This window comes from Streptomyces abyssomicinicus (assembly GCF_008974245.1).
Taxonomy (GTDB): Bacteria; Actinomycetota; Actinomycetes; order Streptomycetales; family Streptomycetaceae; genus Streptomyces; species Streptomyces abyssomicinicus.
Map to the genome: position 1 here is coordinate 129,872 of NZ_BBZI01000006.1, position 57,671 is coordinate 187,542.

Below are 57,671 nucleotides of genomic sequence, written 5' to 3' on the forward strand. Positions count from 1 at the left end.
GATCACCGGCGCCGGCGGTGCCCTGGGCGGCCTGATCGCCCGCCACCTCGTCACCACCCACGGCGTCCGCGACCTCGTCCTGGTCTCCCGCCGCCCCTCCACCACGCTGGTCGAGGAGCTGCAGGAACTGGGTGCCGACGTCCGGTGGGCGTCCTGCGACGTCACCGACCGCGACGCCCTGGCCGGCCTCATCGGCGAGCTGGCCGCGGCCGACGGCCCCGGCCTTGCCGGTGTGGTCCACGCCGCGGGCGTCGTCGACGACGGCGTTCTGGAGTCCCTCACCCCCGAGCGACTGGCCACGGTACTGCGGCCCAAGGCGGACGCCGCCTGGCACCTCCACCAGCTGACCGCCGACCTGGACCTCGCCTTCTTCGTCCTCTACTCCTCCGCGGCGGGTGTGCTGGGTTCGGCAGGTCAGGCGAACTACGCCGCCGCGAACGCATTCCTCGACGCCCTCGCCACCCACCGCCACACCACCGGTCTGCCCGCCACCTCCCTTGCCTGGGGACCCTGGGCCGACAGCGGCATGCTCCAGAACCTCGACGCCGCAGACCTCGCCCGCATGCGCCGCGGCGGCATACCCCCGCTCGCCCCCGACGAAGGCCTCGCCCTGTTCGACGCGGGTGTGGTGTCGGGTGTTCCGGCGGTGGCGCCGGTCCGGTTGAACCTGGCGGCCTTCCGCAAGGCCCCGGCCGTGCCCGCACTGCTGCGCGGCCTCATCCGCACCCCCAGCCGCCGCACCGCGCAAACCGGCACCGGCCACACCTCCGCCCTCGCCCAACGACTCCTCACCCTCCCCACCCCCGAACGCACCCGCCTCCTCCTCGACACCGTCCGCGCCGAGATCGCCGCCGTCCTCGGCCACGACACACCCGACACCATCCCCGCCGAACGCGCCTTCACCGAACTCGGCTTCGACTCCCTCACCGCCGTCGAACTCCGCAACCACCTCAACACCGTCACCGGCCTCCGCCTCCCCGCCACCCTCGTCTTCGACCACCCCAACCCCACCCTCCTCGCCCACCACATCGAAACCGAACTCCTCCCCACCGACACCACCAACCCCCACACCACCAACCCCACCACCAGCACCACCAGCACCGACGACGAACCCATCGCCATCGTCGGCATGGCCTGCCGCTACCCCGGCGGCATCACCAACCCCAACGACCTCTGGAACCTCGTCGCCACCGCCACCGACGGCATCTCCACCTTCCCCACCAACCGCGGCTGGGACCTCGACACCGGAGAGGGCCGTGCCCCGGAGGGCGGTTTCCTCTACGACGCGGGCGAGTTCGACGCCGATTTCTTCGGCATCGGCCCGCGTGAGGCCCTGGCCATGGACCCGCAGCAGCGCCTGCTGCTCGAGACCTCCTGGGAGGCACTGGAGCGGGCAGGGCTTGACCCGACGTCTCTGCGCGGCAGCCGCACCGGCGTCTTCGCCGGCCTCATGTACCACGACTACGTCACCCAGGTGTCGGGCGTGGAGACCGCGGAGGGTTACCTCGGAACGGGTAACGCGGGCAGCGTTGTTTCGGGCCGCGTGGCGTATGCCCTGGGGCTTGAGGGCCCGGCGGTCACGGTGGACACGGCGTGCTCGTCGTCGCTGGTCGCTCTGCACTGGGCCATCCAGGCCCTGCGTTCCGGCGAGTGCGACATGGCCCTCGCGGGCGGTGTGACCGTCATGGCCACCCCGACCACCTTCGCCGAGTTCTCCCGCCAGGGTGGACTGGCCTTCGACGGGCGCTGCAAGTCGTTCTCTGACGAGGCGGACGGCACCGGCTGGGGCGAAGGCGTCGGCGTGCTGCTGGTCGAGCGTCTCTCCGACGCCCGCCGCAACGGCCACCAGGTCCTCGCGGTCGTGCGCGGCTCCGCCGTCAATCAGGACGGTGCCAGCAACGGCCTCACCGCCCCCAACGGCCCGTCCCAGCAGCGCGTCATCCGCGCCGCACTCGCCGCGGCCGGCCTGACCGGCGCCGACATCGACGCCGTCGAGGCCCACGGCACCGGCACCACCCTCGGCGACCCCATCGAGGCGCAGGCGCTGCTGGCCACCTACGGTCAGGAGCGTCCGGAGGACGGGCGGCCGCTGTGGCTGGGCTCGATCAAGTCCAACCTGGGCCACACGCAGGCAGCGGCGGGTGTCGCCGGGATCATCAAGATGGTCATGGCCATGCGCCACGGCATCCTGCCGCCCACCCTCCACGCCGCACAGCCCTCGTCGAAGGTCGACTGGGCCGCCGGCGCGGTGGAGCTGCTGACCGAAGCACGCGACTGGCCGCAGACGAACGACCGGCCGCGCCGTGCGGGTGTCTCCTCCTTCGGCATCAGCGGAACCAACGCGCACGTCATCCTGGAGGCGCCCGAGCCCGACCCCGCCCCGGCCACCGGGACGGAAGAGCCGGAGACCGCGCTCCCCGCAGTGCCGTGGGTGCTGTCCGCCAAGTCCCCTGAGGCCCTAGCCGGGCAGGCCGAACGCCTTCTGCCGCTGGCCACGGGCGAGGTCTCACCAGTCGATGTCGGCTGGTCCCTGGTGTCCGCACGCACCCTGTTCGATCACCGTGCGGTGATCTTCGGTGAGGACCGCGAGGAACTGCTGCGCGCGGTGGCCGAGGGCCGTTCGGCCGCAGGTGTGGTGTCCGGCGTGGCCGGGAACGGGCGTTCGGCGTTCCTCTTCTCCGGCCAGGGCTCGCAGCGGGCGGGGATGGGCCGGGAGCTGTACGAGGCGTTCCCGGTGTTCGCCGAGGCGTTCGACGCGGTGTGCGCGGAGCTGGACAGGCACCTGGACCGGCCGGTGAAGGAGCTGGTCTTCGACCCGGAGTCGGACCTCCTCGACCGCACCGTCTACACCCAGGCGAGCCTCTTCGCCGTCGAGGTCGCCCTGTTCCGGCTGATGGAGCACTGGGGCGTCACGCCCGACTACCTCCTGGGTCACTCGATCGGCGAACTCGCCGCCGCGCACGTCGCGGGCGTGTGGTCACTGGAGGACGCTGCCGCTCTGGTGGCCGCACGGGGTCGGCTGATGCAGGCCCTGCCCGAGGGTGGGGCGATGGTCGCCGTCCAGGCGACCGAGGACGAGATCCTCCCCCTGCTCACCGACAACTTGTCCATCGCCGCCCTCAACGGACCTACCTCCGTCGTGATCTCCGGTGACGAGGACGAAGTACTGGCGATCGCTGAGCGCTTCGAGAAGTCGAAGCGGCTGCGGGTCAGCCACGCCTTCCACTCCCCCCGCATGGGGCTGATGCTGGAGGTGTTCCGGCAGGTCGTGCAAACGGCGACTTTCCACGCCCCGCGCATCCCGATCGTCTCCAACCTCACCGGCACCGTCGCCGGGGAGGAACTGCTGACCGCCGACTACTGGGTGGACCACGTCCGCCGGGCGGTCCGGTTCGCCGACGGCATCCGCCACCTCGACACGCAGGGCGTGACCGCCTACCTGGAGCTGGGCCCCGGCGGTGTCCTGTCCGCCATGGCCCAGGAGACGGTGGCCGAGGCCGCGTTCATTCCGGCCCTGCGGAAGAACCGCTCCGAGACCGACGCCGTCGTCACCGCTCTCGCCGAACTCCACACCAACGGCACCGCTGTCGACTGGACGGCCTACTTCGCCGGCACCAGCGCCAAGCGCGTCGACCTCCCCACCTACGCCTTCCAGCACCAGCACTACTGGCCCGAGCCGGCCAAGGAGGAAGTCCTCACCGCTGCCGATCCCGCCGATGCGGCGTTCTGGAAGGCGGTGGAGGACGAGGACCTGTCCGCGCTGGACCTCAGCGGGGACCTCAGCCTCAAGGACGCCCTGCCGGCCCTGTCGTCCTGGCGTGACCGGCAGCGGCAGCACTCCACCCTCGACCGGTGGCGCTACCGGATCGCCTGGAGACCCGTGCGGATCACGGACGGGGACGTCACCGGGCGCTGGCTGCTGGTGGAGCCCGCGGGTGACCCGGCCGACGACGGGCTGGGTGCGGGCGTCCTCGCCGAGGCACTGGCCGGGCACGGCGCCGATGTGGTGCGCGTTGCGGCGACCGACCGTGTCGCGCTGGCCGGGCGTCTCGCCGAGGCCGTCGCTCAGGGTGCCGTGACCGGGGTCCTCTCGACCCTGGACCTGGCGGACACCGTCGTCCTCGTCCAGGCACTCGGCGACGCGGACGTGACGGCGCCCCTGTGGTGCCTGACCCGGGGTGCGATCTCCACCGGTGCCGAGGACCCGGTGGTCCGCCCGGAGCAGGCCGCCGTGTGGGGCATCGGCCGGGTCGCCGCACTGGAGCTGCCCCATCGCTGGGGCGGGCTCGTCGACCTGCCGGAGGAGCTCGACGACGGCGCGGCCGCACGGCTGTGCGCGGTTCTCGCCTCCGCGGGGGACGAGGACCAGGTGGCCGTGCGGGGGACCGGCGTGTACGCGCGTCGGCTGGTCCGGGGCTTCGCCGGGCACAGCGTCTCCACCGCATGGAGGCCACGCGGCACCGTCGTCGTCACCGGAGGAACCGGCGCGCTGGGCGCCCGGGTCGCCCGCCGCCTCGCGGAAGGCGGTGCCGAGCACCTCGTCCTCACCAGCCGCCGTGGCATCGAGGCACCGGGCGCCGTCGAGCTGCGTGAGGAACTCTCCGCGGCGGGAGCGCGCGTGACGGTCGCGGCCTGCGACGTCACCGACCAGGAGGCCCTGTACCAGCTGCTCGACGGACTGCGCGCCGCGCAGGAGGAGATCACCGCGGTCGTCCACACCGCCGGTATCGGTCCCACCCGCCCCGTCACCGACCTGGACGACGAGGAGCTGCGGGCCGTACAGGAGGCCAAGGTGCGCGGCGCCCTCCTCCTCGACGCGTACTTCGACGACGACGTCCCCCTGGACGCGTTCGTCCTCTTCTCCTCCAGCGCGGGTGTGTGGGGCAGCGCCGGCCAGGGCGCCTACGCCGCCGCCAACGCGCACCTCGACGCCCTCGCCGAACAGCGCCGCTCGCGCGGCCTCGCCGCCACCTCCCTGGCCTGGGGGGCCTGGGGCGGCGGAGGTATGGCCGACGGCGAGGCGGGCGAACTGATGCGCAAGCGCGGTCTTCCGCTGATGGACCCCGGCCTGGCCCTGCTGGCCCTCGAGCACGCGACCGCGTCCGACGAGACCTGCCAGGTCGTGGCGGACGTCGACTGGGAACTGTTCGCCCCCCGCTTCACGGCGGCCCGCCCCCGACCGCTGATCTCCGAGATCCCCGAGGTCCAGGCCCTCGCCCGGACGGCCGAACAGGCGCTGCGGGACGGGTCCGCCGGCGGCTCGGCGTTCGTCGCCCGGCTGCGCGGGCTCTCCGCCGCCGAGCAGCATCAGACGCTGCTCAAGCTGGTGCGGACCGAGGCGGCAGCCGTGCTGGGGCACTCCGGTCCCGAGGCGGTGAAGCCGGGGCGGGTCTTCCAGGACCTCGGGTTCGACTCGCTCGCCGTCGTCGAACTGCGGAACCGTCTGAAGGCCGCCACCGGTCTGTCGCTGGCAGCCACCCTCGCCTTCGACCACCCGTCGCCCGAGGCCCTTGCCCGCCACCTCCACGGCGCTCTCGTCGGCGACTCCGGCACCGCGGAGCGGGACGAGTTCCCGGCCGCGCGCGACGGCGTGACGGACGACGACCCGATCGTCGTCGTCGGCATGAGCTGCCGCTTCCCCGGCGGCGTGAACTCCCCCGAGCAGCTGTGGGAGCTCATCGCGGCCGGCGAGGACGCCGTCGCGGGCTTCCCGGTGGATCGCGGCTGGGACCTGGAGCGGCTGTACGACCCGACGCGCAGCACGCCGAACACCACCTACGTCGATCGGGGCGGTTTCCTCTACGATGCCGGGTACTTCGACCCGGCGCTGTTCGGCATCTCGCCGCGTGAGGCACTCGGCATGGACCCGCAGCAGCGTCTGCTGCTGGAGACGTCGTGGGAGGCGTTCGAGCGGTCGGGCATCGATCCGGCGTCCGTGCGCGGTACCCGGACCGGTGTCTTCGCCGGTACCAACGGCCAGGACTACGCCACCTTGCTGCTGGGCGTCACCGACGCCGACAGCCTGTCGATGACCAGCAATGCGGCGAGTGTGGTGTCGGGTCGTCTGTCGTACACGTTCGGTCTGGAGGGGCCGGCGGTGACGGTGGACACGGCGTGCTCGTCGTCGCTGGTCGCTCTGCACCTGGCGGTGCAGGCGCTGCGTTCGGGTGAGTGCGATCTCGCGCTGGCCGGTGGTGTGACGGTGATGTCCACGCCGGGCGCGTTCATCGAGTTCTCCCGGCAGGGCGGACTCGCCTCCGACGGCCGGGTCAAGGCCTTCGCCGACGCCGCCGACGGCACCGGCTGGGGCGAGGGCGTCGGCATGCTCCTGGTGGAGCGTCTGTCGGACGCACGCCGTAACGGCCACCCCGTCCTCGCGGTCGTCCGTGGCTCCGCGATCAACCAGGACGGCGCCAGCAACGGCCTCACCGCCCCGAACGGTCCGGCGCAGCAGCGCGTCATCCGCGCCGCTCTGGCCAGTGGTGGCCTGACCGGTGCCGACGTCGACGCGGTGGAGGCGCACGGCACCGGCACCACCCTCGGCGACCCGATCGAGGCGCAGGCTCTGCTCGCCACCTACGGCCAGGACCGTCCGGAGGACGGCCGGCCGCTGTGGCTGGGCTCGGTGAAGTCCAACATCGGCCACACCCAGGCCGCGGCCGGTGTCGCCGGGATCATCAAGATGGTCATGGCGATGCGACACGGGGTGCTGCCCAGGACGCTTCACGTCGACCAGCCGTCCACCCACGTGGACTGGAGTGCCGGATCGGTCGAACTCCTCACCGAGGACCGGCAGTGGCACACCGACGGCCGGCCCCGCCGCGCCGCCGTCTCCTCCTTCGGCATCAGCGGCACCAACGCACACGTCATCCTCGAAGCACCCGACGCCGAGGACGACCGGGAGCCCGGCGAGGACAGAGGCGTCCCGGTCGCGGGCCTGCTGTCATGGCCGGTCTCCGGCATGTCGGAGCGCGCTCTGCGTGCCCAGGCCGAACGGCTGCGCGCACACGCCGTGGACGCGCCCGACCTCATCGACGTCGGACACTCGCTGGCGACGACCCGTGCGGCCCTGCCCTACCGGGCCGTGGTCCAGGGACACGACCGCGACGAGCTCGTCGCGGCGCTCGGTCACCTCGCCCAGGGCGAGGACACCGCCGGGGGAATCGTGCGAGGCGTGGCCTTGGGCGGCGAGACGGCGTTCCTGTTCTCGGGCCAGGGCTCGCAGCGGGCCGGGATGGGACGCGAGCTGTACGACGCGTTCCCGGTGTTCGCCGAGGCGTTCGACGCGGTCTGCGCGGAGCTGGACAAGCACCTGGACCGGCAGGTGAAGGAACTGGTCTTCGACGCCGAGTCCGACCTCCTCGACAAGACCGTCTACACGCAGGCGGGTCTGTTCGCCGTCGAGGTGGCCCTGTTCCGGCTGGTGGAGCACTGGGGTGTCACCCCTGACTACCTGCTGGGCCACTCGATCGGTGAGCTGGCTGCCGCGCACGTCGCGGGCGTCTGGTCCCTCGAGGACGCTGCCGCTCTGGTCGCCGCGCGTGGCCGGCTGATGCAGGCCCTGCCCGAAGGCGGGGCAATGGTCGCCGTCCAGGCGACCGAGGACGACGTCCTGCCCCTGCTCACCGACAACGTCTCCATCGCCGCCCTCAACGGCCCGAACTCCGTCGTCATCTCCGGCGACCAAGACGAAGTCACCGCCATCGCCGAGCGCTTCGAGAAGTCGAAGAAGCTCCGCGTCAGCCACGCCTTCCACTCGCCCCGCATGGAACCGATGCTGGAGGAGTTCCGCACCCTCCTGCAGACGGCCACCTTCCACGCCCCCCGCATCCCGATCGTCTCCAACCTCACCGGTCAAACGGCGGGCGAAGAACTGCTGACCGCCGACTACTGGGTCAACCACGTCCGCCAGGCGGTCCGGTTCGCCGACGGCATCAGCCACCTGGACGCCCAGGGCGTGACCACCTACCTGGAGCTCGGCCCCGGCGGCGTCCTGTCCGCCATGGCCCAGGAAACGACCACCGACGCCACGTTCGTCCCGGCCCTCCGCAAGAACCGCCCCGAGACCGACGCCGTCGTCACCGCCCTCGCCGAACTCCACACCCACGGCACCACCGTCGACTGGACCGCCTACTACACCGGCACCAACCCCCGACGCGTCGACCTCCCCACCTACGCCTTCCAGCACCAGCACTACTGGCCCAAGGTGTCCTTCGGCGCCCCGAGCGGCACCGTCGAGCAGGGCGAGGCAACGGACGACGCCTTCTGGGAGGCGGTGCACCGGGCCGACCTGGCCGGGCTCTCCGAGACGCTCGGTCTCGGCGGTGAGGAGAAGGCCGCTGCACTCGGTGACGTGCTGCCCGCGCTGTCGTCCTGGCACCAGGCGCAGCGGGAGCGGACGGCGGCGGACGCCTGGCGCTACAAGATCGTGTGGCGGCCGCTCACCGAGCCGGCCGTGCCGGCGCTGAGCGGTACCTGGCTGCTCGTCGTCCCGGAGGCGGGCGCCGAGGAGAGCCTGGTCACGGCGTGCTCCGCCGCGCTGACCGAGCACGGGGCGTCCGTCGAGATCCTGAGGCCGGCCGAGGAGCCGGACCTGGCCGCACGGCTGCGGTCCTTCTCGGCGGCCGCGCCGGACGGGGTGCTGTCGCTGCTGGCCATGGACGAGCGTCCGCACCCCGAACACGAGATCGTGCCGAACGGACTCGCGGGCGGGCTCGCCCTCCTCAAGGCGATGGCCGAGGCCGAACTCGACGTGCCGGTGTGGTCGGTGACCCGTTCCGCGGTCGCCGTCACCGGGCAGGACGGGCCGGTACGGCCGACGCAGGCGCAGACGTGGGGTCTGGGCCGGGTGGCCGCTCTCGAGCACCCCAGGCGCTGGGGTGGACTCGTCGACCTCCCGGAGCAGCCCGGCAGCGGTGACCTGAGCCGGATGGTCTCGGTCCTCGCCCAGCGCACCGCGGCGGCCGGGCCTCCGCCGGGCGGTGTCGAGGACCAGGTGGCCGTCCGGGCCTCCGGAGTCCTCACCCGGCGCCTGGTCCCCGCGGCCACGAACGGCGCCGAACCCCGTCGCCGGTGGCGGCCGAGGGGAACCGTCGTCGTCACCGGCGGCACCGGGGCCATCGGCGGCCACGTCGGGCGCTGGCTGGCCGCGAACGGCGCCGAACACCTGGTGCTGACCAGCCGACGTGGCGAGGACGCCCCGGGCGCCCGTGAACTCAAGGCGGAGCTGGAGGCGGCGGGCAGCCGGGTGACGGTCGCGGCCTGCGACGTCGCCGACCGCGACTCCGTGGAGGAACTGCTCGCCAAGCTGGCGTCGGACGGCGACGAGGTCCGCACGGTCATGCACGCCGCGGGCGTGGGCCTGCTGGCCCCGCTGACCGAGTGCGGGCCCGAGGCGGCCGCCTACGTGGCGACCGGCAAGGTGGCCGGCGCCCGCCACTTCGACGAACTCCTCGACCCGGCGCGGCTCGACGCGGTCGTCCACTTCACGTCCGTCGCCGGTGTCTGGGGCGTCGGTGAGCACGGCGTCTATGCGGCCGCGAACGCCCACCTCGACGCACTGGCGCAGCAGAGCCGGGCCCGCGGAGTCCCCTCCGTGGCGGTGGCGTGGGGCCCGTGGGCGGACGGAGGCATGGTGGCCGGCGCCGGCGAGGGCGGGGGAGAGGGAGCCCTCACCCGGCACGGCGTGCTGGCCCTGCGGCCCGAACTGGCGATGGTCGCCCTGCAGCAGGCCCTCGACCACGACGACACGGCGATCGTGCTGGCGGACATGGACTGGGAGCGGTTCGCCCCCGTCTTCACCATGAGCGGCGACCGGCCCCTGCTGACGGAGATCCCGCAGGTCAAGGAGCTGACCGCACGCCAGGACGCGCTGGTCTCCGAGGAGACCGGTTCGGCGCCCGCGCTGCGGGCCGAACTCGCCGCCCTGTCCGGCGCGGAACAGGACCAGCGCGTCCTGGATCTCGTGCGGGAGCACACCGCGTCGGTGCTCGGACACTCCTCCGCCCAGGAGATCGAGGCCCGGCGCCCCTTCCAGGACCTGGGCTTCGACTCCCTGACCGCCGTCGAACTCCGCAACCGCCTCGGTGCCGCCACCGGACTGAGGCTTCCCGCGACCATGGTGTTCGACCACCCGACGCCGGCCGCGCTCGCCTCCTTCGTCAAGGCCGAGGTGCTGCCCACCGCACCGGGCCAGGTACTGCCCTCGGTCGAGGAACTGGACCTTCTCGAGGAGGCGCTCGCCGCACGGACGGGTGACGACATCGGCCGCGTCCGGGTCGTCATGCGGCTCGAGGCACTCCTGTCCAAGCTCAGCCGCGGGCACGGCGACGAGCCGGCGACGGGAGCGCAGGACGGCGCTATGGCAGGACTCGAGTCCGCTACTAACGAGGAGTTGTTCGATCTGATCGACAGGGATCTCGGGCTTTCCTGACCCTGCCTGCCTCTCCCTTCCGAGTAGCAGCAGCAGTACTCACCGTGAGTCAGACCCGACGGGAGCGACCTTTCGATGGCGGACGAAGAGAAGCTGCGGGAATACCTGACCCGTGTGGTCACCGAGTTGCAGCAGACTCGCCAACACCTTCGAGACGTCGAATCGCGGGAAGCGGAGCCGGTCGCGATCGTCTCCATGAGCTGTCGCCTTCCGGGAGGCGTCGCCTCGCCCGAGGACCTGTGGAACCTCCTGTCCTCGGGCGGCGACGCCATCTCGGGCCTCCCGACCGACCGCGGCTGGAACATCGAGGACCTGTACGACCCCGACCCGTCCGCCACGGGCAAGATCTACGCCCTCGAAGGCGGCTTCCTGCACGACGCGGGCGACTTCGACCCGGGCTTCTTCGGCATCTCGCCGCGTGAGGCCCTGGCCATGGACCCGCAGCAGCGGCTCCTGCTCGAGACCTCCTGGGAGGCGCTCGAGCGGGCCGGCATCGATCCGACGACCGTCGCGGGCAGCCCCACCGGCGTGTTCGTCGGCGCGGCGAGCCAGGGCTACGGCGGCGACCTGAGCGGTTCGGCCGGCTCCGAGGGCTACATCCTCACCGGCACGGTGACCTCCGTGCTGTCCGGGCGCGTCTCCTACACGCTCGGCCTGGAGGGCCCGGCCGTCACCCTCGACACGGCCTGCTCCTCCTCCCTGGTGGCACTCCACCTCGCCGTGCAGTCCCTGCGCAACGGCGAGTGCGCCATGGCCCTGGCGGGCGGCGCCTCGATCATGCCGAACCCGGCGGGCCTGATGGAGTTCAGCCGTCAGCAGGGCCTGGCCCGCGACGGCCGGTGCAAGGCGTTCGCCGACGCGGCGGACGGCATGGGCATGGCCGAAGGCGTGGGCGTGCTGCTGCTGGAGCGCCTGTCGGACGCCCGGCGCAACGGCCACCAGGTGCTGGCGGTCGTGCGTGGCTCCGCGATCAACCAGGACGGCGCCAGCAACGGCCTCACCGCCCCCAACGGGCCCGCGCAGCAGCGCGTCATCCGCGCCGCCCTCGCCGACGCGAAGGTCTCCGCGGACCAGGTCGACGTCGTCGAGGCCCACGGCACGGGCACCTCCCTGGGCGACCCGATCGAGGCGCAGGCGCTGCTGGCCACCTACGGCCAGGAGCGACCGGAAGGCCGGCCGCTGCTGCTGGGCTCGGTCAAGTCCAACATCGGGCACACCCAGGCCGCCGCCGGCGTCGCCGGCGTCATCAAGATGGTGCTGGCGATGCGCAACGGCGTGCTGCCGGAGAGCCTGCACATCGACGAGCCCTCCACCCACGTCGACTGGACCGCGGGCGCCGTCGAGCTGATCGACGCACAGCGTTCGTGGCCGGAGACCGGCGGGCCGCGCCGTGCCGGCGTCTCCTCTTTCGGCATCAGCGGTACCAACGCGCACGTGATCCTCGAGCAGGCGCCGGCGGAGGAACCGCCGACCGGGACCGACCAGGTCCCGGTGACGTCCCGCGGCGTGGTGCCGTGGGTGCTGTCGGGCAGGACAGAGGCCGCGGTGCGCGCCCAGGCGGAGCGTCTGCTGGCCCACGTCCGCGAGAACCCGGACACGCCGGTCGCGGACATCGGTTACTCGCTGGCGCTGACCCGCTCCCGCTTCGAACACCGTGCGGCCGTGGTGGCGGCCGGCAGGGACGACTTCGCGGCGGCGCTCGCCGCACTGGCCGAGGGCCGTCCGGCCCCCGGCGCGGTGCGCGGCGCGTCCGCGGGGGAGGCCAGGACGGTGTTCGTGTTCCCGGGTCAGGGAGCGCAGTGGGCGGGCATGGCCGTGCAACTCCTCGAGTCCTCGCCGGTGTTCGCGGCGCGGATGGCGGAGTGCGCGGCCGTGCTCGCCCCCCATACGGACTGGTCGCTGCTGGACGTCGTCCGCAGCGGTGAGGGTCTGGAGCGGGTGGACGTGGTCCAGCCGGTCCTGTGGGCCGTCATGGTGTCCCTCGCGGAGCTGTGGCGTTCGTACGGTGTTCAGCCGGCCGCGGTGATCGGTCACTCGCAGGGTGAGATCGCCGCCGCGGCGGTCGCGGGGATCCTGTCGCTGGAGGACGCCGCGAAGGTCGTGGCCCTGCGTTCGCGGGCGATCACCGCGCTGGCGGGTCTGGGCGGCATGGTGTCCGTGGCCCACGCGGCCGAGGTCGTGCGCGAGGCGATCGCCGCGTGGGACGGCCGGATCTCGGTCGCCGCGGTCAACGGCCCCTCCTCCACCGTGGTGTCGGGCGACGTCGACGCCCTCGAGGAGTTCCTGGCCCACTGCCAGGACAACGACATCCGCGCCCGCAGGGTCGACGTCGACTACGCCTCCCACTCGGCGCATGTGGAAGCGATCCGCGACGAACTCGCCGCCCTCCTGACCGGCATCACCCCGCAGCAGGGCGGCACACCCCTCTACTCCTCGCTGACCGGTCGTCTCCTGGACATCGCCGAGACGGCGATGGACGGCGGCTACTGGTACGACAACCTGCGCAACACGGTCGAGTTCGAGAACGCGACCCGCGCCGCCCTCGCCGACGGGCACACCGTCCTCGTCGAGGTCAGCCCCCATCCGGTCCTCGCCCTCGGCCTTCAGGGCACCGTCGAGGACACCGGCGCCGACGCCTCCGTCCTCGGCACCCTCCGCCGCGACGAAGGCGGCCTCGACCGCTTCCTCACCTCCCTCGCCGAGGCGCACTGCCACGGCGTCACCGTCGACTGGGACACCGTCTTCGCCGGCACCGGCGCTCGCCGCGTCGACCTGCCGACCTACGCCTTCCAGCGGCAGCGCTACTGGCCGGAGTCGCCCGTCGCCGAACTGGCGGAGAACCTCGACCCCGAGGACGCCCGCTTCTGGGAAGCCGTGGAGCAGGGCAACCTGGCGGCCCTCGCCGACGCCTTCGACCCCGCCGACGCCGAGCTGCTGGACGCGGCGCTGCCCGCCCTGTCCTCGTGGCGGAGAAGGCGGCGCACCAACGCCACGATCGACTCCTGGCGGTACAGCCTCGGCTGGAAGCCGGGGACGGCCGCCCTCGACGCGCGCCTGACCGGCCGGTGGCTGGTCGTCCTGCCGGACCACCTGGACGCCGAGACGTCCGCCCTGGCCGACACCCTCACCGCGGCGCTCGTCCGGCACGGGGCCGAGGCGGACCGGCGCACCCTCGCCGAACTCGCCGCCCTGGACGGCATCGAGGACGTCGACGGCGTGCTCTCGCTGCTCGCGCTCGACACCGCCGCACGGCTCTCCACGCATCCCGGGGTACCCACCGGCCCGGCGGCCACGGTGGAACTGCTGCGCGCCCTCGCCGGCATGGAGGCGACCGCGCCGCTGTGGGCCGTCACCCGCTCCGCGGTCAAGGCCGGCGTCTCGGACCGCGTGGTCGACGCGGCCCAGAGCGCCGTCTGGGGACTGGGACGGGTCGCCGCCCTGGAACTTCCCCAGGGCTGGGGCGGACTGGTCGACGTGCCCGCCGGACTCGACGACCGCGGCGCGTCCCGCCTCTGCGGCATCCTCGCCGCGGCGGGCGACGAGGACCAGTGGGCGGTCCGGGACTCCGGCGCGTACGTCTGCCGCCTGACCCGTTCCCCGATCGGCGGCCGTCCGGGCTCCCGGAACTGGACGCCTCGGGGAACCGTGCTCATCACCGGCGGCACCGGTGCGATCGCCTCACGGGTCGCGCACCGGCTCGCCGAGACCGGCGCCGAGCACCTGGTGCTCACCAGCCGCCGCGGGATCGACGCGCCCGGGGCCCCGGAGCTGCGCGACGAACTCACCGCCCTGGGCGCCCGGGTCACCGTCGCCGCGTGCGACGTCGCCGACCGGGACGCGCTGGAGGCGCTCGTCGGCGACCTGCGGGAGGCCGGCGAGACGATCACGGCGGTGCTGCACGCGGCGGGCGTCGACCGGACCGGCGACCTCCTCACCCTCGACGCGCAGCAGCTGCACGAGGTCCTGGCCGCCAAGACCCTGGGCGCCGCCCACCTCGACGAGCTGTTCGACGACGACTCGCTCGACGCCTTCATCCTCTTCTCCTCCAACTCGGGGGTCTGGGGCAGCGGAGGCCACGCGGCCTACGCGGCCTCCAACGCCTATCTCGACGGCCTCGCCCTGAGCCGGCGCTCCCGCGGTCTGACCGCGACCTCCGTCGCCTGGGGCGCCTGGGACGGCGGCGGCATGTCCGGCGGCGACGCGGGCGAGCAGCTGGCCCGCCGCGGCCTCGCCGCCATGCCCGCCGAGCTGGCCATCGAGGCGCTGCGCCAGGCCGTCGAGCACGACGAGACCTGCGTGAGCGTGGCCGACATGGACTGGGAGCGCTTCGCGCCCCTCTACGCCATGTCCCGGCCGCGCCCGCTGATCGGCGACATCCCGGAGGTCCGGCGGGCCCTCGCGGGCGAGGAGGACGCCGCACCCGACGCCCAGGCCGGTTCCTCGGCCCTGCGCGGCAGGCTCGACGGGCTGACCGCCGACCGCCAGAAGGAGATCCTGATCGGCCTGGTGCGTGCCGAGGCCGCCGCCGTCCTCGGCCACCAGGACGCGGACGCCGTGCCGCCCGCCCGGGCCTTCCGGGAACTCGGCTTCGACTCCCTCACCGCCGTCGAACTGCGCAACCGCCTCTCGGAGGCCACCGGCCTCAAGCTGCCGACCACGCTGGTCTTCGACCACCCCGACGCGACCCGGCTCGCCGCCTTCCTGCGCGAGGAACTCCTCGGCGCCCCGACGGCAGCGACAGCCGCGGCGGCCGCGGTCCGCGCCACCGGCTTCTCCGACGACGAGCCGATCGCCATCGTCGGCATGGCCTGCCGTTACCCCGGAGACGTGAACTCCCCCGACGACCTGTGGCGCCTCGTGGCCGACGGCGTCGACGCGATGGGGGCCTTCCCCGGCAACCGGGGCTGGGACCTCGACGCCGTCTACGACCCGGAGGGCCGTCCCGGCGCCTCCTACGTCGCCGAGGGCGGCTTCGTCGCGGGGGCCGGCCACTTCGACCCGGCGTTCTTCGGCATCTCGCCGCGTGAGGCCCTGGCGATGGACCCGCAGCAGCGCCTGCTGCTGGAGACCTCCTGGGAGGCCTTCGAGCACGCCGGCATCGACCCGACGGTGCTGCACGGCAGCCGTACGGGCGTGTACGCCGGTACGAACGGCCAGGACTACGCCCCCTTGCTGATGGCCTCCGCCGAGGGCGCCGACTCCACCCTCACCAGCAACGCGGCCAGCGTCCTGTCCGGTCGGGTCTCCTACACCCTCGGCCTCGAGGGCCCCGCCGCGACCGTCGACACCGGCTGCTCCTCCTCCCTCGTCGCGCTGCACCTCGCCGCCCAGGCCCTGCGCCGGGGCGAGTGCGACCTGGCGCTCGCGGGCGGCGTCACCGTCATGTCGACCCCCATGTCGTTCACCGAGTTCAGCCGTCAGCGGGGTATGGCGGCCGACGGCCGGGTGAAGGCGTTCGCCGACGCGGCGGACGGCACCGGCTGGGGCGAAGGCGTGGGCGTGCTCGTCGTCGAGCGGCTCTCCGACGCCCGCCGCAACGGACACCGCGTGCTCGCGGTGGTGCGGGGCTCGGCCGTCAACCAGGACGGCGCCAGCAACGGCCTCACCGCGCCGAACGGCCCGTCGCAGCAGCGCGTCATCCGCGCCGCCCTCGCCGACGCGGGCCTGACCACGGCCGACGTCGACGCCGTCGAGGCCCACGGCACCGGCACGACGCTCGGCGACCCGATCGAGGCCCAGGCGCTGCTGACGACCTACGGCCAGGACCGTCCCGAGGACGGTCGGCCGCTGTGGCTCGGCTCGATCAAGTCCAACGTCGGTCACACCCAGGCCGCGGCCGGCGTCGCCGGGATCATCAAGATGGTCATGGCGATGCGCCACGGCGTCCTGCCCAGGACCCTCCACGTCGACCAGCCGTCCGGCAAGGTCGACTGGTCGGTGGGCGCGGTACGGCTGCTGACCGAAGCGCAGGTATGGCGGGACACGGAGGACCGTCCCCGCCGGGCGGGCGTCTCCTCGTTCGGCGTCAGCGGGACGAACGCCCACGTCATCCTCGAGCAGGCGCCCGCCGGAGAGCCGGCCGCCGAGCCGGAGGCGGTCCCCGCACCGGCTGGTGCGGCGGTGCCGTGGGTGCTGTCCGCCAAGTCGGAGCAGGCGCTGAAGGCGCAGGCCGAACGACTGCTGGCCCACCTCCGGGAGAACCCGGACGTGCCGGTCGCCGACATCGGCTACTCGCTGGCCCTGACTCGGACGTCCTTCCCCCACCGCGCGGCCGTGATCGCGGCCGCGCCGGGCGAGTTCGAGGCGGCCCTGGCCTCCCTCGTGGAGGGAGCACCGTCCGCCGCCGTCACCACCGCTTCCACCGCCGGCCGTGTCGCCAAGACCGTGTTCGTGTTCCCGGGTCAGGGGGCGCAGTGGGTGGGGATGGCGGTCGAGCTGCTGGAGTCCTCGCCGGTGTTCGCGGCGCGGATGGCGGAGTGTGCGGCGGCTCTGGCTCCGCACATCGACTGGTCGCTGCTGGATGTGGTGCGCAGTGGTGAGGGCTTGGAGCGGGTGGACGTGGTCCAGCCGGTGCTGTGGGCCGTCATGGTGTCCCTGGCGGAGCTGTGGCGTTCGTACGGTGTTCAGCCGGCCGCGGTGATCGGGCACTCGCAGGGTGAGATCGCCGCCGCGGCGGTGGCGGGGATCCTGTCGCTGGAGGACGCGGCGAAGGTCGTCGCCCTCCGATCGCGGGCGATCAGGGCGCTGGCCGGTCTCGGCGGGATGGTCTCGATCGCGCAGCCCGCCGCCTGGGTCCGCGACACGATCACCGCGTGGGACGGCCGGATATCCGTCGCCGCCGTCAACGGCCCCTCCTCGACCGTGGTGTCGGGTGATGTGGACGCCCTGGACGAGCTGATCGCCGCGTGCGAGGAAGCCGGGGTCCGGGCCCGCAAGGTCGACGTGGACTACGCTTCGCACTCCGCGCACGTCGAGGCGATCCGTGACGAGCTCGCCAAGCTCCTGACCGGCATCACGCCGCAGCAGGGCAACACCCCGCTCTACTCCTCGCTGACCGGCCGTCTCCTGGACATCGCCGAGACGGCGATGGACGGCGGCTACTGGTACGACAACCTCCGCAACACCGTCGAATTCGAGGACGCCACCCGCGCCGCCCTCACCGACGGACACACCGTGTTCGTCGAGGTCAGTCCCCACCCGGTCCTCGGCCTGGGCCTCCAGGGCACCGTCGAGAACGCCGCCGTCCTGGGCACCCTCCGCCGCGACGAGGGCGGCCTCGACCGCTTCCTCACCTCCCTGACGGAGGCGCACTGCCACGGCATCACCGTCGACTGGGACACCGTCTTCGCCGGCACCGGCGCCCACCGCACCGACCTCCCCACCTACGCCTTCGAGCACCAGCACTACTGGCCGCGCAACTTCAACCGCACCGGCGACCTCGCCAGTGCCGGGCTGAGCAGCTCCGCGCACCCGCTCCTGGCGGGTTCCGTCGCGGTCGCCGGCGAGGACGTGTCGCTGTTCACCAGCCGCCTGTCGCTGGACTCGCACCCCTGGCTGGCGGACCACGCCGTCCTCGGAACGGTGCTGCTGCCGGGCACCGCGTTCGTCGAGCTCGCCCTGCACGCCGGTGGCCGGGTCGGCTGCCCGGTGCTCGACGAACTCACCATCCAGGCGCCGCTGGTGCTGCCGGAGCGCGGCGCCCGCGCGCTGCAGATCATGGTCGGAGCAGCCGAGTCCGACGGCAGGCGTCCGCTGACGATCCACTCGGCGGTGCCGAGCGAGGACGTCGACACCGTCTGGACCCTGCACGCCTCCGGCTTCGTCGCCGAGAGCCAGGAACAGACCGCCGAGAGCGCCGTGGGCATGGTCCAGTGGCCGCCGGCGGGAGCCGAGGCGGTGCCGGTCGAGGGCATGTACGACCTCCTCGCCGACATGGGCTACGGCTACGGCCCGGTGTTCCGGGGTCTGCGCGCGGTCTGGCGGCGTGGCGACGACCTGTTCGTCGAGGTCGGTCTCGAGGGCGAGGCGGCGGAGCAGGCGGGCCGGTTCGGTCTGCACCCTGCGCTGCTGGACTCGGCCCTGCACGCCATCGGTCTGACCGGAGGCGTGTCCGACCTGGACGGACCGGGTCTGCCCTTCGCCTGGACCGGCGTGGAGCTGTTCGCCGTCGGATCGCCCGCGCTGCGCGTGCGGATGACGGCAGGCGAGGGCGGCAGGATCTCGCTGGACCTGGCCGACGGCATCGGGGTGCCGGTGGGCCGTATCGGCTCGCTGGTCCTGCGTTCCGTCTCGCCGGGGCAGCTGGACGGCGCCGCCGTCCAGGAGACCGGCACCGATTCCCTCTACCGCGTGGACTGGACGCCCAAGGCCGCCCCCGCCGAACCGGTGGACGCGGCGCCGACCCAGGTGGTCGAGCTGGGCGTGGAGGACTCCGAGGACACCCGCGACGCGGTCGTGCGGGTGCTGGGGTCGTTGCAGGAGTGGCTGGCGGCGGAGCGGGAGAGTGACGCGCGTCTGCTGGTCGTGACGCGGGGTGCGGTGGCGGTCGGGTCGTTCGGCGGTGATCTGGCGCTCGGTGCGGTGTGGGGTTTGCTGCGGTCGGCGCAGTCGGAGAACCCGGGCCGGATCGTGCTGGTCGACACCGACGGTTCGGTGGACGATGTGCTGCCGGTGGCGTCGTGGGGCGAGCCGCAGGTCGCGGTGCGTGGAGGCGGCTGGTTCGTGCCGCGTCTGGCGCGTGCGGCGGGCGGGGAGCTGACGGTGCCGTCGGGCGGCGACCGATGGTCGCTGCGCAGTACCGGGAAGGGGACGCTGGAGAATCTGGCGCTGCTCCCCGAGGAGGACTCCGCCGCTGGACTGGCGGAGGGTCAGGTGCGGCTGGCGGTGCGGGCCGCGGGGGTCAACTTCCGTGACGTGCTGAACGCGCTGGGCATGTATCCGGGGCCGGAGGTGCCGCTGGGCGCCGAGGCCGCGGGTGTGGTCCTGGAGACCGGGCCGGGGGTGACCGGGGTGCGGCCCGGTGACCGGGTCATGGGTCTGGTCTCCGGATCGTTCGGCCCGGAGGCCGTCACCGACCACCGCGCCCTCACCCTCATCCCTGATCACTGGACCTACGCCCAGGCGGCGGTCGTGCCGGCGGTGTTCCTCACCGCCTACTACGGCCTGGTCGACCTCGGCGGACTGCGTGCCGGTGATTCCGTGCTCATCCATGCGGCGACGGGTGGTGTGGGGACGGCCGCGGTGCAGCTGGCCCGCCACCTGGGCGCGACCGTCTACGCGACGGCGAGTGAGGCGAAGCAGCGGGTCCTGCGTGAGCGGGGCATTCCGGCGGAGCGGATCGCCTCCTCGCGCAGCACCGACTTCGCGGACGCCTTCCGGGCCGCTTCGGGCGGCCGGGGGGTGGACGTGGTGCTGAACTCGCTGGCCGGGGAGTTCGTCGACGCCTCTCTCGGACTGCTCGCGGAGGGCGGGCGGTTCCTGGAGATGGGCAAGACCGACGTCCGCGAGCCCGCCGACGTCGCCGCCCGTCACCCGGGTGTGGCCTACGCGCCGTTCGAGCTGATGGACGCCGGTCTGGACCGCATCCAGCAGATGCTGCGGGAGGTGACCGCCCTGTTCGCACAGGGGGCGCTGTCCCTGCCGCCGCTGCGGGCGTGGGACGTGCGGCAGGCGCCGCAGGCCCTGCGGCACGTCAGCCAGGCCCGCCACATCGGCAAGGTCGTCCTGACCATGCCCCGCACACCGGATGCGGCCGGCACCTACCTCGTCACCGGCGCGACCGGAACCCTCGGCGGGCTCCTGGCCCGCCACCTCGTCACCACGCGTGGGGTGCGCAGCCTGCTGCTCCTCAGCCGCAGCGGCCCCGCCGCCCCCGGCGCGGACGCACTCGTCGCGGAGCTGGAGGCCGCCGGCGCCCGGGTCGACCTCGTCGCCTGCGACGCCGCCGACCCCGACGCCCTCGCCGCGGCCGTGGCCCGCATCCCCGCCGAACACCCGCTGACCGGCGTCGTCCACACCGCGGGCGTCCTCGACGACGGCGTCATCGCCGAACTCGACGCCGACCGCGTCGACCGGGTCCTGCGCCCGAAGACCGACGCCGCCTGGAACCTCCACCAACTCACCCTCCACCACCACGACCTCACCGAATTCGTCCTCTACTCGTCCACCGCGGCGACGGTGGGCGGTCCGGGCCAGGGCAACTACGCGGCGGCCAACGCCTATCTGGACGAGCTGGCCCGCTACCGGCAGACCCTGGGCCTGCCGGGCCAGGCGATCGCCTGGGGCATGTGGGAGGAACGCAGCACCATGACCGCCCACCTCGGCGAGACCGAGGTGACCCGTATGGCGCGGGCGGGCATCCTGCCGATGGCGAGCGAGTTCGGACTCGCGGCCTTCGACGCGGCGGGCGGCTCCTCCCAGTCCCACCTGGTCGCGGCCCATCTCGACCTGGCCGCCGTCCGGCGTTTCGCGGAGAACGACCGCATCGGCGTTCCCCCGCTGATGCGCGGCCTGGTCAAGGCGCCCGCGCGTCGTGCGGCGACCGCCACCCAGGCGGTCGAGGCCCCCTCGCTGGCGCGTCAGCTGGCGGCGCTGCCGACGGACGCGGCCGAGCGGACCCTGCTCGACCTGGTCCGCACCCACGTCGCCGCCGTCCTCGGCCACGCCACCCCGGAAACCGTCGACACCACCCGCGCCTTCCGCGAACTCGGCTTCGACTCCCTCACCGCCGTCGAGATCCGCAACCGCCTCAACACCGCCACCGGCCTGCGGCTGCCCTCCACCCTCGTCTTCGATTACCCCACCCCCCAGGACCTCGTCGACCACCTCCGCGAGGAACTCCTCGGCCAGACCGCCGCGGTCACCGCGGCCACGGCCGCCACCACGGACACCGGCGGCGACGATCCGATCGTCATCGTCGGCATGGCCTGCCGCTTCCCCGGCGACGTCACCTCACCCGACGACCTCTGGCAGCTCGTCCTTCAGGGCCGCGACGCCATCGACACCGTCCCCCACGACCGGCAGTGGGAACTGCTCCTGCCGTCCGCCTCGGCGGACGGATGGCAGGCTCCGCCGGCCATCCAGGGCGGGTTCCTGCGGGGCGCCGGTGAGTTCGATCCCGGCTTCTTCGGGATCAGCCCCCGCGAGGCGCTGGCGATGGACCCGCAGCACCGGCTGCTGCTCGAGGCGGCATGGGAGACCTTCGAGAACGCCGGCATCGACCCGCGCGGCCTCAAGGGCAGCCCGGCCGGTGTGTTCGTCGGGGTGAACACCCAGGACTACGTATCCCTGCTCGCCAGGGTCCCGGCGGGTGCCGAGGGCTATGTGGCCAGCGGTACCTCCGGGAGCGTCGCTTCCGGCCGCATCTCCTACACCTTCGGTCTGGAGGGCCCGGCCGTCACCGTCGACACCGCCTGCTCCTCCTCGCTGGTCGCCCTCCACCTCGCCGGCCAGGCGCTGCGCAACGGCGAATGCACGATGGCGCTGGTCGGCGGTGTCAACGTGATGGCGACCCCCGGCACCTTCGCCGACTTCGGCAAGCAGGACGCCATGTCCTCGGACGCCCGGTGCAAGGCGTTCGCGGACGCCGCCGACGGAGCCATCTGGGGCGAGGGCGTCGGCGTACTGCTCGTGGAGCGGCTGTCGGAGGCCCGGCGCAAGGGACACGAGGTCCTGGCCGTCGTGCGGAGTACGGCGGTCAACCAGGACGGTGCGAGCAACGGGCTCACCGCGCCGAACGGGCCGTCGCAGCAGCGCGTCATCCGCCAGGCACTGGCCAACGCGGGTCTGACCACGGCCGACGTGGACGTGGTCGAGGCGCACGGCACCGGCACGACGCTCGGCGACCCGATCGAGGCCCAGGCACTCCTGGCGACCTACGGCCAGGACCGGCCCGAGGAGCGGCCGCTGCTGCTGGGCTCCATCAAGTCCAACATCGGTCACACCCAGGCGGCCGCGGGCGTCGCCGGCGTCATGAAGATGGTCCTGGCCATGCGGCACGGCACCGTCCCGCAGACCCTCCACGTCGACCGGCCCAGCAGCCACGTCGACTGGACCACCGGCGCCGTCGAACTCCTCACCGAGACCCGCGACTGGCCCGACACCCCCGACCACCCCCGCCGCGCGGGCGTCTCCTCCTTCGGGCTCAGCGGGACGAACGCGCACGTGATCCTCGAGCAGGCGCCGGACGGCGAGCCGTCCGCCGAGCCCGAGACCGTTCCCGCTCCGGCGGGTGCGGTGCCGTGGGTGCTGTCGGGCAAGTCCGAGGCGGCGGTGCGGGCGCAGGCGGAGCGGCTGCTGGCTCATGTCCGGGAGAACCCGGATGTCCCGGTCGCGGACGTCGGTTACTCGCTGGCGCTGACCCGTTCCCGTTTCGAGTACCGCGCCGCGATCGTCGCGAGCGACCTCCAGGACTTCGAAACCGCCCTGACCGCCCTCGCCGAGGACCGCCCGAGCACCACCACCCTCACCGCCGAAGCCCACACCAACCCCCGCACCGTCTTCGTCTTCCCCGGCCAGGGCGCCCAATGGGCGGGCATGGCCGTCGAACTCCTCGACACCTCCCCGGTCTTCGCGGCACGCATGGCGGAATGCGCGGCCGCACTCGCCCCGCACACCGACTGGTCCCTGCTCGACGTCGTCCGCAGCGGCGAAGGCCTGGAGCGCGTGGACGTGGTCCAGCCGGTCCTGTGGGCCGTCATGGTCTCCCTCGCCGAACTCTGGCGTTCGTACGGCGTCCAGCCGGCCGCCGTCATCGGGCACTCCCAGGGCGAGATCGCCGCCGCCGCGGTCGCCGGCATCCTCACGCTGCAGGACGCCGCCAAGGTCGTCGCCCTCCGGTCCCGAGCCATCACCGCCCTCGCCGGACTCGGCGGCATGGTCTCCGTCGCCCAGGCGGCCGACACCGTCCGCGACACCATCGCCGCCTGGGACGGCCGGATCTCCGTCGCCGCCGTCAACGGCCCCACCTCCACCGTGGTCTCCGGCGACGTCGACGCCCTCGACGAGCTGATCGCCGCGTGCGAATCGGCAGAGGTCCGCGCCCGCAAGGTGGGCGTGGACTACGCCTCGCACTCCGCGCACGTCGAGGCCATCCGCGACGAACTCGCCGGCCTGCTGGACGGGATCACGCCCCAGCCCGGCGGCATCCCCCTCTACTCCTCCCTCACCGGCCGTCTCCTGGACATCACCGAGACGGCGATGGACGGCGGCTACTGGTACGACAACCTCCGCAACACCGTCGAGTTCGAGAACGCCACCCGCGCCGCCCTCACCGACGGCCACACCGTCTACATCGAGGTCAGCCCCCACCCCGTCCTGTCACTGGGACTCCAGGGCACCGTCGAGGACACCGGCACCGACGCCGCCGTCCTCGGCACCCTCCGCCGCGACGAAGGCGGCCCCGACCGCTTCCTCACCTCCCTCACCGAGGCCCACTGCCACGGCCTCACCGTCGACTGGACCACCGTCTTCACCCCCACCGGCGCCCACCGCACCCACCTCCCCACCTACGCCTTCCAGCACCAGCACTACTGGCCCGAACTGTCGGCGCAGACGCCCGCCACGGCGGCGGACCCGGCGGACGCCTCGTTCTGGGACGCCGTCGAGGGGCAGGACCTGGAGGCGCTGGCGCAGGCGCTGGGCGGCGCGGACACCGAGCCGCTGAAGGCCGCTCTGCCCACGCTGTCGAGCTGGCGGCGGCAGCGGCGTGAGCAGGCGGCCCTGGACGGCTGGACCTACCGCGTCGTGTGGAAGCGCGTCGACGAGGGATCCGCGCCGGCGGTGCTGCCGGGTCGCTGGCTGATCGCCGTGCCGGACGGCGGGTCCGTGGACCACACGTTCGTCGACGCCGTCGCACAGGCCATGACCGAGCGCGGCGCGGACGTCACCCCGGTGAGGGTGACCGGGCGGGCGGACCTCGCCGCGGCCCTCGCCGCGCTGGAACCGCAGGGTGTCGACGGCATCGTCTCGCTGACGGGCCTCGCCGACGCCGGCGAACACGGCGCGGCGGGCGTACTCGGCACGGTCGAGCTGGCGCAGGCGCTGGGCGACGCCGGGGTGCAGGCCCCGCTGTGGGCGCTGACCCGGGGCGCCGTGTCCGTGGGCGGGAACGACCCGCTGGACGCGCCGCACCAGGCCGCGGTGTGGGGCCTGGGCCGGGTAGCCGGCCTGGAGCTGCCGCAGCGCTGGGGCGGTCTCGTGGACCTGCCGGCCGAGTGGGACGCGGACGTCGCCGCCCGGCTGTGCGCGGTGCTCGACGGAACGCACGGCGGCGAGGACCAGTTCGCGGTCCGGCACGCCGGAGTCTTCACGCGACGCCTGGTGCGCGCCGGAGCCGCCGGAGCGGCCGACGCGTGGCAGCCCTCCGGCACGGTGCTGGTCACCGGAGGTACGGGGGCTCTCGGCGGACGGGTCGCCCGACGGCTTGCCGAGCGGGGAGCCGAGCACCTGGTGCTGGTCGGACGCCGCGGGCCGGACGCGCCCGGCGCGGACACCCTGCGGGAGGAGATCACCGCTCTGGGCGCCCGGGTCACCGTGGCCGCCTGCGACATCACCGACGGGGCGGCGCTGGAGGCGCTGTTCGCCCGGATCGACGCCGACGGCACGCCCCTGACGGCCGTGGTCCACACCGCGGGCGCGGCGGCCGACGGGCTCCTGGACGGACTGGCGCCCGACCGGCTCACCGAGGCGCTGCGCGTGTCCACGACGGGTGCGGCCCGGCTGCACCAGCTCACCGCGGACCGCGACCTGGACGCGTTCGTGCTGTTCTCCGCGTTCGCCGGCACGGTCGGCGGCGTCGGGCAGGGCGCGTACGCCGCGGCCGCGGCACACCTCGACGCGCTCGCCGTCCACCGCGCCGCACGGGGCCTGCCCGGCGTCTCCCTCGCCTGGGGCCCGTGGGCGGAGGGCGGCACCGCCCAGGACGACCCGGGCTTCGCGGACCGCATGCGGGCCCGCGGACTTCCGGTACTGCCCACCGACGCGGCCCTGACCGCCCTGCTCCGCGCCGTGCCCGGCCCGGACAGGGCCACGGACCCGGCCGGACCCGCGGCGGCCCTCCTGGTCGCCGACGTCGACTGGGCTACGTACCTGCCGGCCTACCTCGCCGCCCGCCCGGCGGCCTGGCTGGAGGACGTCCCGGAGGTCCGGGCCCACCTGGCCCGCGCGGAGCGGACGCAGACGGGCGACGACGCGGACGGCGCCGAGGCCTTCCGGGCGTCCCTGCGGGGGCTGCCGGAGTCCGAGGTCACGCGCAAGCTGCTGGACCTGGTGCGCGGCGAGGCCGCGGCCGTCCTGGGATACGAGTCCGCCGAGCAGATCGGCGCCCGGCGCCCCTTCCGCGACCTCGGGTTCGAGTCGCTCACCGCCGTCAACCTGCGCAACCAGCTGAGCGCGCGGACCGGGCTGAAGCTGCCCGTCACGCTGGTGTTCGACCACCCCACGCCGACCGCGCTGGCGGAGTTCCTGCGCGGCGAGATCGGCGGCGCGGTCCGCTCCCAGGAAGGCGCGGAGACCGCGGTGCTGTCGGAGCTGGACCGGCTGGAGGCCGGCCTGGCGGGCCTCGACGACGACGAGGGCGCCCGGCAGCGGATCACCTCCCGGCTGCGGGCCCTGGTGACCCGGCTCGACGGCGGGCCCGCGCCCGCCGACGCGACGGCCGACGTCGCCGACCGGCTGGACGCCGCGAGCGCCGAAGAAGTACTGGCCTTCATCGACAACGAGTTCGGAGAGGCCTGAGCAAGCGTGATTGCCGAACGTACGGAATTCCTGGAGAGGCTGGCGGGGCATGGCGGATGACAAGAGGGTCCTCGAATACCTGAAGCGGATGACCGCGGACCTCCACCAGACCCGGCAGCGGCTGCGCGAACTGGAGGCGGGGGAGCACGAGCCGATCGCCATCGTCTCCATGGCCTGCCGCTTCCCCGGCGGCGTCCGGTCGCCGGAGGACCTGTGGCAGCTGGTCGACGAGGGCCGGGACGCGATCTCCGGGTTCCCCGAGGACCGCGGCTGGGACCTCGAGGGGCTCTACGACGCCGACCCCGACAAGCGCGGATCGTCGTACGCGGCCTCGGGCGGATTCCTCGACGCGGCCGGCGACTTCGACCCGGCGCTGTTCGACATCAGCCCCCGCGAGGCGCTCGCCATGGACCCGCAGCAGCGGCTGCTGCTGGAGAGCACCTGGGAGCTGTTCGAGCGGGCCGGCATGGCCCCGTCCTCGCTGCGCGGCCGTCCGGTCGGCGTGTTCGCGGGCGCGGCCGGCGAGGACTACTCGTCGCTGCTCGGCCACACCGAGGGCGTCGAGGGCTACTACCTCACCGGCACCTCCGGCAGCATCGTCTCGGGCCGCATCAGCTACACCTTCGGCCTGGAGGGACCGGCGGTCTCCGTCGACACCGCCTGCTCCTCGGCCCTGGTCTCCATCCACCTGGCCGCGCAGGCGCTGCGCCAGCGCGAGTGCACCCTCGCCGTCGCCGGCGGCGTGACGGTGATGTCCGCGCCGGGCATGTTCATCGAGTTCAGCCGCCAGCGGGGCCTGGCGTCCGACGGCCGCTGCAAGGCGTTCGCCGACTCCGCCGACGGCACCGGCTGGGCGGAGGGCGTCGGCCTGGTGCTGCTGGAGCGGCTGTCCGACGCCCGCCGCAACGGGCACGAGGTCCTCGCGGTCATCCGCGGCTCGGCCGTCAACCAGGACGGCGCCAGCAACGGCCTCACCGCCCCCAACGGGCCGTCCCAGCAGCGCGTCATCCGCCAGGCCCTGGCGAACGCGGGACTGTCCGCCGCGCAGATCGACGCCGTGGAGGCCCACGGCACGGGCACCCGGCTGGGCGACCCGATCGAGGCCCAGGCCCTGCTGGCCACCTACGGCCAGGACCGGCCCGAGGGCCGCCCGCTGTGGCTGGGCTCCCTGAAGTCGAACCTCGGCCACACCCAGGCCGCCGCGGGCGTCGCCGGCATCATCAAGATGGTCATGGCGATGCGCCACGGCGTGCTGCCCAGGACCCTGCACGTGGACGAGCCGACCTCGCACGTCGACTGGTCCGCGGGCGACGTCGAACTGCTCACCGAGGCCCGTGCCTGGCCGGAGACCGGCGAGCCGCGCCGCTTCGCGATCTCCTCGTTCGGCATCAGCGGCACCAACGCCCACACCATCCTCGAGCAGGCCCCGGACGACGACGCGGACGCCCAGGCCGACGCCGACGCCACCGACGACGGCCCGGCCCGCCCGGTACGCACCCCGGCCGGCACCCCCTGGCTGCTGTCCGGCCACACGGAGCAGGCCGTCGCCGAGCAGGCCGCCCGCCTCCTCGCCCGACTGGAGTCCGAGCCGGCCGACGTCCTGGACGTCGCCTGGTCCACCGCCGTCACCCGCTCCGCCCTCGACCTGCGGGTCGCCCTCCTCGGCACCGGCCGCGACGAACTCCTCGACGCACTGCGGGCCGTCGCCGACGGCGCCCCCGCCCCGGCCGTGCTCCGCGGCAACGCCCTGGAACACGGCGGGCTGGCCTTCCTGTTCCCGGGCCAGGGCTCGCAGCGCCCCGGCATGGGACGTGAGCTGTACGCGTCCCACCCGGTGTTCGCGGAGGCATTCGACGCCGTCTGCGCGGAGCTGGACAAGCACCTGGACCGGCCGGTCAAGGAGCTTGTCTTCGACGCCGAGTCGGACCTGCTCGACCGCACCGTCTACACCCAGGCGGGCCTCTTCGCCGTCGAGGTCGCCCTGTTCCGGCTGATGGAGCATTGGGGCGTCACCCCCGACTACCTCATCGGCCACTCCATCGGTGAACTCGCCGCCGCGCACGTCGCCGGGGTGTGGTCGCTGGAGGACGCGGCCAGGATCGTCGCCGCCCGCGGCCGGCTGATGCAGGCCCTGCCGGAGGGCGGCGCGATGGTCGCCGTCCAGGCGACCGAGGACGAGGTCCTGCCGCTGCTCACCGACGGCGTCGCGATCGCCGCGGTCAACGGCCCCACCTCGGTGGTGATCTCCGGCGACGAGGACGAGGTCACCGCGATCGCCGCGCGGTTCGCGAAGACGAAGCGGCTGCGCGTCAGCCACGCCTTCCACTCCCCGCACATGGACGCCATGCTGGACGACTTCGCCGAGGTCGCCGCCACCCTCACCTACCACGAGCCGGCCCTGCCGATCGTCTCCAACCTCACCGGCGACGTCCTGCCCGCCGACGAACTGCGCAGCCCCGGCCACTGGGTGCGGCACGTGCGCGAGGCCGTCCGGTTCGCCGACGGACTGCGCACCCTCGACGGCCTCGGGATCACCGCCTACCTCGAGCTCGGCCCCGGCGGCGCGCTCTCCGCGGTGGGCGGCGACAGCGTCCGCGCGGACGCCGCGTTCGTGCCCGTCCTGCGCAAGGACCGCCCCGAGAACCGGTCGGTCACCGCGGCGCTCGCCGAACTCCACGTCCGCGGCGTCCAGGCCGACTGGCAGGCCTTCTACGACGGGTCCGGCGCCCGTGCCGTCACCCTGCCCACCTACGCCTTCCAGCACCGGCGCTACTGGCCCGAACTGCCCACCGGCTGGACCGGGGACGTCACCGCCATCGGCCAGAGCTCCGCCGCACACCCCCTGCTCGGCGCCGCGGTCAGCCTCGCCGAGGGCGACGGCATGCTGTTCACCGGCTCCCTGTCCGTGCAGACCCACCCCTGGCTCGCCGACCACGTCGTCCTGGGCGCCACCCTGCTGCCCGGCACCGCCTTCGTCGAGATCGCCGGTGCCGCCGGCCACGAGCTGGGCTGCGACGAGGTCCGCGAACTCACCCTGCACAACCCCCTGATCCTGCCCGGGCGGGGCGGCGTCGCCGTCCAGGTGTCCGTGGGCCCCGCCGACGCGGAGGGCCTGCGCTCCGTCAGCGTGCACTCCCGGCCCTCCGGCGACACCGACGAGCCCTGGACCCGCCACGCCGACGGCATCCTGGCGCCCGGCACGGCCGCCGCCCACGGCACGGACGGCGACCTCACCGCCTGGCCGCCGCCCGGCGCTACCCCGCTCGCCCTCGGCTCCTTCTACGAGGACCTCGCCGCCCAGAGCTACGACTACGGGCCCGCCTTCCAGGGCCTGACCGCGGCCTGGCGCCGCGACGACGAGCTCTTCGCCGAGGTCTCCCTGCCCGAGGACGTCGCCACCGGCGCCCGCACGTTCGGCCTGCACCCGGCGCTGCTCGACACGGCCATGCACGTCAACGCCCTCAACGACCTCGACGGCGGCCTGGGCGAGGGCCGCGGCCGCCTGCCGTTCTCCTGGAACGGCGTCACCGTCCACGCGACCGGCGCGGGCGCCGTGCGGGTCCGGCTGCGCCGCACCGGGGGCGGCGACGCCGTCACCGTCCACCTCGCCGACACCACCGGCCGGCCGGTCGCCACCATCGACGAACTGGTCTTCCGCCCCGTCTCCGCCGAACAGCTCGCCGCCGGCTCCACCGCGGGCCGCGACTCCCTGTTCCGCGTCGACTGGACCCCCGTCGCCGCCGACGGCAGCCACGACCCCGACGACTGCGTGCTGATCGGCGACAACGGCCTCAAGCTGCCCGCCGGCGCCCGCTTCGACGACCTGGCCGCGCTCGCCGCCGCCGTCGACGACGGCATGCCGGTGCCCTCCGTCGTCGTCGCCGCCCTCACGGCCGACCCGGCCGCCCCGCTCGCCGACTCCGCCCACCACCTCACGCACCGCGCGCTGGAACTCGCCCAAGGGCTGCTCGCCGACGAGCGGTTCGAGCACAGCCGGCTCGTCCTGGTGACGCGCGGGGCCGTCAGCACCGGCGAGGGCGACCCCCTCGACGACCCCGCGGCGTCCGCCGCCTGGGGGCTGGTGCGATCCGCGCAGAACGAGAACCCGGCCCGCCTGGTCCTGGTCGACCTGGACGCCGCCACCGCCTCCCGCCGCGCCCTGCTGCGCGCCCTCGTCGCCCCCGAGCCCCAGCTCGCCGTCCGCGACGGCGCCCTGTACGCGCCGCGGCTGGCCCGCGCGCCCCGGGCGGACGACACCGGCCGCCCCCTGCTCGACCCGCAGGGCACCGTCCTGCTCACCGGGGCCACCGGCACCATCGGCGCCCTCCTCGCGGAGCACCTCGTCCGCGTCCACGACGCCCGCCACCTGCTGCTGCTCAGCCGCCGCGGCGCCGACGCGCCCGGCGCGGCCGAACTGGCCGCGCGGCTCGAGGAACTCGGCGCCGCCGTCACCTTCGCCGCCGCCGACGCCGGTGACCGCGACGCCCTCGCCCGCGTCGTCGCCGCCGTCCCCGCCGAGCACCCCCTCACCTCCGTCATCCACGCCGCCGCCCTCTCCGACGACGGCGTCCTCACCGCCCTCACCCCCGAGCGCGTCGACCACGTCCTCGCCCCCAAGCTGGACGCCGCCGCGCACCTGCACGAACTCACCCAGGACCTGGCGCTCGACTCCTTCGTCCTGTTCTCCTCCCTCGCCGCCACCCTCGGCGGCCCCGGCCAGGGCAACTACGCGGCCGCCAACCTGTTCCTGGACGCCCTCGCCACCCACCGCCGCGACCGCGGCCTGCCCGCCGTCGCCCTCGCCTGGGGACTGTGGGCCGACCGCAGCGGCCTCGCCGCCGACCTCGACGACTCGCACCTGCAGCGCATCGACCGGGCCGGCGTGACCGCCATGTCCGCCGAGGACGGCCTCGCCCTGTTCGACGCCGCGACCGCACGGCCCGAACCCGTCGTCGTCGCCGCCCACATCGACCTGCCGACCCGCGCCGACGTGCCCCTCGAGGCCATCCCCCCGATGCTGCGCGGCCTGATCCGCCCCGCCGCCCGTGCCGCCGCCTCGGCGGAGGCCACCGCCGCCTCCTCCCTGGCCCGCCGCCTGGCCCAGCTGCCCGAGGAGGACCGCACCGGCTTCGTCCTCGACGTCGTCCGCGACGCCGCGGCCGGCGTCCTCGGCCACCGCTCCGGCAGCGAGATCCAGCCCCAGCGGGCCTTCAGCGACCTCGGCTTCGACTCGCTCACCGCGGTCGAGATGCGCAACCGGCTGAGCCTGGTGACCGAGACCCGCCTGCCCGCCACCCTCGTCTTCGACTTCCCCACCCCGGCCGCCCTCGCCGAACACCTGTGCGCCGAGCTGCTCGGCCGGCCCGACTTCACCGAGGCCGCGGCCGTCTCCAAGGACCGCGACGACGACCCGATCGCCATCGTCGGCATGAGCTGCCGGCTGCCCGGAGACGTCCGGTCGCCCGAGGACCTGTGGCAGCTGGTCCTCGACGGCCGCGACGCCATGGGCCCCGTCCCCACCGACCGGGGCTGGCGCATCACCGCCCTCCCCGGCATGGAACCCGGCCAGGACGGCTCCCTCGACCTGCTCGGCGGGTTCGTCACCGACCCGGGCGGCTTCGACCCGGCCTTCTTCGGCATCTCGCCGCGCGAGGCCCTGGCGATGGACCCGCAGCAGCGCCTGCTGCTGGAGACCTCCTGGGAGGTCTTCGAACGCGCCGGGATCGACCCGGCGTCGGTCAAGGGCTCCCGGGTCGGCGTCTTCACCGGCTCCAGCGGCCAGGACTACTCGGCGCTCCTCAACGCCTCCGAGGGCAACGAGGGCTACCTCCTCACCGGCATCTCCGCCAGTGTCGTCTCCGGCCGCGTCTCCTACGCCTTCGGCCTCGAGGGCCCGGCCGTCACCGTTGACACCGCCTGCTCGTCCTCCCTCGTCGCCCTGCACCTCGCCGCCCAGGCGCTGCGCAACGGCGAATGCACCATGGCCCTCGCCGGAGGCGCCATGGTGATGGCGACCCCCGCCGCCTTCGCCGGCCTCAGCGGCCAGGGCGGCTTCGCCGCCGACGGCCGCTGCAAGGCCTTCGCCGACGCCGCCGACGGCACCGGCTGGTCCGAGGGCGTCGGCGTCCTCCTCGTCGAGCGCCTCTCCGACGCCCTCCGCAACGGCCACGAGGTGCTGGCGGTGGTGCGGGGCACGGCGATCAACCAGGACGGCGCCAGCAACGGCCTCACCGCGCCGAACGGCCCGTCGCAGCAGCGCGTCATCCGCGCCGCCCTCGCCGACGCGGGCCTGACCACGGCCGACGTCGACGCCGTCGAGGCCCACGGCACCGGCACCAAGCTGGGCGACCCCATCGAGGCGCAGGCCCTGCTCGCGACCTACGGCCAGGACCGGCCCGAGGACCGGCCGCTGCTGCTGGGCTCCATCAAGAGCAACATCGGCCACGCCCAGGCCGCGGCCGGCGTCGCCGGGATCATCAAGATGGTCATGGCCATGCGTGAGGGCGTGCTGCCCAGGACCCTCCACGTCGACCGGCCGACCAGCCACGTCGACTGGTCGGCGGGGGCGGTGGAAGTGCTCACCGAGAACCACGACTGGCCCGAGACCGGCCGGCCGCGCCGCAGCGCCGTCTCCTCCTTCGGCGTCAGCGGCACCAACGCCCACGTCGTCCTCGAGCAGGCGCCCGAGCAGGAGCCCGCTCGCCGGGCGCCGGCCCCGGACCCGCAGGGCGCCCTGGACCCGGCCGCCGTCCCCGGCCTGCCCCTCGTCCTGTCCGCCCGGACCGACGAGGCGCTGCACGCCCAGGCCGCCGGCCTCGCGGACCACCTCGAGCGCCGTCCCGGCCTGCCGCTCACGGACGTGGCCTGGTCCCTGGCCACCACCCGTGCCCACTTCGAACGCCGCGCCGCCCTCGTGCCGCGCGACCGGGACACCCTGCTGAGGGACCTGCGCTCCCTGGCCGACGGCGTCGCCGCCGCCGGCACCGTCACCGGTGCGGCGGCCGAGACCGCGGCGCGCCCGGTGTTCGTGTTCCCGGGGCAGGGCGCCCAGTGGGCCGGGATGGCGGTCGAGCTGCTCGACACCTCCCCGGTGTTCGCGGCACGGATGGCGGAGTGCGCCGCCGCGCTGGCTCCGCACACCGACTGGTCGCTGCTCGACGTGGTCCGCAACGGTGAGGGTCTGGAGCGGGTGGACGTCGTCCAGCCGGTCCTGTGGGCCGTCATGGTGTCGCTGGCCGAGCTGTGGCGCTTCCACGGTGTCCAGCCGGCCGCCGTGATCGGGCACTCCCAGGGCGAGATCGCCGCCGCGGCGGTGGCGGGCGTCCTGTCGCTGCAGGACGCGGCCAAGGTCGTCGCCCTGCGGTCCCGCGCCATCACCGCGCTGGCCGGACTAGGCGGCATGGTGTCGGTCGCCCGGGCGGCGGACGCCGTGCGGGAGACGATCGCCGCGTGGGACGGCCGGATATCCGTCGCAGCGGTGAACGGCCCCACGTCGACCGTGGTGTCGGGCGACGTGGACGCCCTGGACGAGCTGATCGCCGCGTGCGAGGAAGCCGGGGTCCGCGCCCGCAAGGTGGACGTGGACTACGCCTCCCACTCCGCGCACGTCGAGGCCATCCGCGACGAGCTGGCCACCCTGCTGGACGGGATCACGCCCCAGCCCGGCGGCATCCCGCTCTACTCCTCCCTCACCGGCCGTCTCCTGGACATCACCGAGACGGCGATGGACGGCGGCTACTGGTACGACAACCTGCGCAACACGGTCGAGTTCGAGAACGCGACCCGCGCCGCCCTCGCCGACGGACACACCGTCCTCGTCGAGGTCAGCCCGCACCCCGTGCTGGCGGTGGGACTCCAGGGCACCGTCGAGGACACCGGCACCGACGCCGCCGTCCTCGGCACCCTCCGCCGCGACGAGGGCGGACCGGAGCGCTTCCTGACCTCGCTCGCCGAGGCGCACTGCCACGGCGTCACCGTCGACTGGGACACCGTCTTCGCCGGCACCGGCGCCCACCGCACCGACCTCCCCACCTACGCCTTCCAGCGGCAGCACTACTGGCTGCCCATGCCCGGCGACGGGGTCGGCGACCTCGGCTCGGCGGGCCTCGACGGCACCGAGCACCCGATGCTCACCGCCGCCGTCCACCTGGCGGAGAACGACAGCCACGTCCTCACCGGCCGGTTCTCCACCCGGAGCCACCCGTGGATGGCCGAGCACGTCGTGATGGGGACGGTCATCGTCCCCGGCACCGCCTTCGTGGAGATGGCCAACCACGCCGCCCACCTCAGCGGTTGCGACACCGTCGAGGAACTCACCATCGAGGCGCCGCTCACCCTCGCCGAGGACGAGGCCCGTCAGATGCAGGTGACGGTGGGCGCGGCCGACGAGACGGGCCGCCGCGGCGTCACCGTGCACTCCCGTCCGGCCGGCGCCGACCAGGACGCGGACCGCTCCTGGCTCCGGCACGCCACCGGAGTCCTCGCCCCGGCGGACGCCACCGACGCCCTGCCGCGCTACGACTTCACCGCCTGGCCGCCCACCGGCGCGGTCGAGCTCCCGGTGGCCGGGTTCTACGACCAGGCCACCCTGACCGGCTTCGACTACGGCCCCATGTTCCAGGGCATCACCCGCGCCTGGCAGCTCGGCGAGGACATCTACGCCGACCTCTCCCTCCCGCAGGACGGCCGGGCCGAGGCCGCGGAGTACGGGCTGCACCCCGGACTGCTCGACGCCGCCCTGCAGTCCATGGGACTCGGTGACTTCAAGCCCGGGACGGGCCGTGGCGAGGACGCGGGCAAGCCCCGTCTGCCGTTCGCCTGGCGGGGCGTGACCCTGCACGCCACCGGCGCCTCCGCGCTGCGGGCCCGGCTCCTGCCCGTCGGACCCAACGGCATCGGCTTCCAGATCGCCGACACCACCGGCGCCCCCGTCATCACCGTCGGCGAGCTCGCGATGCGGCCCGTCGAACCCGAGCAGCTCAAGGCCGCGACCCGGCCCGCCGGGGACGACTCCCTGTACCTCCTCGAGTGGAACCCGGCGCCCGCCACCGCGCCGACGGCGCCCGCCACCGACGCGGTGTGGGCCCACCTCGGCGCCCCGGAGGCCCCCTACACCGTGGCGGGCGCGCGCCCGGCCGCGTACACCGGCCTCACCGAGCTGCTGGCCGCCCTCGACGCGGGCGCCGCCGTGCCCGGGACCGTCGTCGCCGAGATCCGCGGCGCCGCCGGCACGACACCCGCCGCGGCCGCGCACACCACGGCCGCGGACACCCTCGACCTGCTCCAGCGGTGGCTCGCCGACGAACGCCTCGCCGACAGCGACCTCGTGCTCACCACCGTCCACGCCGTGGCCTGCCGGCCGGGCGAGGACGTCGTGGACCTGGCCGCCGCGCCGGCCTGGGGCCTCGTCAGGTCCGCGCAGCCCGAGCACCCGGACCGCTTCGTCCTCGTCGACACCGACGGCGGCGAGGCGTCCTGGGCCGCCCTGGCCGGGGCCCTGACGAGCGGCACGGAGCAGCAGTTCGCCCTGCGCGACGGCGCCGTCCTCGTCCCGCGCCTGGGCCGCGCCCCGGCCGTGCCCGACGACACGGCCGCGGCGCTCGACCCCGACGGCACCGTGCTGATCACCGGCGGTACCGGCGTCCTCGGCGGCCACCTGGCCCGTCACCTCGCGACCGAGCACGGCGCCCGCCGCCTCCTGCTGCTGAGCCGTCAGGGCCCGGACGCCCCCGGCGCGGCCGGCCTGCTCGCCGACCTCGAGGCCGTCGGCACCCACGCCGACGTCGTCGCCTGCGACGCCGCCGACCGCGACGCCCTGGCGAAGGTCCTCGACGGGATCGACGCCGAGCACCCCCTGACCGCGGTCGTGCACACCGCGGGCGTCCTGGACGACGGCGTCATCACCTCGCTCACCCCCGAGCGGCTCGCCGCGGTGCTGCGCCCCAAGACCGACGCCGCCTGGAACCTGCACGACCTCACCGCGGGCCACGACCTGGCCGCGTTCGTGCTCTACTCGTCCGCCGCCGGCACCCTCGGCAGCTCCGGGCAGGGCAACTACGCCGCGGGCAACGCGTTCGTGGACGCCCTGGCGCAGCACCGCCGCGCCCAGGGGCTGCCCGCGACCGCCCTGGCCTGGGGCTTCTGGGCCGAGGCCAGCAGCATGACCGGGCACCTCGACGAGGCCGACGTCCGCCGCATGAGCGGCGCCGGCGTCGTCGGCCTCACCACCGCCCAGGGCCTCGCCCTGTTCGACCGGGCCCTCGCCCGCGCCGACGCCCTGCTGCTGCCGCTGCGCCTGGACCTCCCCGGTCTGCGGGCCCGTGCCGCCGCCGGCGGACTGCCCGGCCTGCTGCGCGGCCTCGTCCGCGACCGCGCCCGGCGCGCCGCCGAGGCCGGCGGAGTGCCCGCCGTCCCGCTCGCCCAGCGCCTGGCCGGCCTGTCCGAGGAGGAGCGCGACAACGTCGTTCTCGACCTGGTGCGCACCCACGCCGCCGCCGTCCTCGGCCACGCCACGCCCGACGCCATCGACCCGCACGACGCGTTCAAGAAGCTCGGCTTCGACTCGCTGATCGCGATCGACCTGCGCAACCGGCTGAACGGTGTGACCGGGCTCCGGCTGCCCGCCACGCTCGTCTTCGACTACCCGACTCCCGTGGAGCTCGCCGCCCACCTGAGGGGCGAGGTGGTCCCCGACACCGCCGCGGACGCCGCCGCGCCGGTCCTCGCCGAACTCGACCGGCTCGCCGCCGTCCTCGCCGGCATCGGCCACACCGACCGCCGCTCCCTGATCACCGAACGGCTCAAGGGCCTCGTCGCCCAGTGGGACACCCCCCAGGCCAAGGACGGCGCCGACTCCGACGACACCGACATCGACGAGGCCACCGACGACGAGATCTTCGAGTTCCTCGGCCGTGAGTTCGGCATCGCATGACCGGCCGCGCCCGCCCTTCCCGGACCTTTACGGCACACATCCGCTTCGAGGAGCGACTCCACCATGACTGACGCATCGAAGACCGACGAACAGAAGCTTCGTTACTTCCTCAAGCGGGTGACGGCCGACCTCAAGGAAACCCGCGACAAGCTCCAGGAGACCGAGGCCAAGGCGCACGAGCCCATCGCCATCACGGCCATGAGCTGCCGCTTCCCCGGCGACGTGCGCAGCCCCGAGGACCTGTGGCGCATCGTGTCCTCCGGCACCGACGCGCTGTCCTCGTTCCCCGAGGACCGCGGGTGGGACTTCGAGGGCCTGTTCTTCAAGGACGACGACGAGCCCGACAAGTCGTACTCCCTCGAGGGCGGGTTCGTGTACGACGTGCCCCGCTTCGACTCCGACTTCTTCGGGATCTCGCCGCGCGAGGCCATCGCCATGGACCCGCAGCAGCGCATCGTCCTGGAGACCGCCTGGGAGGTCGTCGAGCGGGCCGGCATCGACATGGCCTCCCTGCGCGGCTCGCAGACGGGCGTCTTCCTCGGCACCAGCTTCCAGGGCTACGGCGCCTCGATCGAGAACCCGCCGGAGGGCACTGAGCTCTACCTCGGCATCGGCACCACCATCAGCGTCGCCTCCGGCCGGGTCGCCTACAGCTTCGGCCTCAACGGACCGGCGGTCACCGTCGACACCGCCTGCTCCTCGTCCCTGGTCGCGCTCCACCTGGCCTGCCAGTCGCTGCGCAAGGACGAGTGCTCCATGGCCATCGTGGGCGGTGTCACCGTCATGGCCAACGCCGGCGCGTTCACCGAGTTCAGCCGCCAGCGGGGACTCTCCACCAGCGGCCGCTGCAAGGCGTTCTCCGCCGACGCCGACGGCACGGGCTGGGGCGAGGGCGTCGGCATGTTCCTCGTCGAGCGCCTCTCCGACGCCCGCAGGGCCGGCCGCCGGGTGCTGGCCGTCATCCGCGGGTCGGCGATGAACCAGGACGGCGCGTCCAACGGCCTGACCGCGCCCAACGGTCCGTCGCAGCAGCGCGTCATCCGCGCCGCCCTTGAGGACGCGGGCCTGTCCACCGCGCAGATCGACCTGGTCGAGGCGCACGGCACCGGCACCAAGCTGGGCGACCCGATCGAGGCGCAGGCGCTGCACGCGGTGTTCGGCAAGAGCCGCCCCGAGGGCCGCCCGCTCTGGCTGGGCTCGGTGAAGTCCAACATCGGCCACACCCAGGCCGCCGCCGGCGCCGCGGGCCTCGTCAAGACGGTGATGGCCCTCCAGCACGGGGCGATGCCTCCCACCCTGCACGTCGAGCGGCCCTCCGAGCACGTGGACTGGAGCGCGGGCGAGCTGGGCCTGGTGACCGAGCTCACCCGCTGGCCGGAGACCGGCGCGCCGCGCCGGGCGGGCGTCTCCTCCTTCGGCGTCAGCGGCACCAACGCGCACGTCATCGTCGAGCAGGCCCCTCCCGAGGAGCCCGCCGAGCAGGACGACACCGCCGCGCCGACCACCTCGGTGGTGCCGTGGGTGCTGTCCGCCAAGTCGGAACAGGCGCTGAAGGCGCAGGCCGAGCGGCTGCTGGCGCACATCGGCGAGAACCCGGGCGTACCGGTCGCCGACATCGGCCTGTCGCTGGCGCTGACCCGCTCCCGCTTCGAGCACCGTGCGGCGGTGGTGGCCGCCGGGCGGAACGACTTCGAGGCGGCCCTCGCGTCGATCGCGACGGGCACCCCGGTACCCGCCGTGGTGTCGGGCGTGGCGGGCCGGGGGACGCGTCCGGTGTTCGTGTTCCCGGGGCAGGGGGCGCAGTGGGTGGGGATGGCGGTCGAGCTGCTGGAGTCCTCGCCGGTGTTCGCGGCGCGGATGGCGGAGTGTGCGGCGGCTCTGGCTCCGTACATCGACTGGTCGCTGCTGGATGTGGTGCGCAGTGGTGAGGGCTTGGAGCGGGTGGACGTGGTCCAGCCGGTGCTGTGGGCCGTCATGGTGTCCCTCGCGGAGCTGTGGCGTTCGTACGGTGTTCAGCCGGCCGCGGTGATCGGGCACTCGCAGGGCGAGATCGCCGCCGCCGCGGTGGCGGGGATCCTGTCGCTGGAGGACGCGGCCAAGGTCGTGGCCCTGCGGTCCCGGGCGATCACCGCGCTGGCCGGTCTCGGTGGGATGGTCTCGATCGCGCAGCCCGCCGCCTGGGTCCGCGACACGATCACCGCGTGGGACGGCCGGATATCCGTCGCGGCCGTCAACGGCCCCTCCTCCACCGTGGTCTCCGGTGACGTCGACGCCCTGGACGAGCTGATCGCCGCGTGCGAGTCGGCCGGGGTCCGGGCCCGCAAGGTGGACGTGGACTACGCCTCGCACTCCGCGCACGTCGAGGCGATCCGTGACGAGCTCGCCAAGCTCCTGACCGGCATCACGCCGCAGCAGGGCAACACCCCGCTCTACTCCTCGCTGACCGGCCGTCTCCTGGACATCGCCGAGACGGCGATGGACGGCGGCTACTGGTACGACAACCTGCGCAACACGGTCGAGTTCGAGGACGCCACCCGCGCCGCCCTCACCGACGGTCACACCGTGTTCGTCGAGGTCAGCCCCCACCCGGTCCTCGGCATCGGCCTCCAGGGCACCGTCGAGGAGGCCGGCACCGACGCCGCCGTCCTCGGCACCCTCCGCCGCGACGAGGGCGGACCGGAGCGCTTCCTGACCTCGCTCGCCGAGGCGCACTGCCACGGCGTCACCGTCGACTGGGACACCGTCTTCGCCGGCACCGGCGCCCGCCGCACCGACCTGCCCACCTACGCCTTCCAGGGCAACCGCTACTGGATCGCGGACGAGATCGCCCCGCCGGCCCCGGCGGACGTCGAGGCGAACCCCGCCGACACCGCCTTCTGGGAGGCCGTCGAGCTCGCCGACGTCCAGGCCGTCGCCGACCTGCTGCGCGTCGACGCCGAGGAGGCCGCCCAGACCCTGGGCGCCACCGTGCCCTACCTGTCCGCCTGGCGGAAGCGGCTGCGGGAGACCTCCTCCACCGACGACTGGCGCTACGAGGTCACCTGGCGGGCCAACCCCCGGCCCGCCACCGCCCGCCTCACCGGCACCTGGCTGGTGCCCGTCGCGGAGAGCCTGGCCGACGACCCGTACACGGCGGCCGTCCTCACCGCGCTCGAGCAGCACGGCGCCGAAGCCGTCCTGCTCGCGGTCCCCGAGGCGGACACCACCGACCCGCAGGCCCTCGCCGCCCGGGTCGGCGACGCCCTCACGCGGGATCCCCTGGCCTCCCCGGCCGGGGTCCTGTCGCTGCTCGCCCTCGACGGCGTCCCCCACCCGGACGCCTCCGCGGTGCCCCGCGGCTACGCCGCCACGGTCACCCTGCTCCAGGCCCTGGGCCGGGCGGGAATCCACGCGCCCCTGTGGACGGCCACCCGCGGAGCCGTCTCCGTCAACGTCGCCGACCCGCTCGACTCGCCGTACCAGGCCGCCGTCTGGGGCATGGGCCGCGTCGCCGCACTGGAGCACCCGGACCGGTGGGGCGGACTGCTCGACCTGCCGCCCGTCCTCGACGAGCGCACCTCGGCGCTGCTCGCCGCCGCGCTGGGCGACAACGGCCCCGAGGACCAGCTCGCCGTCCGCACGGCCGGGACCTTCGTACGGCGCCTGCGCCGCCTGCCCCTGAAGGCCGCGTCCGGCGACAACTCCTGGCGCACCAACGGCACCGTCCTCGTCACCGGTGGCACCGGCGCGCTGGGCGGCCAGGTCGCCCGCTGGCTCGCGGGCAACGGCGCCGAGCACCTGCTGCTCGTCAGCCGCCGCGGCCCCGCCGCACCCGGCGCCGACGCGCTGCGCGACGAACTCACCGCGCTCGGAGCCCAGGTCACCGTCGCCGCCTGCGACACCGGAGACCGTGACGCGCTCGCCGCCCTCATCGCCTCCGTGCCCGAGGACCGGCCGCTGAGCGCCGTGGTGCACACCGCCGCCGTGCTCGACGACAGCGTCATCGACTCGCTGGACCTCGAGCAGATCGACCGGGCCCTGCACGCCAAGGCGCGGGCCGCGTTCAACCTGCACGAGCTGACCGCCGGCTTCGGCCTCAAGGCGTTCGTGCTCTTCTCGTCCTTCGGCGGCACCGTCGGCACCCCCGGCCAGGGCAACTACGCGCCGGGCAACGCCGTCCTGGACGCCCTCGCCGTGCACCGCAGGAGCCGCGGCCTGCCCGCCACCTCCGTCGCCTGGGGCGCCTGGGCGGGCGGCGGCATGGCCGAGGGCGACTTCGGCGACACCCTCAGCCGTCACGGCCTGCGGGAGATGAAGCCCGAACTCGCCACCGGGGCACTCCAGCAGGCACTGGAGCAGGACGAGACGAGTCTGCTCATCGCCGACATCGACTGGGAGCGTTTCTACACCGCCTTCACCGCGATCAGGTCCAGCCCGCTGCTCGAGGACATCCCCGAGGTCAAGGCGGTCGCCCGCGCCATGGCCGAGTCCGGCGGCGGCGACGAGCCGTCCGAGCTGGTCCAGCGCCTGGCCGGCCTGACCGAGCAGGAGCAGGAGAACGTCCTCGTGGAGCTGATCCGCGAGTGCGTCTCCGCGGTCCTCGGCTTCTCCGGGAACGAGGCCGTACCGGTCCGCAAGGCGTTCCGGGAGATGGGCTTCGATTCCGTCACCGCCGTCGAGCTGCGCAACCGCCTCTCCTCCCGCACCGGCCTGAAACTGCCGGTCACGACCGCGTTCGACTACCCCACTTCCAAGACTCTGGCCGCGTTCATGCGCGACCGGCTACTCCAGGACGGTGAGGCCGTCGCGACGGCCGCCCTCGAGGAGCTCGACCGGATCGAGACCGCGATGGCGTCCGTCGGTGCCGACGACGTCGGCCGGACGCGAGTCCTGCTGCGGATGAAGGCAATGGTCGCCGCCTGGCAGGAATCCCATGGCGACGCGCCGGCCTCGGCGGCGGAGATCGACTCCGCCTCCGACGACGAGATGTTCCAGCTGCTCGGCGAGAAGTTCGGCATCTCGTAACCCGCTGCCCCGCGCGGCGACGACACGTCAAGGAAAGGACGTCAGGGTGGCGAACGAAGAGAAGCTCCGCTATTTCCTCAAGCGCGTCAGCACCGATCTCGACGCGGCCCACGAGCGGCTGCGAGAGATGGAGGCCCGCAACACGGAGCCGATCGCGGTCGTCGGCATGAGCTGCCGGTTCCCCGGCGGCGTGCGCAGCCCCGCCGCCCTGTGGCGGATGGTGCACGACGGCACCGACGCCATGACGCCCTTCCCCACGGACCGGGGCTGGGACCTGGGATCGATCATCGATGACACGGGTTCCGGCCAGGCGGGCACCTCGTACGTCGCCGACGGCGGATTCCTCGACGGCGTCGCGGAGTTCGACCCGGCGTTCTTCGGCATCTCGCCGCGCGAGGCGCTCGCCATGGACCCGCAGCAGCGCCTGCTGCTGGAGACCTCCTGGGAGGCCTTCGAACACGCGGGCATCGACCCCGAGGCCGTGCGGGGCAGCCACGTGGGGGTGTTCGCCGGCACGAACGGCCAGGACTACCCGCTGCTGCTGGTCGGCAACCAGTCCGGCCTGGAGGGCTACCTCGGCACCGGCAGCGCCGCCGCCGTGGTGTCCGGCCGTGTCTCCTACACCCTGGGGCTGGAGGGCCCGGCCGTCACGGTCGACACGGCCTGCTCGTCCTCGCTGGTCGCCCTGCACCTCGCCGTGCAGTCCCTGCGCTCCGGCGAGTCCACGATGGCCCTCGCCGGCGGTGTCACCCTCATGGCCACCCCCGGCATGTTCATCGACTTCAGCCGGCAGCGCGGTCTCGCCGGCAACGGCCGCTGCAAGGCGTTCGCCGAGGCAGCCGACGGCACCGGGTTCTCCGAGGGCGTGGGCATGCTGCTGCTGGAGCGGCTGTCGGACGCCCGGCGCAACGGCCACCAGGTGCTCGCCGTCGTGCGCGGCTCCGCGGTCAACCAGGACGGCACCAGCAACGGGCTCACCGCACCCAACGGCCCCTCCCAGCGCCGCGTCATCCTCAAGGCCCTCGACAACGCCGGACTCTCGACCGGGGACGTCGACCTCGTGGAGGGACACGGCACCGGCACCACGCTGGGCGACCCGATCGAGGCGCAGGCCCTGCTGGGCACCTACGGCCAGGACCGGCCCGAGGACCGGCCGCTGTGGCTGGGCTCCATCAAGTCCAACATCGGCCACACCCAGGCCGCGGCGGGTGTCGCGGGCATCATCAAGGCCGTCATGGCGCTGCGACACCGCGTGCTGCCCCGGAGCCTCCACATCGACGAGCCCTCCACGCACGTCGACTGGAGCGCCGGCCGGGTCTCCCTGCTGACCGAGAACCGGCCCTGGGAGGCCGGCGGACCGCGCCGGGCGGGCGTCTCCTCGTTCGGCGTCAGCGGAACGAACGCGCACGTGATCCTGGAGGAGGCGCCCGCCGGAGAGCCTGCCGCCGAGCCGGAGGCGGTCTCCGCCCCGGCGGGTGCGGTGCCGTGGGTGCTGTCGGGCAAGACCGAGGCCGCCCTGCGCGCCCAGGCGGAGCGGCTGCTGGCCCACGTCCGGGAGAACCCGGACGCGCCGGTCGCGGACATAGGCCACTCGCTGGCGCTGACCCGCTCCCACTTCGAACACCGTGCGGCCGTGGTGGCGGCCGGCAGGGACGATCTCGAGGCGGCGCTCGCCGCGCTGGCCGAGGGCCGCCCGGTCCCCGGTGTGGTGCGCGGCGCGGCGTCGGAGGGGGACCGTCCGGTCTTCGTGTTCCCGGGGCAGGGGGCGCAGTGGGTCGGCATGGCGGTCGAGCTGCTCGACTCCTCGCAGGTGTTCGCGGCGCGGATGGCGGAGTGCGCGGCGGCGCTCGCCCCGCACACCGACTGGTCGCTGCTGGACGTCGTGCGCAGTGGTGAGGGCTTGGAGCGGGTGGACGTGGTCCAGCCGGTCCTGTGGGCCGTCATGGTGTCGCTCGCCGAGCTGTGGCGCTCCTACGGGGTCCAGCCGGCCGCGGTGATCGGGCACTCGCAGGGCGAGATCGCCGCCGCGGCGGTCGCGGGGATCCTGTCGCTGGAGGACGCGGCCAAGGTCGTCGCCCTGCGGTCCCGCGCCATCACGGCGCTGGCCGGACTCGGCGGCATGGTGTCCGTGGCCCAGGCGGCGGACACCGTCCGTGAGGCGATCACCGCGTGGGACGGCCGGATCTCCGTCGCAGCGGTCAACGGCCCCTCGTCGACGGTGGTGTCCGGTGAGGTCGACGCCCTGGACGAGTTCCTGGCCCACTGCCAGAGCAACGAGGTCCGGGCCCGCAAGGTGGACGTGGACTACGCCTCCCACTCCGCGCACGTCGAGGCCATCCGCGACGAACTCGCCAAGCTCCTGACCGGCATCACGCCGCAGCAGGGCAACACCCCGCTCTACTCCTCGCTGACCGGCCGTCTCCTCGACGCGGCGGAGACGGCGATGGACGGCGGCTACTGGTACGACAACCTCCGCAACACCGTCGAGTTCGAGGACGCCACCCGCGCTGCCCTCGCCGACGGTCACACCGTGTTCGTCGAGGTCAGCCCGCACCCGGTCCTCGGCCTGGGCCTCCAGGGCACGGTCGAGAACGCCGCCGTGCTCGGCACCCTCCGCCGCGACGAGGGCGGCCTCGACCGCTTCCTGACCTCCCTGGCGGAGGCGCACTGCCACGGCGTCACCGTCGACTGGACCACCGTCTTCGCCGGCACCGGCGCCCGCCGCACCGGCCTGCCCACCTACGCCTTCCAGCGGCAGCGCTACTGGCCGGAGTCCCCTGCAGCCGAACTGGCGGAGGTCCTCGACCCCGAGGACGCCCGCTTCTGGGAAGCGGTGGAACGGCAGGACCTTGAGGCCCTCGGAGAAGCGCTCGGCGCGGTGGACGAGGCCACCGAGGCCTCCCTGGCGGCGGTCCTTCCGGTGCTCGCCTCCTGGCGCCGCCGCCGCTCCGAGCGCTCGGCCGCGGAGGCGTGGCACTACCGCGTCGCCTGGAAGCCCGCCCCCGACCCCTCCCTGGACACCACCCTGACGGGGCGATGGCTGCTCGTCGTCCCCGACCGCCTCGCCGACGACGACCGGCTGGTGGTGGAGACCGTCGCCGCCGGACTCGCCCGGCACGGCGCCGAGGTCGCCAGGATCGCCGTCTCCGCCGAGGCTCCCGACCGCGGCAGGCTCACCGCGCTGCTGGCCGGCGACTGGCGCCTGACGGGCGTCCTGTCCCTGCTGGCGCTGGCCGACGGAACCCACGCCGCGCATCCGGCCGTTCCGGCCGGCCTCGCGGGCGACCTCACGCTGCTCCAGGCGCTGGGCGAGGCCGATGTCGAAGCCCCGCTCTGGTGCGTCACCCGGGCCGCCGTCGCCACCCACGAGCTCGAGCCGCTGCCCTGCCCCGACCGGTCGGGCGTCTGGGGCCTCGGCCAGGTGGCCGCCCTCGAGCAGCCCGCCCAGTGGCGCGGCCTGATCGACCTGCCGCTCGTCGTGGACGACCGGGCCGTCGACCGCCTCACCGGTCTCCTGGCCGGCTGCGAGGGCGACGAGTTCGCCGTCCGCACGACGGGCGTCCTCACCCGCCGGCTCGAGCGTGCCCCGCTCGCCGAGGACACCGACGCGTGGACGCCGCGCGGCACCGTCCTCGTCACCGGAGGCACCGGGGCGCTCGGCGGCCACGTGGCCCGCTGGCTGGCCCGGAACGGCGCCGCCCACATCGTGCTGCTCAGCCGCCGTGGCGCGGACGCCCCCGGTGCCGCGGACCTGTGCGAGGAGCTGGCCGGCCTCGGCGCGCGCGTCACCCTCACCGCCTGCGACGTCGCCGACCGCGCCGCGCTGTCGGCCGTGCTCGCCGCGATACCCGCCGACCAGCCGCTGACCGCCGTCGTCCACACGGCGGGTGTGCTCGACGACGGTGTCCTGCCCTCGATGAACCCCGCCCGCCTCGCCCCGGTGCTCGCCGCCAAGGCGACCGCCGCCCTCCACCTGCACGAGCTGACCCGCGACCTGCCGCTCGACGCGTTCGTGCTGTTCTCCTCCCTCGCCGGCACGTTCGGCAACGCCGGCCAGGCCAACTACGCCTCCGCCAACGCCGTGCTGGACGCCCTCGCCCAGCACCGCCGCGGCCTCGGACTGCCCGCGGTCTCCATCGCCTGGGGCGCCTGGGGCGGCGGCGGGCTCGCCACCGACCCGCTGGTGGCCCGGCGCATGGAGCGCGGCGGCATGCCCGTCATGGACCCCGAGACCGCCGTGGCCGTCATGGCGCGGTCGGTCACCACCGGCGCGCCCTGCACGGCCGTCGCCGACGTCGACTGGTCCGTCCTCGCGCCCGCCCGGCTCGCCACCGGACGGATCTCCCTGATCCGCGACATCGACGACGTGCGGCGCGCCCTCGAGACACCGCGTGGAGCGTCGGCGCCCGCCGAGGAGACCCCGACCGGAGCCCTGGCCGCACAGCTCGCCGGACTCACGCCCGCCGACGGCACCCGCCTGATCCTGGACCTCGTCCGCGGCCAGGCGGCGGCCGTCCTCGGCCACGCCTCCGCCGAGGCGGTGCTGCCCGGCAAGGCGTTCCGGGAACTCGGCTTCGACTCCCTGACCGCCGTCGAACTGCGCAACTCCCTGGCCGGGGCGACCGGCCTGCGCCTGCCCACCACCCTCGTCTTCGACCACCCGAACCCCACCGCCCTCGCCACCCACCTCCACGCCGAGCTCACCGGGGCACCGGACGCCACCGAGGCGCCCGCCCGCCCGGCCGCACCCGACGACCGTGACGAGCCCATAGCGATCGTCGGCATGGGCTGCCGCTTCCCGGCCGGCGTGTCCAGCCCGGACGACCTGTGGGAACTGCTCCTCGCGGGCACCGACGCGATCTCGCCGCTGCCCGGCGACCGCGGCTGGAGCCTGGAGGACTACTACGACCCCGACCGGCCCGGCGCCTCCCGCGTCCGGGAGGGCGGATTCATCGACGCCATCACCGAGTTCGACCCGGCGTTCTTCGGCATCTCGCCGCGCGAGGCCCTGGCCATGGACCCGCAGCAGCGGCTCCTGCTCGAGACCTCCTGGGACGCCCTCGAACGCGCGGGCATCGCCCCCACCTCGCTCCGCGGCAGCCGCACCGGCGTGTACATCGGCACCAACGGCCAGGACTACGCCAACCTCCTGATCGGCTCCACCGAAGGCGTCCAGGGCTACGTCGCCACCGGCAGCTCCGCCAGCGTGCTGTCCGGCCGTGTCTCCTACACCCTCGGCCTGGAGGGCCCGGCCGTGTCCGTCGACACCGCCTGCTCCTCGTCCCTGGTGGCACTCCACCAGGCCATCCAGGCACTGCGCTCCGGCGAGTGCGACCTCGCCCTCACCGGCGGTGTCACCGTCATGGCCACCCCGGGTGTGTTCCTGGAGTTCAGCCAGCAGGGCGTCCTCGCCTCCGACGGCCGGGTGAAGGCCTTCTCGGACGACGCGGACGGCACCGGCTGGGGCGAGGGCGTGGGCGTGCTGCTGGTCGAGCGGCTGTCCGACGCCCGCCGCAACGGGCACCAGGTGCTGGCGGTGGTGCGGGGCTCGGCCGTCAACCAGGACGGCGCCAGCAACGGCCTCACCGCCCCCAACGGGCCGTCGCAGCAGCGCGTCATCCGCGCGGCGCTCGCCGGGGCGGGCCTGACCGGCGCCGACGTGGACGCCGTCGAGGCCCACGGCACCGGCACCACCCTCGGCGACCCGATCGAGGCGCAGGCGCTGCTGGCCACCTACGGCCGGGAACGCGCCGCGGACCGGCCGCTGTGGCTGGGGTCCGTCAAGTCCAACATCGGGCACACACAGGCCGCCGCGGGCGTCGCCGGCATCATCAAGATGGTCCTGGCCCTCCGCCACGGCGTCCTGCCCCGCACGCTCCACGTGGGCGAACCCTCCACCCAGATCGACTGGTCACCGGGCACGGTGGCGCTGCTCACGCAGGAGCGCCCGTGGCCGGAGACCGCGGAGCGTCCGCGCCGCGCCGCCGTCTCGTCGTTCGGCATCAGCGGCACCAACGCCCACGTCATCCTCGAGCAGGCCCAGGAGGAGCCCGTCACCCGGCCCGAGGACACCGGGGCGCTGCCGCCCCTGGTGCCGTGGGTGCTCTCCGCCCGCTCGGACCGTGCCCTCGCACAGCAGGCCGAGCGGCTCCTCGCCCACGCGAGGGGTGACGCCGGGGCCTCCCTCATGGACGTCGGCTTCTCCCTGGCCACCGGCCGCGCCCACCTCGAGCGCCGCGCCGCCGTGGTCGCCGCCGACCGTGCGGAGTTCCTCAGCGGCCTGGAGTACCTCGCCTCCGGGGAGACCACCCCGGGCGTCTTCCGCGGCCAGGCCGTGGAGGGCCGGACGGCGTTCCTGTTCTCGGGACAGGGTTCGCAGCGGGCCGGGATGGGCCGGGAGCTGTACGAAGCCTTCCCGGTGTTCGCGGACGCGTTCGACGCGGTCTGCGCGGAGCTGGACAAGCACCTGGACCGGCCGGTGAAGGACCTGGTCTTCGATGCCGAGTCGGACCTCCTCGACAGGACCGTCTACACGCAGGCGGGCCTCTTCGCCGTCGAGGTGGCCCTGTTCCGGCTGGTGGAGCACTGGGGCGTCATGCCCGACTACCTCCTCGGCCACTCCATCGGTGAGCTGGCCGCCGCCCACGTCGCGGGTGTCTGGTCCCTCGAGGACGCTGCAGCTCTGGTGGCCGCCCGCGGCCGGCTGATGCAGGCGCTGCCGGAGGGCGGCGCGATGATCGCCGTGCAGGCGACCGAGGACGACGTCCTGCCCCTGCTCACCGACAACGTGTCCATCGCCGCCCTGAACGGTCCCACCTCGGTGGTGATCTCGGGCGACGAGGACGAGGCCACCGCCATCGCGGGCCGGTTCGCGAAGTCGAAGCGGCTCCGCGTCAGCCACGCGTTCCACTCGCCGCGTATGGAACCCATGCTCGAGGAGTTCCGCAGCCTCCTGCAGGCGGCCACCTTCCACGCCCCGCGCGTCCCGATCGTCTCCAACCTCACCGGCACCATCGCCGGGGAGGAGCTGCTGACCGCGGACTACTGGGTGGACCACGTCCGTCAGGCGGTCCGGTTCGCGGACGGCATCCGCCACCTCGAGATCCAGGGCGTGACCACCTACCTGGAGCTCGGCCCGGGCGGCGTGCTCGCGGCCATGGGGAAGGACTGCCTGGCCGATGCGCGGAGGAAGACCCTCATCCCCGCCCTCCGCAAGGCGTTCGACGAGCCCCGGAGCGTCATGGGAGCCATCGCCGAGGCACACGTGCACGGCGCTGCCGTCGACTGGACGCGCTTCTACACGGGTACCGGCGCCACCCTCGCCGAGCTGCCCACCTACGCCTTCGACCGTCAGCGCTACTGGCCGCAGGCCCCGGAACCCGTCGCCGCCCCGGTCGCCGTGCCCGCACCCGCCGTGGAAACGTCCGTGGACACGGCGCTGTGGGAGGCGATCGACACGGGAGACCTGTCCGCCTTCCTCACGGAGCTGAACCTCACCGGAGACCTTCCGCTGCAGGACGCCCTGCCGGCCCTCTCCTCCTGGCGCACTCGTCGGCGCCGCCACGCGGTGGCCGACACCTGGCGCTACGGGGTGACGTGGAAGCCGCTCGACACCGCGGGCTCCGCCGCTCTGAAGGGCCGGTGGCTGCTGGTCGTGCCGGAGACGCTGGACGAGTTCACCGTCGAGTGGGCCGCCTACGGGCTGAAGAGCTCCGGTGCGGAGGTCGTGCGGATCGGTGCCGACAGCGATCTGTCGCCGCACCGGCAGGCGGCCGGTGTTCTGTCCCTGCTGGCGGTCGACGACGATGACGACGTGCCGGACGCCGGTGTCGCTCCTGGCCTGGCGGCGACGCTCGAGCTGGTCCAGCGTCTGGGTGAGGCCGGTGTGCAGGCTCCGTTGTGGTCCCTGACCCAGGGCGCCGTCACCACCGGCGACTCGGACCCGGTGCGCAGTGCCGCGCAGGCGCAGGTGTGGGGTCTGGGCCGGGTCGTGGCGCTGGAGGAGCCGAAGCGGTGGGGTGGTCTGGTCGATCTGCCGGATGTGCTGGACGGGCAGGCGTGGGAGCGTACTGCCGCCGTCCTCGCCGGTGGTGAGGGTGAGGACCAGGCGGCGGTGCGTCCGGCCGGTGTCCTCGCCCGCCGTGTGGTGCGGGCGACCGCCTCCGACGCGGGCAAGGCGTGGAAGGTGCGGGGCACGGTCCTGATCACCGGCGGGACCGGTGGTCTGGGGGCTCGGGTCGCCTGCTGGGCGGCCGAGAACGGTGCCGAGCGCGTCGTCCTGACCAGCCGTCGCGGGCCTGACGCGCCCGGCGCGGCGGAGCTGTGCACGCGGATCGAGGAGCTGGGCGCGAGGGCGACCGTCGTGGCCTGCGACGCCACCGACCGCGACGCCCTCACCGCCCTCGCCGACACCCTCCGCGCCGACGGCACCCCGGTCCGTGCCGTCGTCCACACCGCCGGTGTCGGGCAGGCGACGGCCCTCGCCGCCATGACCCGCGCGGAACTCGCCGAGGTGATGGACGCCAAGGTGACCGGCGCCGCCAACCTGCACGCCGTGTTCGCCGACGCCGACCTCGACGCGTTCGTCCTCTTCTCCTCCATCGCCGCCACCTGGGGCAGCGGTTGGCAGGGAGGGTACGCCGCGGCCAACACCTACCTCGACGCCCTCGCCGAACAGTGCCGCGCCCGCGGCCTGGCGGCCACCTCCGTCGCCTGGGGCCCCTGGGCCGGCGGAGGCCTGGCCCAGGGCGAGGCCGTGGAGCAGCTGGAGCGGCGCGGGCTGACCCTCATGGACCCGGACGTCGCGATCGCGGCGATGGAGCAGGCACTCACCCTGGGCGACCCCTGCACGACCGTCGCCGAGGTGACATGGGAGAAGTTCGCGCCCTCGTTCACCGCGATGCGCCCCAGCGCCCTGCTCGGCGAGCTGTACGACCCGCGCCGCGGGACGACCGCCGAGGGTCCCTCGCACACCGCGGAGGCCGAGGAGGAGACCTCCGAGGCGTTCCGCCGGCAGCTCCTCTCCGTGCCGGCCGACGAACAGAGCCGCCTCCTCCAGGAACTGGTCCAGACGGAGGCCGCCCGCGTGCTCGGACACACGTCCGCCCACGCGGTGGAAGCCGACCGCGCCTTCCGCGACCTCGGCTTCGACTCGGTCATGGGCATCGAACTGCGCAACCGCCTCAACGACAAGACCGGCCTCGACCTCGAGTCGACGATCGTCTTCGACGAACCGTCCCCCGAGGCCCTCGCGGCGAGACTCCGCCGCGAACTGGGACTGGCAGCGGACGAGGACGGGACCGAGGCGGCGCTCGCGGCGACCGACCTCGACCCGGCCACCGAGGGAGACCGCACCGACCGCAGCGACCAGATCAGGGACATGGACGTCCAGGACCTGATCCGCATGGCCTTGGAGACGAACAGCTGATGAACGCGGGTACCGACCAGATAGTCGAGGCGCTGCGCTCCGCCCTGGTGGACAACGAGCGGCTGCGGGTGCTGAACCGGAAGCTGGCCGACACGGCCACCGAGCCCGTCGCCGTCGTCGCGATGAGCTGCAGGCTGCCGGGCGAAGCCGTCTCGCCCGAGGCGCTGTGGCAACTGGTGCTCGACGGCACGGACGCCGTGTCGTCGGTGCCCACCGACCGGGGGTGGGACCCCGCCTGGCTGCGCGGCCCCGGTGAACCGGAGGACGCGCCGGTCACCCTGGAGGCAGGATTCGTCCACGACGCGTCGCGCTTCGACCCGGCGCCGTTCGGCATCAGCCCCCGCGAAGCACTGGCGATGGACCCCCAGCAGCGCCTGCTGCTGGAGGCCACCTGGGAGGTGCTCGAACGCGGTGGCCTCGACCCGGCCTCGCTGAAGGGGTCGCCCACCGGCGTCTTCGTCGGCTGCTCGGCCTCCGGGTACAGCGCCACCATGTACGGCGACGCCCAGGGGAGCGAGTCCTACCTGCTCACCGGCACCGCGGGCGGTGTGCTCTCCGGGCGGCTGTCCTACACCTTCGGGCTCGAAGGACCGGCGGTCACCGTCGACACGGCCTGCTCGTCGTCGTCCGTGGCGCTGCACCTGGCGGTCCAGTCCCTGCGCCGCGGCGAGTGTTCGCTGGCGGTCGCCGGCGGCGCGGCCGTGATCGCGACACCGGGCGTCTTCGCGGAGTTCAGCAAGCAGGGCGGGCTGGCCGGCGACGGCCGCTGCAAGGCGTTCTCCGCCGACGCCGACGGCACCGGGTGGGCCGAGGGCGTGGGCATGCTCCTCCTGGAGAAGCTCTCCGACGCCCGCCGCAACGGTCATGAGGTGCTGGCGGTCATCCGCGGCTCCGCCGTCAACCAGGACGGCGCCAGCAACGGGCTCACCGCGCCCAGCGGTCCGGCGCAGCGCCGCGTCATCCGCCAGGCGCTCGCCGACGCCCGTCTCACCGCGGCCGACGTGGACGTGGTGGAGGCGCACGGCACGGGCACGACGCTGGGCGACCCCATCGAGGCCCGCGCGCTGCTCGCCACCTACGGCAAGGACCGCCCCGAGGACAGTCCCCTCTGGCTCGGTTCGCTGAAGTCGAACATCGGCCATCCGCAGGCCGCCGCCGGTGTCGCGGGCGTCGTGAAGATGGTGATGGCGATGCGGCACGGGGTGCTTCCGAAGACCCTGCACGCCGACGAGCCCTCCCCGCACGTCGACTGGTCGGCCGGTGCGGTACGGCTGCTCGACGAGGCCCGCCCATGGCCGGAGACCGGCAGGCCGCGGCGCGCCGCCGTGTCCTCCTTCGGCATGAGCGGCACGAACGTGCACATCATCCTCGAGCAGGCCCCCGAGCCGGACGCCCCCGAACCTGACGCCGCTTCGGACGACGTCGCGGCCGCCGGCACCGGCACCACGTCGGGCGGCACGGCGCCGGCCGGGGACGGGCTCGCGGTGGTGCCGTGGGTGCTGTCCGCCAAGTCGGAGCAGGCGCTGAAGGCGCAGGCGGAGCGGCTGCTGGCCCACGTCGGCGAGCACCCGGACGTGCCGGTCGCGGACATCGGCTACTCGCTGGCACTGACCCGGACCGCGTTCAACCACCGTGCGGCGGTGGTGGCCGCCGGGCGGGAGGACCTCGAGACCGCACTGGCGTCGATCGTGTCGGGCGCGCCCGCGCCCGCCGTCGTCGCGGGCGTCGCGGGCCGCGGGACGCGTCCGGTGTTCGTCTTCCCCGGCCAGGGCGCCCAATGGGCGGGCATGGCCGTCGAACTCCTCGACACCTCCCCGGTCTTCGCGGCACGCATGGCGGAATGCGCCGCCGCCCTCGCCCCGCACACCGACTGGTCCCTGCTCGACGTCGTCCGCAGCGGCGAAGGCCTGGAGCGCGTGGACGTGGTCCAGCCGGTCCTGTGGGCCGTCATGGTGTCCCTCGCCGAGCTGTGGCGTTCGTACGGGGTCCAGCCGGCCGCGGTGATCGGTCACTCGCAGGGCGAGATCGCCGCCGCCGCGGTCGCCGGCATCCTCACGCTGGAGGACGCCGCCAAGGTCGTCGCCCTCCGATCCCGAGCCATCACCGCCCTCGCCGGACTCGGCGGCATGGTCTCCGTCGCCCAGGCGGCGGACACCGTGCGCGAGGCGATCGCCGCGTGGGACGGGCGCATCTCCGTCGCCGCCGTCAACGGCCCCACCTCGACGGTGGTGTCGGGTGACGTCGACGCCCTGGACGAGTTCCTGGCCCACTGCCGGAACAGCGAGGTCCGGGCCCGCAAGGTGGATGTCGACTACGCCTCCCACTCCGCGCACGTGGAGGCGATCCGCGACGAACTCGCCCGCCTCCTGACCGGCATCACCCCGCAGCAGGGCGGCACGCCCCTCTACTCCTCCCTCACCGGTCGCCTGCTGGACGTCACCGAGACGGCGATGGACGGCGGCTACTGGTACGACAACCTGCGCGGCACCGTCGAGTTCGAGAACGCGGCCCGTGCCGCACTCGCCGACGGGCACGGGGTGTTCGTCGAGGTCAGCCCCCACCCGGTCCTCGCCATCGGCCTCCAGGGCACCGTGGAGGACGTCGGCGCGGCAGCCGCCGTCCTCGGCACCCTCCGCCGCGACGAGGGCGGACCGGAGCGCTTCCTGACCTCCCTGGCGGAGGCCCACTGCCACGGTGTGGCCGTCGACTGGGACACCGTCTTCGCCGGTACCGGCGCCCGCCGTACCGGCCTGCCCACCTATCCCTTCCAGCGGCGGCACTTCTGGCCCGACCCGCCGGCCCCCGGCGCCCTCTCACCGGTCCCCGCGGCGACGGAACCGTCCGGCGACGCTCCGGACGGCGAGGTCGACGAGGAGGAGGCCGCCGCCGGACGCGAGTTCGCGGCGCGGCTGCGTGAGGTCCCGGCGGCGGAGCGCCACTGGGCCCTCCTCGGCCTGGTGACCCAGCACGCCGCCGCGGTCCTCGGCCACGCGTCCGCCGACGTCGTCGAGACCGACACCAACTTCCTCGAGCAGGGCTTCGACTCCCTGAGCGCCCTGCGGCTGCGCAACAACCTGCGCCAGGCCCTCGGCGTCGACCTGTCCGCGACCCTGCTGTTCGACCACCCCACGCCGGTCCGGCTGGCCCGGCACCTGGCGGCGCGGGTCCTGGGCGGCGACGAGGAGGAGGCGCCGCAGGAGGCCGCGGCGGAGAGTCACCTGCTGGGAGAGCTGTTCCGGCACAGCCGCGACACCGGCCGGCCCGCCGAGTACACCGAGCTGCTGATCAACCTGGCGTCCTTCCGGCCGGTCTACGACGACCACACCGCCCTGGAGACACCCCACCGGGCCGTTCCCCTCTCGGGGCGCGCCGGAGGCCGGGCCCCCGCCCTGATCAGCTGCTGCACCATGTCGATGCTGTCGGGCGCGCACGAGTACGCCCGGCTGGCCGCAGGATTCCGGGGCGCCCGGGACGTCTACGCGCTGCCGCACCCCGGCTTCTCGGCCGGCCAGTCCCTCCCGCAGGACCTGGGCGTCCTGACCCGCACCCACGCCGACACCGTGCTGCGGACCGTCGGTGACGCGCCGTTCGTCCTCACCGGCCATTCCGGCGGCGCCATGGTGGCCAACGTCCTGTCGCTGGAACTGGCCCGCCAGGGACGCCCGCCGGCCGCGGTGGTCCTGATGGACAGCTATCCGTTCGACAGCCCGATCCTGGTGGACTGGATCCCCCAGATGCTCGACGGCATGGTGGAACGGGACACCGCCTTCACGCCCATGGACGACTACCGCACCACCGCCTGGGCGGCCTACCTGCAGTTCTTCAGCAGCTGGACGGCACAGCGGCTGGACGTGCCGACCCTGCTGGTCCGTGCGGACACCCCGCTCGGCACCGTCCCGGAGGACGGCGACTGGCACGCCAGCTGGCCCCACCCGCACGAGGTCGTGGACGTCCCCGGCGACCACTTCACCATGCTGGGCGACCACTCCGAGGACGTGGCCAAGCGGATCCAGGAGTGGCTGGCCGACCGGGGGCTGTGACGTGCGGTGCGGGGACCCGGCGGTGGGCGCCGCCGGGTCCCCGCACCGTCAGGGGCGGCGGTCCCGAGGGCGGGAGACGCCCGACGAGGGCCGCACCGCCTTGCCGAGGCGGGTGGCCAGGGCCTGCGTCCCGACGGACGCCGACGCCGCGGCGACGACCACCGCGGGAAGGCTCCGGGTGTCCTCGCCGACCAGCCGCGCCAGCTCCCAGGCGGCCTCTCCGCCGCCGGAGAACGTGCCCAGCGCGGCCAGGCGGTCGCCGGCGACGACCCGCAGCACCTCGTGCCACGAGCGGACCTGGTCCTCGCCCGAGCGCAGCAGGATCAGTTCCTCCGGGCCGGTGTACAGCTGGGCGAGCCGCACGTACCAGGAGAGCGGGGCGCCGGGGGAGGGCACCAGCCCGATCACCCGGCCCGTCCCGGGCCGCAGGGTCACGAACGGCGGGCCGGAGGCCGAGGTGCCGGGCAGCAGTTCCAGCAGCCGGGCGATGGGCGTCGCGTCGTCGGCGTCGGAGGGGAAGCTGCGCAGCAGACGCACGCAGTGCGAGAGCACGCCGGACACGTCGGGCAGACGTCCGCGGTCGTGCTCCGCCGTCAGCACCAGGCCGCCCCCCTCGTCGCGGTGCGCGACCAGGGTCAGTGAGAACGCCGTCCTGGCGCCCGTGGTCCAGGGGAACTCCATGCGCACGCCGAGGGCGGCGAACGACGGCTCCAGCCGCTCGAAGGGGTTGATCCTGCTGTCGAAGACGAGCAGGCTCCCGGCGTCCTGGTCCGCGGCCGGCGTCCGCCGGGCGGTGACGCGCCCCGGCCCGCCGGGCGGATGGGCCGGACCGTCCGGGGCGTGGGTCCAGGACCGGATCTGCCCCGCGGAGACCCATTCGTAGGACGCCAGGTCCAGCGCCTGGTCCCGCAGCGTCACCAGCAGGTCGGGCACGGTCCCGGCGGGGTCGACCTCCACCGACACCGGCACGGGGTTGCGCAGGGCGCCGGGCAGCCGCTCGACGCCGTCCAGCGCGATGCCCCGGCCGGAGAGGGCCACGCTGTACCGCACGGGACCGCGGCGGACGGCGCCCGAGGCGTGGTGGAGAAGGATCGCCCAGGCCGCCTGCACCGCGCTGCTCTCGGTCGCGCCGAGTCGCGCCGCCCAGGCCGCGAGCCGGGACGCCTCGGTGGGAGCGAGCCGGGCGCGTACCCGGCCCGGCCCCTGCCACCGCGCGGACGAGGCGGCCGCGCCGTCGCCCGGCAGGGCCACGACCTGGGTGCCCGCGCCCGAGACGGGGGCCGACCGCTGCCAGAAGTCCTTGGCCGGGGCGGTGTCCTGGCCGGCCAGCCAGCGGGCGTGGTCGCGCACGTCGGGACGCCGGTCGCCGCCCGGCAGGCTTCCGTCGGCCAGGTAGGCGAGGCAGAACTGCTCCACCAGCAGCCGCACGCTCCACGCGTCCAGCAGCGCCTGGTGGTAGGTGACCAGGACGCGGGTGGCCGGCTGCGAGGGGGTGGCCTCGGGGTCCTCCACCAGGGTGACCCGCAGCGGGCCCGGCGCGCGCGGGTCGATGCCGCGACGGCGGTCGGCGGCGAGCAGGTCGGACCAGACCAGCTCCCCGGAGGCCGCCCGGATCACCTCGGGCGTCACCCGCTCGTGGATCAGCACCTGGACGTCGGGGCCGCCGCCGAACGACGCGCGCAGCACCGTCTCCCGGTCGAAGACGGACTGCCAGGCCGTGGTGAACCGCTCCGGCTCCAGCGGGCCGTGCCAGATCCAGCTGAGCTGCTCGATCTGACGGCCCGTTCCCGGGTGGGCGTCGGCGTCGGCGAGCAGTTCCCGCTGAAGGGGGCTCGCCTCGATCACGCGGATGCCGTCGGCCGGCCGGTCCGCGCCGCGGGCCAGTTCCTCCAGCGTGTCGCGCAGGACGGCGACGAGCCGGTCCGCCGACTCCCGGTCCACCGCGTCGTGGGGCGAGGGCGTCCAGCCGAGCTCCATCCGGAGCCTGCCGCCGCGGGTCCGGGCGGTGAGGTCGAGCAGGTGCGGGGTGTCGGCGGGGGGCGGCGCGGCGTCGGCGTCGGGGGTGAAGCGCATCAGGGCCGGGACGAGTTCGCGCAGGACGAG

At 74.3% G+C, this 57,671-nt stretch carries 4 protein-coding genes and 3 pseudogenes (1 of these 7 cut by a window edge); 6 read left to right on the forward strand and 1 reads right to left on the reverse strand.

The features are described from left to right. The 6 genes and pseudogenes from GBN72_RS08295 to GBN72_RS08340 form a co-directional block, all read left to right on the forward strand. The coding region (locus GBN72_RS08295) for a type I polyketide synthase (RefSeq protein ID WP_151771931.1) at positions 1–10,432 on the forward strand (10,432 nt) is incomplete at its 5' end. A 75-nt stretch (positions 10,433–10,507) separates the two neighbouring features. Beyond that, positions 10,508–26,167, forward strand: coding sequence for a type I polyketide synthase (locus GBN72_RS35145; protein ID WP_246212369.1), 15,660 nt, complete (start codon positions 10,508–10,510; stop codon positions 26,165–26,167). A gap of 79 nt (positions 26,168–26,246) precedes the next feature. Next, positions 26,247–37,097, forward strand: coding sequence for a type I polyketide synthase (locus GBN72_RS08325; RefSeq protein ID WP_439959757.1), 10,851 nt, complete (start codon positions 26,247–26,249; stop codon positions 37,095–37,097). An 84-nt stretch (positions 37,098–37,181) separates the two neighbouring features. Further along, a pseudogene (locus tag GBN72_RS08330) lies at positions 37,182–42,101 on the forward strand (type I polyketide synthase); the annotation flags it as partial. 46 nt (positions 42,102–42,147) lie between these two features. Further along, positions 42,148–51,375 (forward strand): annotated as a pseudogene (locus GBN72_RS08335) (type I polyketide synthase); the annotation flags it as partial. Between the two features lie 149 nt (positions 51,376–51,524). Next, positions 51,525–55,535, forward strand: a pseudogene (locus GBN72_RS08340) (type I polyketide synthase); the annotation flags it as partial. A gap of 81 nt (positions 55,536–55,616) precedes the next feature. On the opposite strand, the gene GBN72_RS08345 reads toward GBN72_RS08340, so the two are convergent. Next, positions 55,617–57,671, reverse strand: the 3' portion of a protein-coding gene (locus GBN72_RS08345) for a condensation domain-containing protein (RefSeq protein ID WP_151771075.1). Its footprint extends 1,215 nt past the window's final position; only the last 2,055 of its 3,270 coding nucleotides appear in the window; the start codon falls outside the window, past its right edge; it ends in the stop codon at positions 55,617–55,619.

What these genes read in the sequence shown, in the direction of transcription:
- GBN72_RS35145 (WP_246212369.1), top strand. Translation starts at nt 10,508, where the DNA reads ATGGCGGACGAAGAGAAGCTGCGGGAATACCTGACCCGTGTGGTCACC.